Below are 57,671 nucleotides of genomic sequence, written 5' to 3' on the forward strand. Positions count from 1 at the left end.
AGACGTGGTTGGCTGAATGCTTACGCTAATGCCACAAATAGTTATTTTGCAATTTATCAGGGAGATGGAAAAAATGACTTTGATTTCAGAAACCTAATGGATGTGGCTAAGTCTAAAGGAGTAGAGAATATTTCTAGTGAGAAGGATCTTTTTTCTCCTTCAATTGTAATTAAAAAGGGTAAGACTGAAAAAGAATTGTTTCTTAAGTGCATTTTAAAACCTGGATTAAGAATTCTATTCTTGAAAAATGATGAAGTTAAGAATGATTTAACTGAACTTGATTTGTTTAAACGATTGTATGTTTATAACAGCTTTGAAAAGGATGGAAGACTTAACTTCAAATTCCATATGGAGGCAAGGAATAAATTTGAAGAAAAGTTTAACGAGTCTGAAATTGACTGGGAGGCACCCGTTCCTAAATTACGTTTTTCGTATACTAAGTATAATTTTTTGATTGAAAAATTAGATTTTGATATAAATATGGATGGAACAGTTAATTGGCTAAGTTGAGGTTTATTTTCTTTGTAATTGCTATGTATTAATCTTGTGTGAGCAGATCTATTTTATGCTGAAATAAAAGACTTGTCTATGCAGGTGGTGCTGTTATACTTTAAGGCTTGATCTTGATAATATGTGGGAAGTAAAAGTATTTACTATATATTGATCTCTAAGTTCAAGTAATTAGTGCAATTTTCTGTTGTAGCACTTGGTTAGGTGTTTTATAATTAAATTTTCGAATTGGTCTGTTATTTAGCAATTTTTCAACTGTTATTATTTCTTCATTTGTCACTTTGCTAAGGTCTGTTTTTTTAGGGAAGAATCGCCTAATCTGACCTATCCTGTTTTCGACAGTTCCTTTATCCTGGCTTGTGTAGGGTCTGGTAAAATAAGTATCTGCCTGCCTTTGTTAATGGTAATAAATCAGGCATGTTGATTGAAGCTTGTGCAGGTTTGTAGGATAACGACAATCAGGATGATTACATCAGACGTGAAACGGAAGAAGAACCCGGCTACAAAATCTCAGCCGTTCAAAAGATTTTTGAAGCGTATAGTCGCCCGGTTCAGTAACTGAACTCCTGCATTTTTTCATAGCCGCCTATACCAAAGAGATGAAGCTTTCGGATGGAGGTGGGGCTCAGCACGAAGAGCAGAATATTGAAGTTTTGGAAGTACCTAAAAACAATTCTTCTATTGCAGTTTGTAAAATTAAAGTGTATATTATGAATATTAATTAGAAGTTTAAAAAAAGGCAGTTGGAAGTTGTTCGAAAATCTCTCTGATTACTTCGGTCTTCCTATCAATAAAGAATCGCTCATTGGAAAAATAAAAAAGAAAACCCGTCCATTGAACGGGTTTTTTGGTAAAAACTTACTTGTCAAATGAGTTAATACCATCTATCCGGATCTGCCGCCTGCGTATCCTGTGCATATCTTGATGGCAATTCGGATTTCAGCATATCTCCAGGTTGCAGCGATGGGAAAATGTCTTCTAAAGTCCTTACTTCATTCATGAATACCCGACGATAAATATGCGAACGGGTTAGTTTTTTGTAATCATCAATGCCTGCCGCACCCATGAGTTCTATAAAGGTTTTGATGGTGTCTTCATGATAATTGGCTACCCGTTGCTTTTTATCAGCAACAACAAGACCTACTGTGAGACTGGGATCCTGTGTTGCCACTCCTGTTGGGCATTTATTGGTATGACACTGTAATGCCTGGATGCAACCAAGCGCCATCATCATAGCTCGCGCACTGTTACACGCATCTGCGCCAAGCGCAATCGCACGCAGCATGTGAAAGCCACTGAGAATTTTACCTGATGCAATGATCCGGATATGTTGTCTGATATTGAATCCGACCAGCATATTATGAACAAATGCGAGTCCGTCCAGCAACGGTGCTCCAACATGATTGCTGAATTCCTGCGGAGCAGCACCGGTGCCACCTTCTCCGCCATCAACCGTTATAAAATCAGGGTAGGAGTCCAGTTCAATCATCGCTTTACAAATGGCAATGAATTCTGATTTGCGCCCGATACAGAGCTTGAATCCAACCGGTTTGCCTCCTGAAAGTTTCCGCATTTGGGCAATGAATTGCACCAACTCACGGGGACTATTAAACGCAGTATGATAGGGAGGAGAATATACCGTAGTATGAGGCTTCACATGGCGGATGGCCGCAATCTCGGGTGTATTCTTCTTAGCTGGCAGAATACCACCATGACCTGGTTTGGCGCCCTGCGACAACTTCAGTTCGATCATCTTTACCTGGGGAGTAGCTGCATTTCTAGCAAACACTTCCGGTGAAAAATTTCCATTCTCATCACGTGCGCCAAAATATCCGGTGCCGATCTGCCAGATAATGTCTCCGCCTTCTTCTAGGTGATGGCGGCTCATGCCTCCCTCTCCGGTGTTATGGGCAAATCCGCCGATTTTAGCACCGGCATTCAGGGCGCGGATTGCATTGCTGCTCAAGGATCCGAAACTCATGGCAGATACATTAAAAATACTGGCAGAGTACGGCTTATGACAATCCTTGTTGCCAATCAGTACGCGGGGAGAGTGATCCAGTTTGTTGAAGTCTTTTGGCGCAATGGAATGACTCATCCATTCATATCCTTCCTCGTATACATCGAGCTGAGTGCCAAAAGGCATGGTGTCTGTTTCCTTTTTGGCCCGCTGGTAAATGGTGGAGCGGTCAACCCTGTTGATGGGGCGGCCGTCAATATCGGATTCTACAAAATACTGATACATTTTGGGGCGGAGCGCCTCCATCCAGTAGCGCATACGTCCAAATACCGGATAGGTTCTCATAATGGAATGTTTGGTCTGGTTCATGTCAACCAGGCCAAGAACGAAGAGAAAGACAACCAGGGCAAAAAGCAGGTACCACCACGGACTTACATAAAAACTCAATAAAAAGCTAAGCAGCAGGCCGATAACAGCGCTGATTACAAAACCGTTTCTCATTTCTCTTCTTTAATAAATTAACTGCAAAGGTATCCAATATTCTGATTTACAAACAGATGTTAGTTTTTCTTTACCTAATATAAAACAAACATAAAACTGACTTCGGTCAGATTAAAGATCTTCAGGAACCCCTTTCTTTGTAAGAAACGAATACATCATGAATATCAATATTCAAACACTTGATTTTACCGCAAAGGAAGGATTGAATGAGTTTATAAAAGAGAAAGTGGCAAGGCTGGGTAGGTATCTTGACAATATCATCAGTTATGAAATCACGCTGCGAATTGAAAAATCTGAAACGAATGATAACAAAATAGCCGATATCCGACTGGTAGTTCCGGGAAATGATTTACTGGCAAGTTCGCGGGCTTCTTCCTTTGAAAAGGCGACCGCCGAAGCTATTGAAGCCCTGGAAAGACAAATTGAAAAACGCAAGACAAAGGAGGGGTATTGATACGTATAATTTAAAATTAGTACTAATGTGTAGAGGTTCAATCGAACTGTACTTTAATTGTACCTAACTGGGAGAGATGGGTATGGGAATAATCCTCTTTTTGTGGATTTACTGTTTTGTATTAATTGCTACAACGGAATTACAAGGCCAGGGAGTTTGCGTACCTGAAGAAATTTTTATGTCTAGCTTTGGAAAGGATGTAAATAAGTCAACACTTTCCAGAGCTAATGAAAATTGGGACTGGCGAATATTTTAAGACTTTTTTTGGTGGGCCAACTATCTGAAAGCCAATTGAGCAGTCAAGTTGCACACTTTGCCGGACCTCAAAACGCCCACTCCCCATTTCCTGTATATATCGAATGGCAGTATGAACGATTTCAAAATTTTGGATGTGATTCCAATTGAAAAGGGTGGTTATTGCGTGATGGACAAGGGATATATTGATTTTGAAGGTTTATACAGGATCAAAGATGAAAAGCTTATTTCGACCCGACTCGATACTCGTATTGCGTACAAAGATGCAGGTATCATCTGCGACCAGGACATCCAACTTATAAGCATTTATAGCAATCAACATTATCCAGTGCCGCTTTGATCTGCAAGATATTATGAAGCAATATTTGATAGGCCCCTGGTTGGTATTTCAAACAAACAACCGCAGGTGTTCAGACAACTGGATTTGAATTTACCATAGCTGTACCGCTGTTGTGATTTGCTTTCAATTTTTTCTGTAGCTTGGGTTTCAGACAACATAGGCAAGTTAAACGAGCGCATAACCATTGTTGTGAATTGCTTTCAATTTTTTATGTAGCTTGGGTTTCAGACAACGGGAGAGTTGAAAACGGGCACTCCCGCTGGTTGTGAATTGCTTTCAATTTTTTATGTAGCTTGGGTTTCAGACAACGCTATGGTTGGCAGGATTGGATTCAAACAGGTTGTGAATTGCTTTCAATTTTTTATGTAGCTTGGGTTTCAGACAACTGTCAATTTGAAGGGTTTCGGCTTCAGCTGGTTGTGAATTGCTTTCAATTTTTTATGTAGCTTGGGTTTCAGACAACCCAAACAATTTATTCCAGTCTCCCTGATCCGTTGTGAATTGCTTTCAATTTTTTATGTAGCTTGGGTTTCAGACAACCGTAAATTTTGCCAATTCTACTCAACTCCGTTGTGAATTGCTTTCAATTTTTTATGTAGCTTGGGTTTCAGACAACATTCGGAAATCGTAAATGCAGTGCCTTGTGGTTGTGAATTGCTTTCAATTTTTTATGTAGCTTGGGTTTCAGACAACAACTTTGTTACATTAAGCACCTTTTGAATAGTTGTGAATTGCTTTCAATTTTTTATGTAGCTTGGGTTTCAGACAACTAGGAACGCTCCGTTACTGCATACTAACGAGTTGTGAATTGCTTTCAATTTTTTATGTAGCTTGGGTTTCAGACAACTCTTCATCGACAACAGAGAGAGCACCACAGTTGTGAATTGCTTTCAATTTTTTATGTAGCTTGGGTTTCAGACAACATTCATAGACTGCGTAATAGCAATCCTGTCGTTGTGAATTGCTTTCAATTTTTTATGTAGCTTGGGTTTCAGACAACCTAACCCGAAGGATAGTTCGCCAACTGAATGTTGTGAATTGCTTTCAATTTTTTATGTAGCTTGGGTTTCAGACAACGCTGTACTGGGTAGGCCACCAGTGTTGCCTGTTGTGAATTGCTTTCAATTTTTTATGTAGCTTGGGTTTCAGACAACTATCCGTTGTTGCAATATTTTCACCCAATAGTTGTGAATTGCTTTCAATTTTTTATGTAGCTTGGGTTTCAGACAACAACTAACAACTGCTATATGAGAAAAAACTAGTTGTGAATTGCTTTCAATTTTTTATGTAGCTTGGGTTTCAGACAACTGAAAATAGAAAAACCCGCTACAGTATTGGGTTTTGGCCGAAAAATAGGATAAAAAAATGGGTTTAAGACTCATTTTTTTATTCCTGGCTAAACCGGTTTTGGGATTTGGAACCGGGTTTTGAATCATCCTTAGAACAGCTCCAACTGTTGAACCGTTTCTGGCGCTTCCACCAGCTCATGGCCGCGGAAAATCTCCATCATGCCAAATTGCTTATCCGTAATACACATGATTCCAATATGCCCTTTTGCCGGTAAAATCGATTTTACCCGGGTAATATGTACCGTGGCATTCTCCCGGCTGGCACAATGCCGCAGGTAAATGCTGAACTGGAACATCTGGAACCCATCCGCCAGTATATCCTTCCGGAACTTCGCATAAATCTTGCGATCCTTCTTGGTTTCGGTAGGTAAATCAAAAAATACCAGCACCCACATGATTCGATACGCATTTAACCGGTTATGCATGTTTACAAGTCAGGATAGAGGATTTTCCTGCTCTTCCCCTCATAACATTTCGCTAAACTCGCCGTAGTACGCGCAATGGCATTCATTAAGGGACTTTTTTGTCCCTCTATCTCTACATCCAGTGCCGGTATCAATAACAGCTCTTTTTTCATGGCCGGACTAATATCCAGGAACTTCCCATTCATCCGGATGATATTGCAGACCACCTTGTCCACAAAGGGCCGATAAGGCTCCATGATATCATCCGCCAAACAATAGGCATTGTACTGATTACGGTGATGGATACCCAGGGTCGGTAATAAACCACTCGACACCAGACTGCGGGCTACCATGGCGCGAAGAATCGCATATCCATAATTGAGCAAATTATTCGGCGGCGGTCCAAACCGCTCCCTACGGAATTCCAAAAAATCAGGGAATAAGCGTTTCCAATAATAAGCCGCTGCCCTGGCTTCCTGATTATCTGTATCACCGCTTTTTACCTCTTTCATGTAAACAAGCAATATCTTGTTTTCAACTTTCTGCATTGCCAACAGTGCCGCCTGATTCCTGATTTTGGCCATCACCGTCTGCTGCCAAAGCTGTTTCTTCAGGGGCTCCGTTGCGCTCAACTGTGCCTGAAATTTTTGGCTTTGTAATGAATTGCCCTCCAGGTTTAGCATTAGTCCGGTTGGATGATGCGTATGATCACAGGTTACCAAGGCTGAATTATTCGCCAGCAGCTTCGCAATTACCGACTGTGTTATGGTAATCTGCTGGTGATCCAGAATCACCAGTCCAATATCTTCAATCGGTGCTGTTTTTACTTCACCGGTCTCTTCCATCTCTATCACCAACTGCTCATTTTTGGTTTTCAGATAGGCAGGATTTCCAAAGTATAGTGTCCGCTTTATCATGATACTGTATAGTTGTAAAGGAATCGGGAATTCCCTACGAGTATAAAGAGGATCAATAAGAATTATTTACGGAAAACCGGAAATAGATAAATTAAGGCAGTAAAAAAGAATTGAAAAACAAATCTTTGGAGGAAATGCGAGAATATGCAAGAATCTCTCAATTTTAACTGTATTTCAAATTAGGATTTAATTTATTGTATTATATTCTCCTGAAAAACAATTAGATACGTTGTTAAATTGAGAGAAAATAGCTAAATCTCTCATTTTTTACTATTTTGTGGAAAATACATTTCCAGTGGAAAAGCCCCCTCACCACAAAAAATCAAACGATATCATACCGTTTATGGTAAAACTGCAACTGGAAGGTTCATTACGGGAATTCCAGGATGGATATCTATATTGGGATAAGATTAAATATAAATCCAGGAACTATAATCCTGAAGAAGTATGGCATGCAGTCAAATTTGACAGATACCTTAAAAGAAGTCCTGTCAAATTCGGTAATTACACGTTTTATTATATGATTACTGACTACATGCAAAGAGCATTACATCAGTTTGATATGCATATCGGCGGTAACCTTGGAAGTAATATTGGTATTGCTGAAACCGACAAAAACAAATTTATTATTAGTTCTATTATGGAAGAAGCCATTTCTAGTAGTCAGATGGAAGGAGCAAATACTACTAGAAAAAAGGCAAAGGAAATGATCCAAAATGAACAAAAGCCGAGAAATAAATCAGAACAAATGATAATGAACAACTTCATTACCATGAAGCATATTGTTCAGCACAAAGACGAAAAAATCACTCCCGACAGTATTTTGTATATTCATAAACTGATCACCAGCAAAACACTGGAAGTGGCTTTGGATGAAGGAAGGTATAGAGAAGGTAATGATATTTATGTTGTTGATCATAACAATAGTGAAGTTGTACATACGCCTCCTCCTCAAAAGGAGTTGTCGGGCCTGATGGTAGAATTATGCGAGTTCTGTAATAACGATTCAAAGCAATTTGTACATCCTATCATAAAGGGATGCATTGTGCATTTTATGATTGGTTGGATTCACCCTTTTACCGATGGTAATGGACGAACAGCAAGAGCCTTATTTTATTGGTATATGCTTAAGAAAGGATATTGGCTTATAGAGTATTTGTCTATTTCGAGAATTATAAAAGATTCCAAGAGCCAGTATGAGAAAGCATTCCTATACTCGGAAATAGACGACAATGACCTGAGCTATTTCATTACATACCACATCAGAACGATGGAAAAAGCTTTTGATGCGCTAAAAGCCTATATAACAAGAAAACAAAAAGAAGTATTTCAGGCGGCAAAGTTCTTGATGATTTCAAACGTCAATGACCGGATGGCACAGATCCTGAAAATTGTACATGACGATCCTGAAAGAATACTCAATATAAAAGAAATACAATCGAGATTTGATGTTTCCAGTTTTACTGCACGTTCAGATCTCAGACAATTGGTAGAACTTGGCTTTCTAGAAATAGTTCAGGTAAACAAAAAGAAACAAATTTTTATCAGGTCTAAACAATTCGAAAAGCTTTTAAGTAAATTTTTATAATATTTAAACCTTTCCCATGCGCAGCTTTTTCCTGGTTCTGTTTGTTATATTTTGCAGTCTGCAGCTTAGTTCTCAGAGCAAAGACCCCAGGGTCGAATCCCTCATTAAACAGGTCGAAAATTCCTTATCGCCCACCATCATTTATGGCGATACCATCCCCAAAAACAACCTGGAAACCCGCATGAAAGAATTGGGCATCAAAGGCCTGAGCATCGCGTATATCCAGGACCATAAAATTCAATGGGCAAAAGCCTACGGCTGGGCAGATGAAGCATCCGGAAGAAAAGCCACCACAGAAACCCGCTTCCAGGCAGCTTCCATCAGCAAGAGCCTGAATAGCCTGGGTCTGCTGAAACTGGTGGAAGAAAAAAAACTCGATCCCGAGGCCGATATCAACCAATACCTGAAGAGATGGAAGTTCCCCTATGACAGTGTTTCCAAAGGAAAAAAAATCAATACGTTTCATTTGCTCAGCCATACAGCCGGACTAACGGTGCACGGCTTTCCGGGTTATAAAACCACTGATACCCTGCCATCTCTTCCTGAAATTTTGGATGGTAAAAAACCAGCCAATACCGGCGCCGTTCGCTCCGCTTTTGAACCGGGTTTGAAATTCCAATACTCCGGCGGCGGTACCACCCTTTCACAATTGCTGGTGGAAGATATCACCGGACAGCCCTATGCGGTTTACATGCAGGAAAACGTACTGAAACCACTCGGTATGAAAAGCAGTTCCTACCAGCAACCTCCCGTTAATAAAGCTGATTTGGCAACCGGTTATTATGCGCAAAACGGATCGCCCGTTAAAGGAAATTTTCATGTATATCCTGAGCAGGCCGCAGCCGGACTCTGGACCACCCCCTCCGATCTTGCCCGCTATATCATCGAATGCCAGCTGGCTTACCAGGGTAAATCGAAAAAGGTATTGTCGCAGGCCATGATGAAAAAAAGAATGACGCCCTATATCGATACCGTAGCGGCCCTGGGTGTGTTCATCCAGAAAAAAGAAAACCTAACCTATTTTAATCACAACGGCGGGAATGAAGCGTTTCTCTGCACTTCCTATGGCTCGCTCGAAAATGGAAAAGGATTGGTGATTATGATCAATGGCGATAATTTTTCTATTATTTCGGAATTGACCAACAGCATCGCACAGGTGTATAACTGGGTGGGATTTTTTAATCCCGAGTATAGAAAAAAAATTACCCTGCCTGCTGATAGTGCGGCTCTATACGCAGGTAACTATCAATTGAATAAGGATACCATCACGCTAAAATTGATCGGCACCAAATTGGTTATTCAGCAAAATGGTCAGCCGGCTGAAGGATATGAAGTTATTTTCAGCGACATGAATTCTTTTTCGCTGATGGAGGTTCCCGGTGCCAATTTCAAAGTAATGCGCAATGCGAACGGCGAAGTAATATCTCTGGAATTGAAACAGGGTGGTGGAACCTTTGTCCTTCCCCGCATGAAATGAGTCGCGCTAAAATGGTTATTTTTCAATTATGGAACTTAGTTATTTAATGATCGTTTGTACCCTGGTGTTAGGCGTATTGCTCCTGATTTTAATTTTTAGAAAAAATGGAGGCGAAGAGCTGCCTCAACTCCGTAATCAGCTGGCTATTTTACAGGGTGAACTGGCGAAAATAGAAGCCGGACTCAAACAGGATTTTCGCATCAACCGGGAGGAGAATGCCGGCATAGCCAAAGACAATCGCACTGAATTGCGGGCAACCCTGAAAGATTTTATGCTGGAACAGCGCAGTAAGTTTGATGAATTAAAACTGGAGCAGAAAGAACTGTTTAAGGGATTTGAAAATCGCTTTGAAAAACAGCAGCAGGAACTGGTAAAGAGTACCGAAACCAAACTGGAAACGATTCGGGTAACGGTGGAAGAAAAACTGGAAAAAACCCTGAGTGAGCGACTCGGACAAAGTTTTGAAACAGTAGGTAAACAATTGATTGAAGTGCAGAAAGGATTGGGTGAAATGCAAACCATTGCCACCGATGTAGGCGGATTAAAAAAAGTATTAAGCAATGTGAAACTGAGAGGCGGAGTAGGAGAAGTTCAACTGGCCATGTTGCTGGAGCAAATCCTGGCACCCAATCAATACGAAGCCAATGTTCGAACCAAAAAGGGCAGTGCTGAGCCGGTTGAATTTGCCATTAAACTACCCGGTAAAAACGAAGAGGAAGGCGCGGTGGTTTACCTGCCGGTGGATGCCAAATTTCCGAAAGACATCTATGAGCATTTAATTACGGCATATGAGAATGCCATCCCTGATGATATAGAACAGGCTTCCAAAAACCTGGAAACTACTATTCGGAAAATGGCGCGTGATATCCGCGATAAATACATCGATCCGCCTAATACTACTGATTTTGCCATCCTCTTTCTGCCCTTCGAAAGCATTTATGCAGAAGTCATACGAAGAAGCGCATTGGTTGATCAGTTAAGGGATGAGTATAAAATAACCGTTGCCGGTCCCACTACCTTAATGGCCATTTTAAACAGCCTGCAAATGGGCTTCAGAACCCTGGCCCTGCAAAAGCGGAGCAGTGAGGTGTGGAAGGTGTTAAGCGGCGTAAAAAAGGAATTTGAAACATTCGGCGGACTCCTGGAAAAGGCGCAGAAAAATATTCATACCGGTCTGGGTCAGTTGGATGACCTGATGGGCACCCGCACCCGGGCTATTCAACGACAATTGCGAACGGTGGAATCGCTGCCGGCGGTGGAAGCACCCCCTGTTTTACCTGATTTATTGGAGGATGAAGCGGGGCTGTGAGCCGAATAACTGAGCTAATCGGCTCAAAAAAGGCCATATTTTGAGCCGAATAAAGCTTATATTCGGCTCATGAAGCGGTATAACTGGCAGCAGAAGGACTGGCGTGACTTTAAATTCTCGCTGGTTGGGTTAGAAGATACCCTGTTGCTTTTTGCTGAAAAACTGGGTCGGGTATCGGGACTTTTGAGTGGGTTGAAAGAAGACACCAGGTACGATATTATGGTGGATATAATTCTTGCTGAAGCGCTAAAAACTTCTGGAATTGAAGGTGAATATCCGAACCGGCAGGATGTACTTTCTTCCATCCGAAAGAACCTGGGCTTGCCAACAGCAGTTGAGCACATTAAAGACAAATCGGCAGAAGGGCTGGGAGAAATGTTGATTGATGTTCGTAAATCATTTAGCGATGCTCTTACTGAAAAGAAACTGTTTGCCTGGCACAGGATGTTGATGCGGGAACGTAAGCAGATAACAGTTGGTGGCTGGCGCAGTGATGAAGCTCCTATGCAGGTTATATCTGGCGCAATAGGCCGTGAAAAAGTGCATTTCGAAGCGCCCCCCTCAAGTGAGGTGCCAGCCGAAATGGAGCTTTTCATTGAATGGTTCAACGATACTGCACCGGGAGGAAATAAGGAGCTAAAGAATGCTCCGGTACGGGCAGCCATTGCTCATTTATATTTTGAATCCATACATCCTTTTGAAGATGGAAACGGCAGAATAGGAAGAGCAATTGCTGAGCTGGCTTTATCGCAAACGGTGGGAAGGCCGGTATTGTTAAGTTTATCCAACACCATTGAAGCAGATAAAAAATCCTATTACACTTCACTGGAAACAGCGCAGCAATCCAATGAAATAACAGCCTGGATCAGCTATTTCGTACATATAGTTTTGGCAGCACAAGCGGAAGCAGAGCAGCTTATTGAATTCACTTTACGTAAAACAGTATTCTTCGATCAGTTCAGGGAGCAATTAAACGAACGCCAAATTAAAGTGATACAGCGCATGTTTGATGAAGGGTTGGATGGATTTAAAGGCGGCATGAATGCGAGGAAATACATGGACATTACAAAAACCTCCAAGGCTACAGCCACCAGAGATTTACAGGACCTGCTGGAAATGGGTGCATTTGAACGGATAGGAGATGCAGGAGGAAGAAGTACGGGTTATATATGTTCCATTTTACCCGACCGGTAATCGCGGTAAAGTTGCGTGATCTCTTCTGCCGTATCGGCAATAAAGGGCCCATGACTCATGATCGGCTCACCCAATGGTTTGGCCGCATAGAGCAGGAAGCGGGTAGCTGCTTCAGTGGTTTGTAATTTTAGTTCACTAAACGCATCATTGCCCACCAGATTCAGCCAGCCAACTTCCTTTGCTTTTAATAGCTTTTCGTCCTCGCCAATATTTACACTTCCTTCCAGTACATAGAGGAAAGTGTTATAGTTGGCGGGGATTTGTTGTACAGTATTGGTGAAAGGTTTCATGCTGATATCAGCCAGTAACAGGGGTGTCTGATTTTTGATAGGTGATTGCAGTCCGGCTATTGAACCACTGTAAACCCGGATGCTTAAACCATCCTCTTCAAGAGCAGGTGCTTCTTCAAATGGCAGTTCCTGCAAACCCGGATTAATCCAGCGTTGGGCCTTTGGTAAATTCAACCAGAGTTGCATGATGCGGAGTTTGCTTGGCTTCTCAATGGTTTCGGTATGAATGATGCCGCTTCCTGCTGTCATGAGCTGGAAGTCGCCGGTTTTCATAGCATGCCGCCCTTCGCCGATTTCACCTTCCAAAACAAGTGTAACCGTTTCAAATCCGGCATGGGGGTGCGGTCCGCCTGCTGGCGAATTATCTTTTTTATCCAGCATATCATCCATTAATAAGATAAAGGGATCAGATTCTGAAAAATCGCGTTGAATGATTGCTCTTGCCAAATGCCCCGCACCCAGGAAACCTGGTTTTGCGGGGGGCGTATCGATCTGTTGTAATTTTCTTTTGATAGCCATTTTTGTTTTTTGAATGTTATTAAGCAGCAGCAACAGCAGCTGTTTGTTTTACCAATTGAATTTCGCCCTGTAATTTTACTTCTTCGCCCAATGCGAGTCCGCCTGTATCAAGAATGGAATTGAAATTCAGACCAAAATCAGTCCGGTTGATTTTACCACTTACTGTAAATCCAGCACGCTGCAATCCCCAGGGATCTTTGGCGATGACACCACTGAATTCTACATTCAGTTCTACCGGTTTGGTAATACCTCTCAGGGTAAGATTACCGCGGAGCAGAAAATTCTCTTCGTCTTTGAGTTTAACTTCTGTTGATTCAAACAGGATCTCCGGATATTTTTCCACTTCAAAAAAGTCTTCATTGCGGAGGTGAGCATCGCGTTGTGCGTTGTTAGTATTGATGGAGGCGGGGTCCAGTTTAGCACTTATTTTTGCCGAGCTGAAATCTTCGTTATCAGTTTCTGCGATTATGTCGAATTTACCAAATACTCCGGAAACATTAGTGATCATCAGGTGTCTGATTTTAAAACCGAATTCGCTGTGTGTGGGATCTATTACCCAGGTTGTCTTTGCCATGTTATAATTTTTTATTGTTGTTTTTTGATGACACAAAACTACCTACCTTTGCTTACAAAAGGTTAGTACTATACAAAAGGTTAGTAGTAACCTGCAGGTAATCGTTAAAGGTTTTAACATGATAACAGAGAAGATACGAAAGCAGCCGGCGAATGAAACAGAATGCAAAGCGAGTTTGAATTCTATTGCTGATGCGTTGTATGTAATTGGTGGCAAATGGAAATTGCGAATCATCGTTGCGCTCAAAGAGGGCAATAAACGATTTAATGAATTGCAGCGTACAATTGAAGGTATTTCTGCAAGGGTGCTTTCAGCAGAATTGAAAGAACTGGAATTGAATGGCTTTATCCGTCGTAAGATTGATACTGGTACGCCGGTGGTGGTGGAATATGAAGCAACGAAATATTGCAATACACTGGAAGATGTGCTTTCTTCTCTTAGTGAATGGGGGGCGATGCATAAAGAAACGGTTCGAAAAAGTATGCGGAAGGGCTAGTTAATTTGCTGGTTGAAGTTGTCTGCCTAAAATGATAATTATGGTTTTTGTATGTTCTTCGGTAAGCCCAATTAATGGACTTGTTTTCACCAGTTTTGATTTTAAGAATGGGGAAAGTTCGTTCAATGAGTTGTCGTCATCAATAATAACAAAATTCTGATTGATCTCATTGATGTTGAACCAATTTACGAGTTCATCTTTCCTGCTTATGTTATTGTTATTTTCAGGTAGAACCCTGATTGTTTTGATTTCAATTCCCCGATTTTTGAAAATGCGCAGCCATTCATCCAGGGTATGGTTTGATTTATGCGAACTGGTAAGTATCAAGGTGTCATCACATGTAATCAATTGCTGAAGAGCAGCAGTAGCCCTGGCACTAAAAACTGGAAAACCGTCCTCCATAAACTCAGGCACAGACCAGTTTCTTGCAGGAACCATTACACCATCTATATCAAGAAAAAATAACATTACATACGAATTCACGCCTTATTATTTGTCGCAAAACACCTTTTTTCTGTCGAGGCTGACCTTCATCAAATTGATTTCTTCGCGGCATCTTTGTGTTATCAATAACTACTTAAAGAATCAACGATGTCAAAGAAAATTTTCATTAACCTGCCTGTGTCAGATTTGCCAAAAGCTATGCAATTTTATACTGCCGCAGGCTTTGTAAATAATCCGGTATTTACGGATGAAACTGCTGCTTGTATGGTGCTTTCCGAAGAAATTTATGTGATGTTGCTAACAAAGGAAAAATTCGCTTTTTTCACCAATAAAAAAATCGCTGATACAAGAGAAGTTGCTGCGGTGATTAATTCTATTGCCATGGATTCTCTGGCGGAAATGAACCAGTTTGCGGAGAATGCTTTGGCAGCTGGTGCAACTGAAACAAGAGAACCAATGGATATGGGTTTTATGCAACAACGCAGTCTGCAGGACCTGGATGGTCATCTGTGGGAAGTGGTATACATGGATATGAGTCAGATGCCGCAATCATAAGCAGGCCTCTTCCATGCGTGCAAGTAGTTCCACGATGTATTTTGCACAATTGGGGTATAATATCGCAGTATAAACTGACCGGCACAGCTATTGGCCGGTCAGTTTTGTTATTGTGGCATGGTATGCTAATTGAATGAAAGAGGGAAATACCTAACGATATGTCAAAAATAAAATCAGCCATAGGCCATACCCAGTTGGGTGCCTTTTTTTTAGATGCAGTAAAAGACCTGTATTGGGCCGAAAAACACCTGGTTAAAGCACTGCCTAAAATGCAGGCGGCTGCTACCACCATACAGCTAAAATCCACCATTGAAGATCATCTGGTGCAAACCGAAGAGCATGTAACCCGCCTTGAAAAAGTTTTTGACCTGCTTGGAGAAAAAGCACAGGCCAAAAAATGTGATGCTATGGAAGGCCTGGTGAAAGAAGGCGAAGCCGTTATTGAAGAAACAAAAGATGGGTCCATTACACGGGATGTGGGTATTATAGCATCTGCCCAGAAAGTAGAGCATTACGAAATAGCTGCCTACGGAACCCTGGCTCAGCTGGCAACAACACTTGGTTATGAGGAAGCAGCAGAAATCCTGACCATGACACTGGAAGAAGAAAAACTTGCGGATATGAACCTGACGGAAATCGCAGAAAATAATATTAACTACGAAGCTGAAAAAGAACTAATCTGAATACAGGGCATTCGCGAAGTATACCTAAGCGTTGCACCGTAGAAAAAAAGCCACTTTTTGAGTGGCTTTTTTGTGTTTGAGAATACCGCCTGTCATGCGTGTATACCTTCTTTGATTTCTTCTACCAATTTCTTATTGAATGCCGGAAGATCTTCGGGAGTACGACTGGTAACCAGCCCATTGTCTACTACCACTTCTTCATCCAGCCATTTTGCACCGGCGTTTTTCAGATCTATTTTGATGGCAGCTACTGAAGTAAGGGTACGTCCATTAACCACCTGCGCATTGATCAAAACCTGAGGCCCGTGACAAATGGCTGCAACCGGTTTATTTTGATCGAAAAAGCCTCTCACAAAATTCAACGCGTCTTTATTGGTGCGTAATTGATCCGGATTGATAACACCGCCTGGCAGTACCAGTGCGTCATAATCGGAAGCAGACACCTGATTTAACTGCGTATCTACTTTATACTCACCGCCCCATCCGGTTTTTGCCCATGCTTTGATGGGATCCATTTCCGGACTTACTATGTGTACCGTCCACCCCTGCTTTTCCATATGCTCCTTTGGCGACTTTAATTCACTTTCTTCAAATCCGTGGGTAGCCAGGATCGCAATTTTCTTGTCCATGAGAATAAGTTTTAAAATGTTTATTGATTCTTTTATCTGGTAAAAGAATTGTGCCGCCCGGAGTTTCGAAGATCTTGAACGTAGTGGTTCCTCCATTCGGGGTGTTTTTACACGCCTGTCCCGATTATATCTCTGGTGGCTGAATTATTGCATACCTACATAAAACGATTATTTATGAAAAAGCAATTATTTACCCTATTCCTGGTGACTGGAATGGCACTGGGACTTAGTGCGCAGGAAACTGTTCAGGAGAAGGATCTTCCAGCCGGAATTCAAACCAGTTTTAAATCTCAGTTTGCGGGTGCCAGCGGGGCCGAATGGATGATGAAAGATGGCACCTATAAAGTTCATTTTAAAAGCAATGAATTGAAGCACATGGCTTCCTTCGATAAAGATGGCAACCTGACTTCAAAGGGAGTTGAAATTAAAGAAACTGAATTACCGGGTGCAATCAGCTCGGCAGTAAGCAGTTCTCACAATGGCCGGAAAATTGAAGAAATATATAAAATCGAAAAGGGTGGAGTAACCAGTTATATGGTTAAGCTTACTGGCGAACCCAAAACAAAACTGATGTATTCTGCAGACGGACAACTTGTTAAAGACAAATCAGGCAATTGATTTAGTGATGGATTTTAAAAAGGGGCGTTAAGCCCCTTTTTTCATACAATACAATTCATATCCAAAGTTTAAAGAGGCATATATAGTAAATCCATGGCTTTCATACCAGGGGATATTTTTCTTCGTGGAAGTTTCCAGATAAACGGGTCTTCCCTTCTGCAGTGCTTCTTCCAATATTTTCTTCAACAAACGCGTACCAATACCTTTACCCTGTTCAGCAGGGTCCACTCCAATAAACCAGAGATAAATAAAAGGTGTGGAGGGGTGTATTTTTTTTATACGCGCTTCCCTATCCAGGGTCTTTTTCAGATGGGTGATGCCGATAACTGAAATGGCAAGGCGCAGGTCAAGCAGTATAGAATGAATCGTGGTTTTTTTCTTTTCGGGGAATAGAAGTAAGGCGCAGGCCTTCCTGTCTTCACTTAAATAGACTTCACCAAAGAGGGTGCAATAATCAACCGAATATGCCATCAGTTTCCTGATCAGTTCGGGCCTAGTTGCGTTTTTTCCAAGTAAGAAATGAATGCTCTTGTTTTCCCGGAAGCTTTTGAAAAGAATATCAATAATCAACTCTTTGTCCGCTGAACTGGCTTTGTTCATAAAACAAAGATAGGCCGGGTACGTATAGAGTAGTTGGTTGTTTAAACCATTTGGGATTTAATTTTATTTTTATAAACATAAGATACAGCCAGTATTAATAATACTACTATAGGCATAATTATATATTCAATATTGCCATCAACTACCGCATGGCTGATTGTTGCGAAGATCAGATTAAAGGTTAATCCTGCATAGGCCCATTCTTTGATTTTATCTGGCGTACTTTGTACGGTAATGGCAATAACCCCCAGTATTTTGCAGATAATTAATACATAAGCAAAATAATCAGGATAGCCCAATGGCTTGGTACCGGCAGTGGCAAATTCGGGAGCAAATAATAAAGTGCCCAGAGGCATCAGGCCTTCCCATAACAGAATAATACTTGTTGCTATCCAGAAAATAAGTTTGTTCTTTTTCATTTGACTGTTTTTTGAGTTATGTTGATAGGTCAAAGATGCAATGAAAAAGAAAGGCAGGTGTTGTATGAAAACGACAAGTTGGGGGGTGAATTCTGCCAGATTAATTTTGCGTAGTCTTTATTCTGTCTGGTATAAACCGTGATCTAGTTGTTGAAGATGTCTACATATTTTTTGTAGAAAAATGTTTTCCCATATTTTTCAGTTTCACTCCTGGGTTGTAAGATATCCAGTTCAATAAATCGATCTATTACTTTTTGAGCACCGGTTCTGGTATATTTCATAATCCTGGCGGCTGAAGCAGAGGTAACCAATGGCGTTTTAAAGAGGCTTTGCAGCAATACAACCCCACTGGTTGCTTCTCGCTTTCCAAGCGCCTGGATTTTTCTCATATCAGTTTCAATTAACGAAGTGATTTTTTTTGAAGTTTCGATACTTTCATTAGCTGTTTCGATGACAGCATCTAAAAAGAAATTAAGCCATTCGTTCACCTGATTGTTATGGTAACCATCTAATTTTTGATAATACAACTGTTGGTGTTTTTTGAAATAACTCGAAAGAAATAATACAGGTTTTTCCAGGATTTGTCTCTGATATAGAAAAAGTGAAATTATTAATCTTCCTGTTCTTCCATTTCCATCAAGAAACGGGTGAATTGTTTCAAATTGCGCATGAGTAAGTGCCGCATGAACGATAGGAATGATATCTGTCCTATGGATAAATACCCCCAAATCAGTCAGAGCTTTCTGCATATCTTCAGTTGTCGGAGGAACATAAGCTGCATTTTGCAAATTTGTTCCGCCAATCCAATTTTGTGAACGCCTAAATTCGCCTGGATCAGAAAAATGGGACGAACGTGCGTTTGTCATGAGCTCTTTGTGTAGTTCTCTTATAAAACGCAGTGAAATAGGAAAATCGGTTAATCGGGCAATTCCATAATTAAGGGCCTTTATGTAAAATAATATATCGTCAGCGTCTGTTTCATGGCTCTGAAATCCGGCCTCCAGCTCCAGCGCATCCATCATGGTGGCCTTGGTACCTTCTATCTGAGCCGAATAAGTGGCGTCTTTTAGAATATACATTGAAATAAAAAAATTTGCATAAGGTAACGTGTGTGTGATGCCGTCCAACTTTCCAATTAACCTTTCAGCTGTCGCTGCTTTGGCTATTATTTCCGGGGATAAGTGCAATATTTCTTCCGTTGGGAATGATGCAGGAACAAAGCTTTTATACCCTCCTGTATTTTGTAAAATTTGTCCAATTGACATAAATGAGGCAGAATTAAAAATTAGTTTGCTTTTCGTGTTTAAAAGATACTAAAATCAAAGATAGTTGCTTTTGGTCTATGAAAGCAAACTAAAATAGATGTTAGTTGTCATTATTATTTGTACCGACGATTAAAAAAGAGCTGACTCCCCCTGCTGGACTCGAACCAGCGACCCTCTGATTAACAGCTGCGAAAATGTCTTAATCAGGTCAAATCAGGGTTAACTTGGATTAACTTAACTGTTTAAATATCAATCGTTTATTGTTTTTTGGCTAATTTGGTTGAAGCCCTCTAAAGGCACTTTAACGGGACTTTGCTGGCAAATTGTTGGCAAATTTTGGAGGTCGGAGAGCCATTGTGAACCTGAAAATTTAGTCAAGATGTTATTGAGTATTTCAATCAGCCTGGACACTCGCCGGGCTAAAAAAACGGGAAAGTTACCGGTGAAGCTGCTGGCAATTTTTAATCGCAAACCTCGCCGCTATCAGACGGTTTACGACTTGATCGAGGAAGAATTCAAGGCTTTGTCCTCTAGGCAAAAATCAGAGTGCCTGAAAAAGATGCAAGAAACCCTCAAGCAATTGTAGTGTAATGCCGAGGAAGCTGCGGCAGGATTGCAGCCATTCACGTTTGAAGGTTTCGAGAAAGCGTTCATCCTAAACAATCCCTCTTTTCACCAGCGGAAGGCGATCAAAGGGGTAGCTGAACTTGATAACCACCCTTTCAACAAGGTGATGTATGATAAACGCTTCCCTATTTTCCGGTTGCCTAAGCCCGAGCCAGACACGATCTTGGCGGTATTCCTATTTTATATCAGCAAACTTTTGAACGAGCACCGCATCCGGACGGCTGTCCTTTACCAGACAACGTACAATATTCTCCCCCGCTTCAGCGGTAATGTACGGTTCGTTGATATTTATGTTATCTATCTGAAGCGTTTCGAGGCCTGGATGCTGGAGCATGAATATTCTACGACTACAGTCGGTATTTACACCCGTTGCCTGCGTGCCGCCTTTAATGAGGCCATTTTCCAGGGAATCATTAAGCGGGAGAACTGTTATCCATTTGGCCGGAGGCTTTATCAACCGCTATCTTCCTGGAATATCAAAAAAGCGCTGACGCTGGAGGATGTGATTAAGATATATTATTATCAGCCCGAAAATGAGCGGGAACGGAAGGCGAAGGACTTTTGGTTGTTTTCTTACCTGGCGAATGGAATCAATCCTACTGATATCATGCATCTTAAATACAGGAATATCGACGGTGATTATCTCGTTTTCGAGCGGGCCAACACAGTGAACTCTACAAGACTTGATCCCCGCCCCATCACGGTATTTATTTCGGAGGATATGCAGCGGATTATTAACTACTGGGAGAATAAAGATAAGCGCCCGGAGAATTACATTTTCCCATGGATTGAGCATAATGCTACTCCTTTGCGGCAGGTAGAGTTGTGTGAATTGTTTGTCCAGGCTATCAATGACTGGATGCGAAAGATTGGGAAAAAGCTGGGTATTGAGAAAAGTGTTTCTACTTATGTTGCCAGGCACACTTTCTCTACGATCATGAAGCGGTCGGGCGTCAGCACGGAGTATATCCAGGAATCGCTTGGTCATACCAGTATTAAAACGACGGAGAGCTACCTTGATAGTTTTGGGAAAACAATAAAGAAAGAGTACGCCAGCCGTCTCACTGCTTTTAAGATTTAATGGAGTATATTTTTTATTATTGTAAATGTTCCTGCAATAGTTGGAAAAGTAGTAAATAGGTTGTTATGAATGATTTAACTAATAGCAGCGTTCACCGGAAAAACATTCTGAATAACAGATTAGCATTAACTGAACTCTACAAAGAGGTTGCCGTACCGGGAATCATGTTTGATGGAAAATACAGGTTTACCAAGAAGCAGCTTGTAGATTTTTTTCAGGTAGATGAACGCACAATCGAAAGACTTATTGAGAATAATTTAAGTGAAATAGTGGAGAATGGGTATGAAGTGCTTCAATATAACTCATTGAGAACGTTCAAATTACAGAAGGTCGGCGACATTAATGTCGCCGACCTTCCAGAGCTTGGGATTGATAAGTTCGCAGCAAGTTTAGCAGTGTTTACATTTAAAGCCTTCCTTAATATTGGAATGCTGCTTACCGAAAGCGAAAACGCAAGACTCCTTCGGGCATTGATACTAGATATTGTTATTGACGTCCTAAATAAAAAAACCGGCGGTAATACTAAATATATTAATCAAAGGGAGGAGGAATTTGTATCGAGTGCAATCAGAGAGTATAATTACAGGCAAAGCTTTACAAATGCATTAGACGTATGTATTGAACCTAGCAAATTTAAATATGCGCAACTTACTGATAAAATATATAAAGCAATTTTTAAAGAAAATGCCAAAGAATACAGACAGATTTTGAATTTGAAGGCTAAGGAAAGTGTTCGTGCAACTATGTATAGTGAAGTTCTTGACTTAATAGCTGGCTACGAAAATGGATTCGCGGATTTGCTATCAAAAGAGAAGGAGAAATTGGGAAGAAGACTTCGTTTATCAGAGGCAAATATTTTATTCACTTCATTCGCTGAGTCCAACAATCCTTTATTAACACCTCTGATCGAAAAGGCACGCAGCCTCATGGCTAGTAGGGACATGGCATTTAGAGATGCATTACATGAGAAGCTGAAGAACTACATCACACATTTAAACGCCGAAGAATTTGACAAGTTTCTAGGTGAAAGAAGTATGGCATTAGAAGAACGACTCAAAGAGAATATAGATGTATTCAAACGTTTAAAAGATCGTTAGTATGGCTTTACAGTACTTTGACTTAGCCCATGCGCGTAGAACTCATGCGTTTATTATTGAAGAATCTGGTGGCCATCATGGCGAAAGGGATATTGATTTAATATCCAGTATTCTTGAACATATCCAGAATGACGATTACTATCCAGATTTCGAATGCAAGATTACGCACCTGGTTTTTTCGGTCAACAAAAGCCACGCATTCACAGATGGCAATAAAAGAACAAGTATTGCCTTGGGCGCCTACTTTTTAGAAATAAACGGGCTTGACTTCTTGGTTTCGAGATTTATCATTGAAATGGAGAATATTGCTGTACATGTTGCAGATAATAGAGTTGACAAAGAGTTGTTACAGGAAATAATAACATCGATTGTAAATGAGCCTGAATTTTGTGAGGAGTTAAAAATAAAAATTCTGGATGCAATAGGTACGGCCGACCATACTGGGGCATTGGGGGATGGCCCGTATTAAGCGGTTTATAACAATAGCAACATTATTGAGCAATAGTAACTTCCAGTTATGCAGTCAAGTGTTACAAGAAACGCTTATACACAGGAAATACATCCATGGAATTTCTTTATTCCTGATGGCGCAAATAAGTTGTTGCTAGGTACATTTCCTAACGAAGACATTATGCCTGTTACTACGCTGGTATTACAAACGTCTACGTTTGTAGAGTGGCTGCAACGAGGGCTTCCGTTTGCAATGGTTACATGGCAACAAGCTCCTGTTCTTTATGATGCTGGCAGCATTGGTCGGGAAGTAATATGGGAGCCAAATGAAAAAAACAATAGCAATGAATCGACCAAACAGTGGGAAGAAGGACTAACTAAGGCCAAAGAATTTCTGGCAGGTTCAGAATTATACCGCATACGCAAACAGCACAAAATGGCGGCGTTTATGCTACACCAGTCGGCTGAACAGGCTTTGAGAACATTGCTCAAAGTGGGGACCGGATATCATGCCAATACTCACAGTATTGACCGGCTGCTCCGGTATGGTAGCCTGGTATCTTATCAACTATCATAACTATTTCCCCGACAAACAGAACAGGAAAAACGTTTGTTCGCGCTGCTGCAAAAAGCATATATAGATACGCGTTATAAAGAAGATTACAAGATTACCAATGATGAAATAATAACACTTACCGGGAAAGTTAAGCGCATCCACGAAATATTATCAGAAGCGGGAGCGGGAATAAGATAATATTTAATTGTTCTTTGCTTTGTTGAACGTCTTGCGTACACGACTATCGTAAAAAATAAGTTAACTTAGATAACGACAAGCTCTTCGACCACCCTTGCTGGCAAATTGTTGGCAAAAAATAAAATAGGTCACCGAAGTGACCTATTAAATGTTTGATAACCAAGCTCCCCCTGCTGGACTCGAACCAGCGACCCTCTGATTAACAGTCAGATGCTCTAACCAACTGAGCTAAGGAGGAAGTTGCCCTTTTAAACCGGACCGGTTTCCCGTTTGGGGAGTGCAAAAATAGGGATTTTTGCATTGGTACAAAATTTTTAAAGGGAATTTTCACCCTCAATTTGTCAGTTCCTGTCATTTTTTACCCACCAATCGGCAATTTCCAAAAAGTCTGACCCCATATTCTAAGTAGTTTGCATATCAATTAGATAGGATGAATACAACACTTGTTTGCACCCAACCCGGACAGTTTGATTATCGGCAGGAGAACCTGGAAATCAGCCCGTCTTCAGCTGATTTGTTTAGTGGTCCTGCAGCCCTACTTCGCGTAAAACAGGTCGGCATTTGCGGAACCGACCTCCACGCCTTTGAAGGAACCCAGCCCTTTTTTCAATACCCCCGCATACTTGGCCATGAAATTTGCGCGGAAATTGTTGAACTGGAGAAGCAACAGGAGGGTGTAAACACCGATTTTAAACCCGGTGAACTGGTTACCCTTATTCCCTATTTCAATTGTGGTACCTGTATTGCCTGCCGCAACGGAAAACCCAATTGCTGCACCGCAATTAAAGTTTTCGGTGTACACATCGACGGCGGGCTTCGGAATTATATCCACGTGCCCATCCGTTCTCTTGTCAGCGGAAAAGGATTGGGGCCCGATCAACTCGCCCTAGTTGAGCCCCTTGCTATTGGTGCACATGCCGTACGGCGCGCTGGTCTGAAAGAAGGTGAATTTGTTCTGGTAATGGGTGCCGGACCAATTGGACTGGGACTTATGGAAATGGCGCGATTATCCGGCGCACAGATTATAGCACAGGATATCAACCCGGCGCGACTTGAATTTTGCCGGCGGCAATTGGGAATTGAATATACCATCAACCCGGCAAAGGAAGATCCCGTTGAAAAATTGAAAGCCATCACCAATGGCGATATGCCCACTGCTGTGTTTGATGCTACCGGTTACCTTGGTGCCATCGAAAAAGGCATCGATTACCTGGCACATGGCGGCAGGTATGTTTTGGTTGGTTTGCAAAAGCAGGCCTTCTCCTTTTCCCATCCAGAATTTCATAAACGCGAATCAACGCTGATGAGTAGCCGAAATGCCACGCGCGAAGATTTTGAATGGGTAATTGAATCGCTGCAGGTTAACAAAATCAATCCGGCTACCTATATCACACACCGGATTCCATTCAGTAAACTGGCTGATGAATTTCCTTCCTTGCTGAATCCAACAACCGGAGTAATTAAAGCAATGGTGGAGATGGAAGGCTGATTTCATTTACCTCCCGCTTCCAACAGGTAGCGATATTGGAGGTACCTGGGGCGCTTATCGGGCAGTAAAAATCCGATCTTTAATTTGGAGATATGATAATGCGGAAAGCTGTCGATTACCTGAATGCGGGCACCTTCCTGTTGAAGTGTATCGAGTTGCTGACGGGATGTGTAGACTAAAATCGAACTATCTTTTGTAAAAGCGGACAATTCTTTCCGTTCAGCATAACGAACAGGCCCATGCGAATAAAAATCCAGCGAATAGGAAGGAGGGTTGATCGTATAGACAGTTTCACCCGGACGATTTAGATTCAGCCAGCCCGCTGCCTTTTCACCCGACTGATACTGCAGCAAAGCCGGATAAAAATATAAATTTAAAAAACCGTAGAGAGCAATCGCCGCCAGGCTGGTTGTAAGGATAAGTTGCTGCAGTTTCCCGAAGCCAAATTTGGGAGCGCGTTTCCAAAGTATCCACCAGCCAATTGCCATAGCCAGAACATACACAAGGGGACGAAAATTGGATGGATACATCAATGCCCATAAACCCATGCACCCGATTAACAAGAGCAGGGAAATTCCAAATTGAATGGAGCTGAATATGCGAATTATCCGACTGTTTTCATCCTGTTTCAGTAACCAGTTGGCTGTTAAAATGGCGAAAAAAGGAAACACGATATTCATGTAATGCGGCAACTGAAAACGCGAAGCGGAAAATAATAAAAAGCAAAGCAGGGAAATTCCTGGCAGCACCCATTCTCCTTTTTCCCGACGATACAAAGCGCGTAACCGGTTGCCTAAACTTGTATATAATAAGATCGACCAGGGTAAAAAAGCCCACAATAAAGTATGCAGAAAGAAAAAGGGATCGCCTTTGCCTTTGATGGGGCCGGTATTGAGAAACCGCCCGAATTGGCTGTCCCAGAAGAAAAACCGGATACCCGATACGCCGGTGCGTCCAAAAATCAATTTCTCCGGGTGCTGATCGAACTGAAGGTAGAGGCAGATCAGTTCCGGCAGGATAAACAGGCCGGTTAATCCCAGTGCAATCCACCAGCGCGCTCTTAAGAGTTCCGTTTTCAGTTGTCCGTTGAGCCACCAGTGCAACACAAATCCGCCTGCCACCGGAATCAGCAGAAAAATCCCCTTGGTCATAATCGCCGCCGCCAGGAACAATGCTCCAGCCCACCCGACCGGTGCCACCCGGCGGGTGCCACCGGTCGGGTGCCAATAGTACACGCAGCCGGCGAGCAGGCCGGTGAGATAGGGTTCAGCGCGGACATCATTGTTTGAGATGACGAGGTGAAGGGCGGTCAGGTAAATCAGGAGGGCTACCTGCGCAACCTGTTCGGTATACAGGCGGCGGGCAATCAGAAAGGTATACCATCCCCCCAGCGCCCAGAAAACAAGTGCCGGAATTTTATAGGCGATTTCATTGATTCCAAAGAGTGAATAACTGATCGCCGTCATCCAGAAAGGGAAATGAGGCTTGTCGAGCCAGTTGCGGTTGTGGGCGATCAGGTTGATCCAGTCGCCTGTTTGTACCATGGTTTTGGCGATGCTGGCATAAAGCGCGCCATCCGGCTCCAATATGCTGTTATGTAATCCTAAAAGATTAACGAGGATACCGCCGGCAGTGAGGGCAATAAACCAATTGCGCCAGAGGGCCGGCTGTTTTGCTTGGGTCATGGACGGAAATTCAGGATGAAAAATCAGGGTAGGGAAACCGTATCGGGATGGGCCATTCTTTTCCGGCGGTTATCCCAGAATTCAAACAATTTGGCCATCGCAGTTCCAATAAATATACCCAATAATCCCCCACCCAGAATATCGATGGGGTAATGTTTGCCCACATAGACCTGGGCATATCCAATCAAAAAGGCCCATACAAAAAGCCCATACCAGCGCTGGCCTTTAATCAGGTAGATGGCCCAATACCAAAAGGAAGCTAACGCAAAATGGTTGCTGGCATGGGAGGAGGGGAATCCATATTTGCCGCCGCAACCTACCAGGGAGCGAACCATGCCTTCCAGTTCATCCTCATAACAGGGCCGCTCACGAGCGAAAAACGGTTTGAAAATGGAAGCACTTGAAAAATCCGCCAAACCAAAACTGGCGATTGTTAAGGCTATAAATACCAACATTTTGGAGGGTGCATTTTTCCAGATCCAATACAACATAAATGCATAAAACGGGATCCAGAGTTTGGCTTCCCGCATACCCAGCATAAAATGATCCATGAAATTCGATACCCCTGCATCCTGAATCAACCTGAATAAAGTGTAATCAAATTGAATGAGTTCTTCGGTCCAGCTCATGTGTGTAGTTTGCGTAACGAAATTGATCATCCCATATTATTAAACTACAATGCCAGCATTACCAAAGTTTTAAATCTGAATTAGAATTGAGTTAGAATTCCCCTTTTCACCCGCCGGGTGCCACCCGACCGGTGGCACCCGGCGGGTGAAAAAAGTTCAGCAGCCGATGTAGAGGCCATCGGGGCGGTCTTCCACGGGCCAGCGGCGGAGGCGGTAACCTTCGCCGGAAACATTATATCCGGTGGAGATGTTGAATCGATATCGGTGCAGTGGGCAGACTACATTCCCCAGGGCATCAATAAAGCCATCGGAAAGCAAGCCGCTGGCATGGGGACATTTATACGCAAAGGCAAATAAGCGATCCTTAAAACGGCCAATACAAATTGGTCGGCCATCCAGCTCAGCTAAAGCAATCTGATTGGTGCCAAAAACCAGCTCGGAGGAAGAGCCGGCTATTCGCACCCAATTATAAGATCTCAGGTTATTCATTCTTGCTGGCGCCTATTGGTCGAAGCCTTCTTCGTTCTGCTCAAAACTGCCGAAGAATTCGGTTTTGTAGGGGTACCGTTCGCGGTACATCTGCCGCACTTTATTCAAAATAGTAGCCCGCAATCCTTCCAGATTGCGGCGTTCAATTGCGGAAATAAACACACAGTTGCCGAGCGTTAAATTTTCCCATCGCTCTCTTACTTCTTCCAGAATCTGGGTTTTAACCTCCGGCTCCAGCCAGTCGTCAAAGGTGTTTTTCTCGTATTGATCCAGCTTGTTGAAGATCGTGATCATCGGTTTTTCGGTCACTTTCAATTCCTGCAGGGTCTTGTTTACTACATTGAACTGGTCCTCGTATTGCGCATGTGAAAGATCCACTACATGCAGGAGAATATCAGCTTCCCGTACTTCATCCAGGGTGCTTTTAAAACTTTCCACCAGATGGTGCGGCAGCTTACGGATGAACCCAACCGTATCGCTCAGTAAAAACGGCGTGGTATCAAACACCACTTTACGCGTGGTGGTATCCAGTGTGGCGAATAATTTATTCTCGGCGAACACCTCACTCTTGCTGAGCAGGTTCATGATGGTGCTTTTCCCCACATTCGTATAACCAACCAATGCCACCCTTATAAATTCTCCCCGGTCTTTTCGTTGTGTAAACGACTGTTTGTCAATTTCGCTTAAACGTCTCCGTAAGAGGGCGATTTTTTCCTTTACAATCCGGCGATCCGTTTCAATTTCGGTTTCACCCGGTCCACGGGTACCGATACCACCTCCCTGCCGTTCCAGGTGTTTCCACATCCCTTTGAGGCGGGGTAGTAAATACTGGTATTGTGCCAGTTCCACCTGGGTTTTAGCCTGTGCGGTTTTGGCGCGTCGGGCAAAAATATCCAGGATCAGATCGGAGCGATCAATCGTTTTCACACCAAGGGCCTTTTCAATATTGGTAATCTGCGAGCCGGTAAGTTCATCATCAAAAATGACCAGATTGATATCCCGCCCGCTTATATAGTCCTTTATTTCTTCCAGCTTTCCCTTGCCTACAAAGGTTTTGGAATCGGGATGTGCCAGTTTTTGGGTAAATCTGCGAACTGCTTCGGCACCGGCCGTTTCTGCCAGGAAAGCGAGTTCATCGAGGTATTCACGCACCTGCTGATCGGTCTGGTCTTTTTGGATCACACCTACCAATACGGTCCGTTCGTTTTCTGCTATCTGTTTTTTCTCTATCAAATTATCTTCAATTGTATGTTTCTCAGGTCGGCAAAATTAGCATAAAAAAAGCGGGCCACCTGACCCGCTTTACTAAACCCAAAATCTCTTTATAATCCACTGATCGTTAAGCCAATTGAAACCGGATGTACCGGCGGGCCCTGGTTATCCTTGATCAGGGTATTGATCTGATAGGCGCCATAAAGTCCGAATGGGCCATAACTGATTCGTGCAGTGGCTGCCAGTCTCAGACTGTTGAAATATCGTCTGGAGTTAATTTTCTCCGTATAATTATTGATGGCGCTGCCGGATTTGGTCTGAAAATTTTTGCCTTTGGTATGGGCATTCACCATAGTACCAACTTTCGCACCCAATGCAAATTTCCAGCTCTTATTGGTGTTTTCCGGATTAGCGGCAAAACGCAATTCCACCGGAATCTCCGCCCAAACATTCACCAGTTTGTATTTTTTGAAATGATTGGTATCCGCAAGGTTACGGAAAGCAAGGGTCGGACTGGAACCTGCGATATCTACTTTGTGTTTGTCAAAAAATACATTGCTGGAACCGATCCCCACACCAATTCCCACGCTGAAACGGGGATCTACTTTAAAGGGGAAATCCATCATCAGGTAAATATTCAGGTGACGTCCAAGTCCGGTTAGTCGAATAGAATCCGGCACCTGACTCCAGGTATCATAACCAACCTGAAACATGAAATGATCATTTGCCCGATTGGCCAGTTTCACTTTGCTCCAGTCTTTTTTGGGTTTGGCGGCCTTTTCACTTGCTTTTGCAGCAGGTTGGGTAGCGGGTGTAGCACTGCTATCTGTCTGGGCCTGAACAGCCAGGGTCAAAAGGATGGCAGACAGGACGGCGGTAAGTTTTCTCATATTCGGTTGATAAAGCGCAAATCTATCGGTTGGGCTGCATGAGCCCTCCCTTCACGTTGTTAATGTTATTAAAAACCGCAAAAATAGGGCTTTTCCGCTTGTGCAGGTAAATGATCAGACAGACACCACTCTTTTTTCTTTGTGACTGAGCTGAGCGGCATCCAGGATGGTCATGGTTTTAATTGCATCCGTTACCGGTACCGGATTCGGCGCTCCCTTCACAATGGTATTATATACGTCATCATAAAAACCCATATAATTGCCCGGGGTGGATCGGGTTTCCTTACGAACCAGTTTCCCATCGATGAGAGTATGCAGCAATCCATCCGGTTTGGCTGGGGCCGGGCACCAGGCGCCCACGCTCGGAATCGTTCCTTTTAGTAATTCGGTTTCCTGCAAATCAGAACGTTCCTGGATAAAAGTTCCGTTCATTCCCTGTAAAACGAAAGCCGGAACGGTTTCGCGGGCTACGACGGTTGCTTTCAAACGCACCCGCATGCGCGGATAAAATAGCAGCATTTCGAAATAATCATTACTCTCTACCTGATCTCTTAACGTCATAATATCTGCATACACCGCCTGAGGCCATCCGAATAATTGCAATGTCTGATCTGTAAGATGTGATCCTAAATCATGCAATACACCTGCACCAGGTAAATTCTTTTCTTTATGCGCTTTTCCACTTGGCTCGGTGCGATACCGATCATACCGGAATTCAACTTCCCTGATCTCACCCAGCCATCCCTTATCCACCACTTCCTTAATGGCGCGATAATCACCATCATAACGTCGGTTCTGATAAACAATCAAATGAAGGTTCCGCTCTTTGGCCAACAGATCCAGCTGAACCGCTTCTTCCGCATTGGTGGTAACCGGTTTTTCAACCACCACATGTTTGCCTGCTTCCAGTGCCAGACGGGTAAAATCATAATGCGTTTGAGTGGGTGTATTCACTACGATCAATTCAATACTGTCATCCGAAAGAAGTCCTTCAAATGATCGAACCAGTTTACTATGATCATACAATCCTCTTGAATCCTGGTTATGGCGTTCAACGATGGCCGTTAGTTCATATCCCGGATGATTATCTATAAATGGTGCATGAAATAATTTTCCGCTCATACCAAAGGAGCAGATGCCTGTATTGATTACTCTCATACCTGCTAAAATACGTCCTTCATTCGAAAGAGATAGCATTTTTGGAATTAATACCTATCTTTTTGGCGCCAAACCAAGCTATATGAAACAGTTGCTTTTAGTCATTTTCTCCGGTCTTATTTTAACGCAATCAACTGCTCAGGAAAAATTGAATGTGGTTTTTATTTTAACTGATGATCACCGGCATGATGCCATGGGTTTTACCGGAAGGATTCCCTGGCTGGAAACACCCAATATGGATCTGATGGCAAAACAGGGTGTATGGGTGAAAAACGCAACGGTTACTACTGCCTTGTGCTCTCCGTCAAGGGCTTCGATTTTAACCGGGCAGTATGCGCATACACATACCGTTGTTGATAATTTTTCTCCACTTCCAAAGAACCTGCGATTTTTTCCGGAATACCTTCAAAAGGCTGGGTATCAAACAAGCTTTTTTGGTAAATGGCATATGGGGCACCAGGGCGATCAGCCACAGAAAGGGTTTCATCACTGGGAAAGTTTTACCGGACAGGGCGTATATTTTAATCCGCGACTGAATATCAATGGTGCCAGAACACAGTATAAAGACAGTGCGTATATAACGGATCTGTTAACGGATCATGCCATTGAATGGATTAAAAAACAAAAGAAAGGGCAACCCTTTTTTACCTACATCTCACATAAAGGGGTACACGATGAATTTATGCCGGCACCACGCCACAGAGGCAGGTATGCGAATAAACCAATTCCCTATCCTTCCACCATCAATCTCACTGCAAAGCAGGGTAGCAAAATCTTTGGCGATACCACTCAACTGCCGCTGGCGCATCGCGCGGCATCCGATCCATCCTATAATGTAAAAGACATTCCTTCCTGGGTTTGGGCGCAACGGAACAGCTGGCATGGCGTTGATTTTATGTATAACGGGCGGGTTTGGTTTGATGAATTCTATCGCCGCTATTGTGAAACTTTACTGGCCGTTGATGAAAGTATTGGCCGTATTATACAAACCCTGAAAGAAACCGGACAGGATAAAAACACCATCCTGGTGTACATGGGCGATAATGGTTTCCTCATGGGAGAACATGGCCTGATAGACAAACGTAACATGTATGAAGAAAGCCAGAAAGTTCCGTTGCTGGTATATGCACCTGCACATATTAAAGGCGGACAAATTCTCGATGCCGTGATTCAGAACATTGATATTGCACCAACTGTTTTGGATATTGCAAGAGTGGAAAAGCCATCGCAAATGCAGGGAACTTCTTTTTTACCCTTGCTGAAAGGGGCGAAAATCGCCTGGAGAAGCAAGGCTTTCTATGAATATTATTGGGAGTATTCTTTCCCTCAAACACCCACTACATTTGGTTTGCGCGATGGCCGTTACAAATTCATTTATTATCCCGGTGTTTGGGATGTAAGTGAATTGTATGATCTGGAAACAGACCCTGAAGAGAAAAAGAATTTATGGCGTCATCCGGATTATCAGGAAACGGCTATGCGTTTGCGCAATGAATTGTGGGACTGGCTGGAACAAACCGGTGGCATGCAGATTCCATTAAAACGCATTACAGAGAAGCGGGGTGATTACGGGATGCATGGATTGTATTGATCATGTCATAATTGGAGCCTTCCCATTCAAAATATCCCTTAATGCGAAAACCGTTGGAGAGATAAAAATTTACAGCGCGGATATTGCTGCATTGTACGCCGCCCCATAAAATCAGGCGTTGGATCCCTTCTTCTGTCAGGTAAGGCAAGGCCTGATGCAGCAATGCTTTGCCCAGGCCCAGCCCCTGTCTGGAATCGGAGAGAACAGGTGCATAGGAAGCATCGGATGGTAATAAGGTGATTCCATAATGTTGGTAACGATCGCGTTCCCAGGGAAAAGTTCCTTTTAAGAATACCTGATAACCACTGATGTTTTCTGCTTCTTCAGAAATCAGCAGGAGGTAAGCCGGATCTTCCACCAGTTGAATAATAGCATCCCTGTGCATTGAATGGGGAGCATACAATAGTTTAGTTGATGCATTAAGCGATTCATAAAAACAGCTTATTGCGGCTGCGTCCTGAATGCCTGCTTTTCGGGTATGCATGGGTGCTATTGGTATTGAAAAATCATACTTAATATACGGGGCAGATCTTTATGGTCATCATCAAACCATTCCTGCAGATGAATCAATTGAAAGCCGTGGTTTTTTGCTGCCTGAAAAAATTCAGATACATGATGATTGTAACAGGTAACGATCTGGAGGCCCTCCTGCGTTTCATAGCGGGCTTTCGTACCAAGGTATTGTTTAAAGGGATGTAGTTCTCCCACATATACATACCCCTTAGGTGCCATCACCTGACTAAGTTTGGAGAAAACAGCATCCAGGTCTTCTATGTGTTCCAGCACTAAACTAAAGGTTGCCAAATCAACTGGATCACGTATGAATTCCCAGGGTTGGGTGATATCAGCCTGAATAAATTGTACCCGCTGGTTATTGATTTTCTCACGGGCTTTTGCCAGCATGCCTTCTGATAGATCCACTGCAGTAATGCATCTGGTTTTCGTCAGCAGCCATTCCGTATTTTTACCGGTTCCACAGCCAATCTCCAGACAATGTTGAAAATTTAATTCAGCTAGTGCAGAACGTAAGCTGATCGCTTCCAGATCACGCGTTCGGTTTTTATTGGTATCGTATTGTTCTGCCCATTGGTTATAGGCGGTTGACACATTGGACATAGTAGGATGGTTTTGCCAAAGTTCAGGATTTCCGGTTATTCCTATAGTCCTGCTTTTTGTTTCGGGCATAAAGAAGCACATGGATTTTAATGGTATCATACAGAAGTCCGGCGATTAAAACCAGCGCTCCCAGTAAAAGGATGCGTAATCCGAAATTTTTAAATGGCAGTCCGCCTGCAATTCCTCCCAGGAAGAAAAAACTGATAATGGTTAATCGCAGCCGGATGGATGCGGTCAGTTTTTTTCGCTGCTCTTCTTTGCGGTAGAAGAACAGTTGCGATAATTCAATGCCTAAATCGGTAAATAATCCGGTTAAGTGAGTGGTTCGAACAGTTGCGTTGGAAATAGACGTTACGAGTGAGTTTTGCATGCCCATTGCAAAAAGCAGGAGATAGGCAAGCAGGTTCGGATTGGATGAAATAAGGGTTGGACCTGTTAATGCAGCAAGTACCAGCAGAAAAGCCTCCATCAATACCGGTAGTACAAAAACATTTGCTTCCTGCTTTAAAGATTTCAGTTCAACCAACAGGTTGGAAAAAAAAGCCCCGGCCAGAAAGAAAAGGATGTAAAGGAAAAAGGCAAGTCCTTCCCATAATTTCCAGTGCAACACCTCCTCCATAAAATAGGCGAAATGACCTGTTACATTGGTAGTCAATTGCTGAATGGAAAGAAATCCTACCACATTCACCATTCCTGCTACAAAGGAAAGCAGGGAGGCGATGGCTAAATTATGGCGGAGGGTTCTTGCTTTTCCCCGGTGTCTAAACATGGTGAAAAATTAAATATTCAAATCTATTTTGGGTAAAATAAATAGAATTGCGGCTTTTTGCGGATTTAAATCCCGATAAATTGGTAAATATTTTTCCAATAAGCAGTATTTTCCTGCATAAACCAGATAAATGCTGCAATATGAAAAAAACACTACTTGTTAGTTTTCTCCTGCTCTGCGTATACATAAACAGCAGTGCACAAACACCCAAACGGGAATTTCGCGGGGCCTGGATCGCCAGTTATTTTGGCATCGATTGGCCCAATCGAAACCAATCACCCGAGCTGCAGAGAGCAGCCTTAGTCACCATTTTGGATCATCACAAAGCAACCGGAATTACAGCAGTTTACCTGCAGATCAGAAGTCAGGCAGATGCGCTGTATCCAAGTGAGATCGAACCCTGGTCGAGTGATCTGACCGGATTGCAGGGGAGGGCACCCAATCCATTATGGGACCCGCTGGCATTTGCCATTGAAGAATGTCATAAGCGGGGCATGGAATTACATGCCTGGATCAATCCTTATCGGGCAGTAGGAAACAGCGCCAACCTGCCCAATTTTGCTGAGAATCATATTGCCAAACAACATCCGGAATGGCTGATCAGTACCGGTGTTTTACGTACGCTCAATCCGGGAATTGCCGGAGTAAGAGATCATATCAATGCTGTCATTACGGATATTGTTACCCGGTATGATGTGGATGGGATTCATTTCGATGATTATTTTTATCCGAATGCGGCCTTTAATGATGATGCTACCTATGCTGCTGATCCACGTGGCATTGCCGACCGCGGCGATTGGAGGAGAGATAATGTGAATCTGCTCGTTAGTCGAATCAGCCAGACGATCAAGCAATTGAAACCCTGGGTTGAGTTCGGGATTTCACCATCAGGTATTTATAGAAATAGTACGGATCCTGCAATTGGAACGGCCACTTCCGGATTACAGCATTATTCCCAGCTCTATGCCGACAGCCGTAAATGGTTACAGGAAGGCTGGATTGATTATCTGGCACCTCAGGTGTATTGGTACATTGGACAACCAGGTGCAAATTATGGAGTGGTTACTCCCTGGTGGAACAACAATTCCTATGGCAGACTGATTTATATCGGGCTGGCCGGGTATAAAGTGAATGATCCAGCACAAGGTGTAAACTGGGCCAATCCTTCACAGATTCCAAACCAGGTGCGAATGAATAGGTCATTGGAAAATATAGCCGGACAGGCCATCTACAATACCGCAAGTTTAAGAAGTACCACCAAATTAGGTTTTCGTGATTCGCTGCGGCTGGATTTTTACAGTCGTCCGGCTTTACAGCCATCCATGCCCTGGATTGATGCGGTTGCGCCGGCTGCTGCTACAGCGCTGAAAGTGATCAAATTTGGAGAGAGTCATAATTTATTGAAATGGAAAAAGCCGGCACCGGTTTCGGATGAATTGAATAAAGTGCGGCAATTCGCGATCTACCGTTCAGGCTCACCTGAAATTGATACAGATGACGCGGCTAATTTGCTGGCCATTACCAACCAGGATGAAGCGTCTTATGAAGATCATTCGATTCAGCCGGGCGAAACCTGGTATTATCTTGTTAGAGCATTGGATCGATTGCACAATGAAAGTGCGGCCAGTAATACAGCGGGCGTGCAACTTCCTGAGATTAATTGTCCGGGTGACCAGCAACTTATTCTTGATGCCAACTGTTCTGTTGCTGTGCCTGATTTCACAGCCAGCTTACCGGTGCAGGAAGACATCAGTTATAGCCAGGAGCCATTGGCCGGCACTGTATTAAGCGGAACCGGAACAACAACTGTTAAACTCATTGCAACGGATATTGGTGGCAACAGTGACACCTGCAGTTTCGAGTTAACAAGAGCGGATCAGACGCTTCCGGAAATTACGGGTTTGCAAACCGATAAAACCGTGCTGCCGGTTCCCAATCATAAAATGCAGGATATAACATTAAGTTATACAGCTTCCGATAATTGCGGACCGGTTGAAGTCTCCGTTACGGTTTCCAGCAATGAACCGGTAAATGGAACAGGAGATGGAAATACGTCGCCTGATTGGGAAATCATCAACAATAACCTGGTTAAACTGCGAGCAGAACGTTCGGGTAATGGTAATGGAAGGATTTATACAATTACTGTTATTGCTACGGATGCATCCGGTAACCAGGCCAATGCATCAACAGAAGTGAAGGTGCCGAAAGCAGCGGAACAAGCTGCTGCATCTTCAGCAGTCGCTGCAATGGAAGAACGTACAGCAACAATAGGTAATTGGGTGAAGGTGTTACCGAATCCATCCAGAACTGTCTTTACACTTCGATTGTTGGGTGCCGGTAATCAGCAGGTTAAATTAAGAATGCTCGATATCAATGGCAGGGTTATTGAATCCCGTTCGGGTATTGCCGATAATTCCACCATTCAGTTCGGCGGTAATTATCGTCCGGGTGCTTATTTTGTAGAAATTCAACGAGGAAAAGAACGATTGGTGATTAAGCTGATCAAGCAATAAGCCGAATAAAAAATGGATAAAAGGAAAAGGTTGCTTCATTTGAAGCAACCTTTTTTTGTGGGCCCTGCCGGGCTCGAACCAGCGACCCTCTGATTATGAGTCAGATGCTCTAACCGACTGAGCTAAGGGCCCTTCCTCTTTCGAGGTGTCATCCCAAAAATGGTTTGGCAGGCCGCAAAAATAGTTAAACCCCGGCGAATTGCCAGCTTCAGAAAAAAAAATTCCGCGACTGATTCAATATTGTACATTTATAACTCGATTTTGCTTTTAACAGCTGCTGCACACCATGATTGCTCCCGCCAGAATACAATATCTGAAGGAACGTATAGCACGTTCGAACGACCAGCAGGCCTATAGGGAGCTCTATCTGGCATTTTACCCACCCTTGTTGCATTTTGCCCATGGCTTTATAAAATCAAAGCAATCGGCTGAAGAAATTGTTTCCGATGTGTTTATCACCATCTGGGAAAAACGCAACCGGCTGGAACATGTCAGTAATTTGAAATTATATCTGTACACAGCTACCCGGAATACGGCTATCAATTATATTACCCGGCACAATAAGGTGATGATCACCGACCTCAGCGAACTACCCGTTGAGATCCATTCCCTTCAATACGATCCGGAACGAATGATGATTACGGCCGAAATGAAAAAGATGATTCAGCTGGCCGTTAATAGTTTACCTGCCCGCTGTAAGCTGATTTTCAAACTGGTAAAAGAGGATGAACTCAAGTATCGGGAAGTAGCCGAACTGCTGAAAGTTTCCATCAAAACCGTTGAAACTCAGATGAGTATCGCCCTCAAGCGAATCGGGGAAGCCATCCGCTTCGATCCCCAAAAAACCCTCCCTACGGGAAAACGATAAAAGTCACCCGACGGGTGATTAGAATTTTTTTTCCTTTTCCTTTCAGGGTACCGACTCCTTTTTACTGTCTTATATACTTACACATACTTCATGCAAGACAGGATTTGGGAAATAGTGGCCAAGAAACTCGCCGGTGAAGCCAGCGTTCACGAGCTGGAAGAGCTGGAAGAAATCCTGCGTAGCAACCCGGAACTGCATTATTCGTTGCAAACGATTTCTGATATATGGTTTCATACGTCGCCACTTAAAGAAGATGCCAATCAGGCATTTGAACGCCATTTACAGCGCATGAAGGACCACGGAGTAGAGATGGAACCGGATGAAAATGAAGCTGTTATAGATTTCGAAGAAAAGCACCCCCGCTCCGGTTGGATAAAGTGGATGGCCGCAACCACCCTTATTCTACTGGCCGGCTGGTTTTTTTTAGTAAAAGAATCCTCGTCCTCCCGCAGCAATACGGTGCCAACAGTTGCCCTTAATAGTGAGGTCTCCACCAAAAACGGATCACGTTCCAAAATCATGTTGCCGGATGGAACCCAGGTTTGGCTGAATGCGGGTTCCAAACTGACCTACGGCAAGGATTTCGGAACCAGCTTCAGGGAAGTATCGCTGACAGGTGAGGCCTATTTCGATGTGGTGAAAGATTCATCCCGACCATTTTTAATACATGCCCGTAATGTGGATATCCGCGTATTGGGTACAGCTTTTAATGTAAAATCCTACCCGGGTGATAAAACAACGGAGACCAGTTTGATCAGGGGTAGTGTGGAAGTGCAGATTAAAAATCGCCCCAGCGAAAAAATAATTTTGAAGCCCAACGAAAAGCTGGTAGTAGCCATGGAATCAGACAGTCTGATTGCTAAACCCAGTCAGCCGCAGGTCACTAAAAACATTCGTACAGCCCCACAGGTTGTTCTTGATCAGGTAAATTATCACGAAAAAGAGCAGGTGATTGTGGAAACCTCCTGGGTGGAAAACATCCTGATTTTTGACTCTGAAACCTTTGCTGAACTGGCACCAAAACTGGAACGCTGGTATGGGATTAAGATCGTTTTCACTTCACAGGAAATTCAAAATATACGCCTTACCGGCTCTTTTAAAGGAGAATCCCTGCAAACAGCGCTGAAAGGGTTGAAAATAACCGCCAATTTCAATTACGCCATTAAGAACGATACCGTCATTATCTCACCTTAAACATATAAAAAACGATTGTATATGACGCCAGACTCCACCTGAATATAAAACGGGAAATGCGCCAACATTTCCCGCAGGATACAAATGATGCTATCAACGCTCGACTGTTGATAAACCTGTTTATGTAACCCTAATTGCTCAAAGTATGAAAAAAACTTCATATGGTGGCACGCCTATGCGCCATCCATTACTGCTAAAGTTTTTCCGAATTATGAAATTGACTGCTCTGTTTATGCTGGTTTGTGCCCTGCAGGTTTCAGCCGGGGTTTTTTCCCAAACTAGGGTAAGTCTAAAACTGGACGGCGTACATATCAAAAAAGCGCTTTCCACGATCGAACGCAAATCCAGCTATCGTTTTTTGTATAATCTTGCGCTGTTCAATGAAAACAGCAAGGTTGATCTCAATACCAATAATGAAGAGGTATTGAAAGTGGTGGACCGGCTGCTGGAGAACACCGATCTTACTTATGAGGTATTGGATAATTACCTGATAGTAATCAAATTCAAGGGGGTGGAATTCCAGCAACAGCGGGTAACCGGTCGGGTTACCAATGCGGCCGGGGAGCCAATTCCCGGTGCCTCCGTAAAAGTGAAAGGTGCATCCGGTGGAACTTCTGCCGATGCCGATGGAAATTTCGCCATTTCTGTTCCGGCGAATGCGACGCTGATTATTTCCAGTATTGGGTATGATGACCAGGAAATTGCCGTGGGCGACAGAACCACCCTTTCCATCATAATGCAACCATCAACCAAATTACAGGATGAAGTGGTGGTAATCGGTTATGGTACCGCGTCCAAAAGAGACCTGACAGGTTCCGTAGCTAAAGTTAAAGGCGAAGTGGTAGCGAATCAGCCCAATACCAATCCGCTTTCTTCTCTGCAGGCAAAAGTAGCCGGACTTTCCGTTGTGAACAATGCGATTCCCGGCTCAACACCGGATGTTCGGATTCGTGGAACCATTAGTATTGGAACGGTGAATCCTGTTTATATAATCGATGGAATTTTCAGTAATAACATGGATTTTGTAAACCCCAATGAAATCGAAAGCATTGAAGTTTTAAAAGATCCCTCCTCACTGGCTGTATTTGGGATCAGAGGAGCGGCTGGTGCAGTATTAGTTACTACTAAAAAAGCAAAAGCAGGTCAGACCAATATCAGTTTCAATACTGTTTATGGTTTCAAAAAACTGGTTGATAAAATTCAATTGGCAGACGGCAATCAATTTCGTCAACTGGCAACCTTTGAGGCCAATAACCGTGTTCAGGACGATCCAACCAATAATTCATACCTGAATTTTGTGAATGATGTCGGCGGTCCGGGTATGTCTGCCTATACAGGTAACACAGACTGGATTGATGCAGTTACAAGAACAGCCGGATATACAACAAATAACCTGAGCATTAATGGTAGTTCTGAAAGGAACCGGTTTCATTTGGGATTGGGATATACTTTTGATGAAGGGCTGGTTAAGCATGTGAAATATGAAAGAATGACGATTAACCTGACGGATGAATACAAAATCAGCAAAACATTTAAAGTAGGGGTTAACTTTATAGGATCAAGAGAGAATCTGCCCTATAATAGCGGTGCTCTTGAAAATGCCAGAAGAGCATTACCGATTATTCGATCAGATACCAGAGAGTTCTTTACCAAAGACCCGTATTCTGCAGAAGATTCAGGAACTTTTAGACTTTATTCCAATACACCTATTATTCAGAATTCGGAATCCAATCCGTTGGCAACCCTCGAAAATGAATGGAATAAAAGAAGAGATATCCGTTACCGTTATGTTGGTAGTGCATTTGTTGATATCAATATTACCAAAGACCTTAATTTTCGCAGCACCTGGTATGCCAATATCAGTAACCGCGATGAACGTTTCTACACACCATTATACAATGTGTACGATCCAACACGCCCTGATGGAGAACAGGTGATCGGCAAAAACAATCTTACAGCTGTTGGTAACAATAAAGAAGAAACCCGCTCTTTTCAACAGGATTATATCGCTTCTTACAAAAAAGACCTGGGCGATCATTCCATTTCTGCAACTGCGGGTTTTACCACCTTTTACAATTATTATTCCTTTCTTCAGACAAATATCAACCAGAGTGAACTGGGCACAAACATCATTCCGAACGACGATCGTTTCTGGTATATCAACTCAGGTTTTGGTGATTTGTCTACCCGTACCTCTTTTTCTAATCAAAATGAATACGCTACTGTATCAGGATTGGCCCGGGTGTTATATAACTACCAGAACAAATATTACCTGAATGCCAGTTTCCGTCGCGATGGATCCAGTCAGATTAATCGTGTATATAAAAACAAATGGCAGAACTTCTGGGCGGTTGGTGCTGCATGGGAAATCAGCAATGAAAAGTTCATGGAAAACCAAACCGTTGTTGATTACCTGAAATTAAAAGGTTCAACCGGTGTGTTGGGTAATTTTAACTCACAACGTGCTTATCCGGCTTATCCTACCATTAACAGTAATTCATCCGCAGTTTTTGGAACTACACTGGAACCTGTATTTACGGAAGAGTTTCTGGTTGATCCGGGATTGAGATGGGAAACGGTAAGTTCTTCAGAAATTGGTGTGGAGGCAGACATGTTCAATCGTCGTTTGCATTTTGAAGCCAACTACTATTATAAGAAAACAGAAGGATTGTTGGTTGAAGTAAGATATCCCGGATTATTGCCAACGCTGAGAAACGGTGGTAGTATTCAGAATAACGGATTTGAATTTGTTGCGGGCTGGGAGCAGCGCTTCAATAATGATTTTACCGTTTCATTAACCGGTAACCTAACCACCTATCGCAACAAAGTATTAGATCTGGAAACGAATTTTCGGACATTGTCCAGCAGTGAACAAACTGCCAGCCAGGTTGAAGAAGGATTTCCGATGGGTTATTTTTACGGCTTGGTGGTGGAAGGTGTTTATCAATCAAACAGAGATATCCTGCTTTCACCTGATAATACCATCAATGGCGGTAATGCGCGGCCGGGTGATCTGAAGTACAAGGACCTCAACAATGATGGTGTAATTACAGATGCCGACCGTACCAATATTGGAAACCCAACGCCTGATTTTACCTATGGCATTACTACCAGTCTTCGTTATAAAGGCCTGGATGCATCCATTGATCTGGCAGGTGTGTATGGAAATGAAATTTATCGGGTATGGGGTACTTCCGAACAGAAAAATTCTGTATATAATTATCCGGCCAATTACATGCAGGGCTGGACAGAGGCAGGAAGCTCCAACGTCATTCCAATAGTGAACGCTGCTCATCTGATTAATCGGGCTCCTTCAACTTATGGAGTGGAGGATGGAAGTTATTTCCGTATCAGAAACATTTCTGTTGGCTATAGTTTTAACGGACTTTCCAAAAAAATTAAAGCAATTAAAAGTTTGCGGGTGTACACCTCCATTCAGAACCTGAAAACATGGAAGAACAACCTTGGTTATTCTCCTGAATTTTCTGGTGATGCAACTTTCTGGGGTGTGGATTATGGTGGTGCTTCCAGTGCGCTGCCAAGAATTATCAGTGCCGGACTGACAGCAAATTTCTAATTCCTAATTATTTCATTTTTAAAGGATTTATCATGAATATGCGTAAACAATTAGTGCCGTTGGTAGTGATTTGTACGCTGCCTTTTGTTATGAGTTGTGAGAAATTCCTGGATCGTAAACCTTTACAGGCTACCATTGAGGATATTCCTGGTGCATTGGATGGGCAGGCGAAAGGTTTGTATGGTGCAATTCGCAATTCGGCAAGTGAGCCTTTTATTGGCGACGGCCTTCAGAATATTCCCTGGATTGCAATGAACGGATTCCGTTCAGATGATGCAGAAATCATTGCGGATCCAGGTGCCTCCGCCTGGCGCCAGACCTATGATAATTTTCAGTACACCAAAGATGATTGGGGTGCTGGTTTGTATTGGGATAAACACTATGTAATGATCGGACAATGTAACAGCGTATTAAATACAGCTGATGCAAATAATTTCACCGATGAACGTTCCATGGTGAACAGGGCTGAAGCCCGATTCTTCAGGGCCTACACCTATTTTGATATGGTGCGGACTTTTGGCGATGTGCCGATCATTGATTTCATCATTACCAAACCTACTGACAACGAGGTGGAGAAATCACCTGCAGCCATGGTTTGGAGTTTTATTGATGAAGACCTTGCATTCGCAGAACAATACCTGCCTGTTACCTGGGAACCTAAATATGCTGGTCGTTTAACGCGGGGTGCCGCCAAAGCACTTCGAGCCAAAGCACTTTTATATAACCAGCAATGGGCGCAGGCGCTTGGATTGCTGAAAGAAGTGATCAACAGTGAGTCGGCAGCGGGTTATGGTCTGCTAAATGATTATTGGAGAGTATTCAAAGAAGAAGGTGAGCTTAGTTCAGAATCGGTGTTTGAAATACAGGCATCCAAAACATCCGGTGATGGTAATATTTACTGGAGCCGTTTGGGACAGTCGCAGGGTGTGCGTGGTTCAGGTAACTGGGATTTGGGCTGGGGATGGAATACTCCTACTCAGGAATTGGTTGATTCCTATGAAGCCGGAGATAAAAGAAAGGACGCTACCATTCTTTACTCCAATCAATCAGATGGTGGCGTTAATACAGGCGGGTATGGACTTACAGTTCCAAATCTGAGTAATGCCAAATATTGGAATAAGAAAGTGTATAACAGATTTGAAAGATACCTGGAAGCAGGTTTGGGTACACCCAACAACGAAGCCCAGAATACCTGGATCAACCATCGTGTAATTCGTTATGCCGATGTGTTGCTGATGGCCGCTGAAGCAGCAAATGAAGTGGGTGGTGGTTCAAATGGCACAGATGCTGCCGGCTGGGTAAACAGAGTTCGTGAAAGAGCCGGATTGGATCCGGTAACATTTACTGATCAGGCTACGATGCGGGATATTATCAAGCAGGAAAGAAGGGCTGAGTTTGCAATGGAATATGAACGCTTTTATGATCTGGTTCGATGGGGTGATGCTATTGAAGTATTGGGCCCTCTCGGCTACCAGAATAAGCACCGGTATTTCCCCATCCCGACTCCTGCTTTGAATGGTAACCCAAAACTTACGCAAAACCCGGAATGGTAATCTGTTTTTCACTATAAATAAATGAAAAATGAAAACAATCTCTAAAATACTGGTACTTGGCATGCTGCTGGGATTTATCCTGCCCGCCTGCCAGAAAATAGACAGACCGAAACTGGGCGAATTTGAAACAGATGATTCCCGCCCACCACTTCCAGATGGCCCACTGCGTTTCTTCGTTCCGTTCGGTGATGATCCGCAAAAACGATACGAAGCAAAAGACAGCATTTCCGGTGATCCCGCGCAGGTTTATCCATTTAATCTTACCGAAGGAGTAAATGGTAAAGCGGTTCAATTCACAGATGCCGGCAGAGCAATCAAGTATATGACCGTGAATGATTTTACGGATGCTACCAGTTTTTCCATCGCTTTTTGGATGAAGAATACAGAAAAAGGACGGACAGAATTTCTATTTTCCCTGACAGATGCAAAATACAGCGGATGGCACCACAGTGCTGTATTTCTTCTGCTGGAAAAAGGCACGCCTGAAGCAGTCACACTAAAATTGGGCTTAATGGATCAATGGCTTGAATTCCCTGATAATAATCAATTCAAAAAACCATTGATGGATGGCAACTGGCATCATCTCGCTTTTGTTTACGATGCAGCCACCTCAAAAATGACCTACTATTTCGATGGGGCTTCTGTTGAAGGAGTACCTGAAGGAGCAATCAATGTGAAAAATGGAGGCAATCCAAGAGGGCCCGTTGATTTTTCAACTGTTAAAAACCTGGTATTGGGAGGTTGGAACAGACATGCTTCCTTAGCCGGACCAACTGATGATTGGATCAAGAGCTACACAGGTGCAATGGACCAGTTCCGTTTGTACAATGTAGCCTTAACACCCGCTGAAGTTCAAGCACTCTTTACAGGAAAGCTTTAATTAAGGCCCTGGTTTATTATAGCGAAAGGGCTGAAATCTATTGTTTCAGCCCTTTATTCTTAGCTTATTTTAATTGCCTGCCATGCATTCATCTAGATGGTTAACTTCTGTAGTTGGTTTGATATTTTGCTTAGTTGTAACTTCTTGCAAAGAGGAAAAAAAATACCTGTTTGAAAACCTGCCTTCCTCGCATACAGGAATTGATTTTGAAAATAAACTGGAAGATAAAGAGCTCTTTAATATCCTCTATTACCTGTACTATTACAATGGAGGTGGGGTTGCAACAGGTGATATCAATAATGATGGACTTCCCGATCTTTATTTTACCGCAAATAGCAAGGGAAACAATAAACTCTATCTGAATAAAGGTGATTTTAAATTTGAAGATATTAGCAAATCAGCAGGGGTTACCGGCATGGCAGACTGGGCTACCGGTGTTACCATGACCGATGTTAATGGCGATGGCTTCCTCGATATTTATGTTACAGTCAGCAGTCAGCACCATAACCTCACCGGCCATAATGAACTGTACATAAATAACCAGAACAATACTTTTACAGAGTCGGCAGAAAAATATGGGTTGAATTTTTCCGCTATGGGAACCCAGGCAGCCTTTTTTGATTATGACCATGATGGTGATCTCGATGTGTATATCCTCAACCACTCGCAAAAACCAAATGCCAATATAACGGATACTTCAGCCAGACGAAAACCAAGCGATGTTTCCGGTGATCGTCTGCTTCGAAATGATATTACCACCACAGGGAAATTTACCGATGTTTCGGTTGAGGCAGGGATCTATCAAAGCTCACTTGGATATGGTCTTGGTATTGCTATTGCAGATCTGAATCAGGACGGATGGGATGATATCTATGTAGGAAACGATTTTCACGAAAACGATTATTATTATATAAATACGGGAAACGGAAAATTTATTGAAAGCGGTCAACAACATTTTCGCCATTACAGCCGCTTTAGTATGGGAAATGATATCAATGATTTCAATAACGATGGCCACCCGGATATCATCACAGTTGATATGTTGCCGCCAGATGAAAAAGTGCTGAAAACCTATGGCAGTGATGAAAATGCCGATACATACAAATTCAAATTAACGCGTCATGGTTACCAGCATCAGTACTCTAAAAACTGTTTACAGGTAAACAATGGAAAAGCTGAAAGTTTTAGCGAAACTGCTTTACTCAGTGGTGTTGCTGCGACAGACTGGAGCTGGGCACCGCTTTTTGCAGATTTTGACAACGATGGAAATAAAGACCTGTTCATTTCCAGCGGAATCGTAAAACGACCAGTTGATATGGATTATGTAAGATTTGTATCTGATCTGGTTGCAAAAACAGATGAAAAAAATCTTTCAGAATTGGACACAAAGGCCATAAATGAAATGCCTGATGGCGCCTCCCATCCCTATTTCTATAAAGGGAATGGTAATCTTCGCTTTGATGATGTAAGCGAACAATGGGGAACAGCTCATCTGAAAGGATATTTCAATGGTGCCGCTTATGCGGATCTCAATAACGATGGCAGGTTGGATGTCGTAATAAATAGCCTAAACAGTAATGCGGTTATTCTTAAGAATAATCACCCGGAAAAATACACACTTGAGCTTAACCTGAAAGGGAAGGATGGCAACCGCTTTGGAATAGGCGCTAAAGTCTGGCTCTTTTACAATGGTAAAATGCAATACCAGCAACTTGCCCTCACCAGAGGATTTCAATCCTCCGTTGAGCCGGTGCTTCATTTTGGAATTGATAGTCTGCGTTATATTGACAGCCTGCTGATCGTATGGCCCAGTCAAAAATTTCAATTGGTCCGGAATGTGCCCGCAAAGGGTGATCTGGAATTTCAGGAAATGCATGCAGGCGGACAATTTAACTATGATCAGTTTTTTCCACGCGAACAATCGCCATTACAAGATATTACAAGCCAGCAGGGTATTAACTGGAAGCACACAGAGAACAATTTTTTTGATCAGAACAAACAATACCTGATTCCGCACCAGCTTTCAACTTCAGGTCCGGCAATGGCAGTGGGTGATGTAAACCTGGATGGACTGGATGATTTTTATATGGGTGGGGCATCCGGACAGACAGGGCAATTATTTGTTCAATTAGCCAAAGGTAAATTTCGTGCTGCAACCGGTTCTGATTTTAGCGAAGCTATAGCATGCGATGAAACTGCGGCGGTATTTTTTGATGCCAATAAGGATCGATATCCTGATTTGTATGTGGTGAGCGGGGGTAATGAAATGGATAATAATCATCCTGCTTTAGCTGATCATTTGTACATAAATGATGGTAAAGGAAACTTTCGTATAGTAAAAGATGCTATCCCGCCTATTCTTCGAAATAAATCCTGTGTACAGGCCGCTGATATTGATAATGATGGGGATATGGATCTTTTTGTAGGTGGCTTATCAGATGCGAGAATTTATGGAATTCCGCAATCCTCTTATCTGTTATTGAATGATGGATCTGGTAAATTCAGTACAGCAGCTGCATCAATAATAAATCTTGATACCATTGGTATGGTAACTGCCGCAGCTTTTTCTGATCTTAATAAAGACAGCTGGCCAGATCTGATTGTTACGGGTGAATGGATGCCACTTAAAATTTTTATTAATAAAAACGGTAAGTTATCTCCGATTGATATTCCAACAAGTACCGGACTATGGCAATCCATAACCATTGCGGATGTCAATAGAGATGGCAATCCGGATATCCTCGCAGGAAACTGGGGACTCAATAATAAGTTTTATGCCGGCAAAGATGGTCCGGTTAAATTGTATATTAAAGATTTTGATAAGAACGGTTCAACGGAACAAATTCTAACCTATTCAATAAAAGGAGAAGAATATACTTTTCTTGCTAAAGATGAATTGGAAAGAGCGCTGCCGGTTCTTAAAAAAGCCTACTTAAAATATAGTGAAGTGGCCGGGAAATCAGTGCAGTTTATGTTTTATGATTTGTTCAATGGGTACACAGAAAAAAAAGCAGAGGTCTTGGCTTCATCTTTGTTTTTGAATGATGGCAAAGGCGGATTTAAAAGGCAGGATTTGCCTGATCAGTTTCAATTGTCGCCGGTATTTTCTTTTATAAGCCTCGATTCATCCAATTGGCTGGCAGGTGGGAATTTTTATGGTACCATTCCTTATGAAGGAAGATATGATGCGTTTCAACCTTCGGTTCTAACATTTAAAGGAAATGACATGTTGATGTTTTCGGATTTGATGTCAGGTGTTAGTGGTGAAATCAGGAGTATGAAATGGTTGAAATCAGGAAAGGCAGATTCAATTCTTCTCGTCGGACGGAATAATGAAACACCTTTATTTTTTAAACCGGCTGAACAGCCTTAATAAAGCAGCAATGAAACCTGTTAGAATAGTTTATCAGTTATTGGCTTCCACCCTTTTATTGGTTAGTGGCGCCTGTTCTCAGGAAAGTCCGGGTCCTTCTGTTGTTCCACCTCCACCACCTCCTCCACCTAGGACTAATGAAGTAGAGATGTGGTTGACTAAAGCAGATCAATCAGGCCTTTTACAAAAACAAAATACGGTCATCTATTTTGCAGATACTACAAATAGTTATCCTGTGATTGATGTTGATTCCGCAACCAGTTATCAAAAAGTGGATGGCTTCGGATATACCCTGACTGGCGCAAGTGCATACCTGCTGAATTCTATGGGAAGTGGGAAAACTGCCCTTTTGCAGGAATTATTTGGAACTGGTGCAACGGGAATTGGAGTGAGTTATCTGCGTATAAGTATTGGAGCTTCTGATTTAAGTGCAGAAGTATTCAGTTATAATGATTTACCTGAGGGACAAACCGATCTGCAACTGGAGAAATTTTCTTTAAGCAAGGATACCGTTGATTTAATTCCGGTATTGAAAGAAATTTTAGCCATTAATCCGGCTATAAAAATCATGGGTTCCCCCTGGAGTCCGCCGGTTTGGATGAAGGATAATAAAAGCTCTATCGGTGGAAGTTTGCTGCCTCAATATTACCCTGTGTATGCTAATTATTTTGTGAAATATATTCAGGAAATGAAAGCTCAGGGTATTACTGTAGATGCAATTACCATTCAAAATGAACCTCAGCATGGAGGCAATAATCCAAGTTTGGTGATGTCGGCTGAACAACAGGCTGATTTTGTCAAAAATCATTTGGGACCTGCTTTCCAATCTGCCGGCATTAAAACAAAAATTGTTATATGGGATCATAATTGTGATAATCCTACTTACCCCATATCTATTTTGAATGATCCGGATGCGAAGAAATTTATTGATGGATCTGCTTTTCATCTGTATGCCGGCGATATCAGTGCATTGTCTACCGTTCATACTGCACACCCTGATAAAGCGCTCTATTTTACGGAACAATGGACATCTTCAAAAGGGGATTTTGCCGGCGATTTGAAATGGCATGTAAAAAATGTGATGATTGGATCTATGCGAAACTGGAGTAAGGTTGCATTGGAATGGAATCTTGCCAATAATACCAGTTTCGGTCCGCATACACCCGGTGGTTGTACGGAGTGTAAAGGTGCTTTGACGATTAATGGAGCGTCCTTTACAAGGAATGTGAGCTTTTATATAATTGCCCACGCATCCAAATTTATTCCGGCAGGATCCGAGCGAATTGCAAGCAATATGGTTAGTAATCTTCCGAATGTGGTTTTTAAAAGACCTGATGGAAAAAAGGTGATGCTTATTGTGAACGAAGCAAGCACCCTGACAGGCTTCAATATTAAATACAAAGGAAAGCTGGCCTTTACTTCTCTGCCTGCTGGCGGTGTTGGTACCTTTATCTGGTAAGTCATGAAAAATTGCATTGCTATATTATTCTCTGTTGCACTATTCTCTGCCTGTGGAAAATCCTCGGAAGAAGCTCCCAGCCCAACTCCTGTTCAAAGGCAGGTAGCTGTACGTTCCATTACTATTGATGGCAGACAGCTGGACGATAAAACGTTGGATGTCCGTTTGAAACCAACAATACGGATTCAGTTTACTGAACCCCTGGATAGACAGAGTATAAGCAATGCTATCGTCTGGACTGCGCCTGCTGGTTTATCGGCACCTGTTTATACGACTGGGTTTGAAAATAAAGACTCTGTATTGGTAATTACAGCCAATAATAACCTTGGTTACCTTACACCATATCAGTTTGCTTTAAATAATTCCATTAAATCAGCTTCAGGTGGCCGGTTTATTTCTGTTGTAAAGAAGTCCATTCTTACATCAATAGACTCCACTCCAAAATTTCCAACACTCTCCGATGATGCACTGGTTACCAAAGTTCAGGAGCAAACCTTCAAATATTTCTGGGATTTCGGGCATCCGGTTAGTGGAATGGCGCGGGAACGAAACAGCTCAGGCGATCTGGTTACAACAGGCGGAACAGGGTTCGGTATCATGGCACTGCTGACAGGTATTGAGAGAGGTTTTATCAGTCGCCAGCAGGGATTGGATCGTATCAAAACCATCGTTGATTTTCTTCAAACAAAAGCAACCCGCTACCATGGCGCTTTTGCTCACTGGATAAATGGAGCAACCGGTATCACCCAGCCCTTCAGCCAGAAAGACAATGGTGCCGATCTGGTGGAAACCTCTTTTTTGATGATGGGGTTGCTTTCTGCAAGAGAATATTTTGATGCTGGAACTGCAGCGGAAAATGACGTACGTTCAGCCATAACCGAAATTTACAGTGAGGTGGAGTGGGATTGGTTCCGACGCGATAACAGTGACCAGTTATATTGGCACTGGAGCCCTGATTATGGATGGGATCTCAACCTGCCCATCCGTGGCTGGAACGAATGCCTCGTAACCTATGTACTGGCGGCCGGTTCACCTACCCATGCCATTCCTAAAGTAGTATACGATAAAGGCTGGGCAAGAGAAGGTGCTTTGAAAAACGGAGCGGCTTATTATGGCATCAGTTTGCCATTGGGACAGCCATTTGGCGGACCGCTGTTTTTATCACACTATTCTTTTCTGGGATTGGATCCTCGCGGATTGAAAGATGCCTATGCTGATTATGAACAGCAAAATAAACACCATGCTCAAATCAATTATCAGCATAGTATACAGAATCCGAATAAGTACTTTGGCTATAGTCCGCAGGTATGGGGACTAACAGCCAGCGATATCCCAAATGGCTACGCGGCCAGTTCTCCAACCAATGACCTGGGAATTATAGCGCCTACTGCGGCTTTATCTTCCTTTCCTTACACGCCAGTAGAATCTATGCAGGCATTGAAGTTTTATTATTATATAATGGGCGATAAACTTTTTAAAGAATATGGGTTTATAGATGCGTTTTCGCTTCATCAGCCCTGGTTTGCCGATAGCTTCCTGGCAATAGATCAGGCACCTATAATTGTAATGATAGAAAATCATCGTACGGGCTTACTCTGGAAGCTGTTTTCATCCGCTCCTGAAGTAAAAGCAGCTTTATCCAAACTGGGCTTTACTGCTCCTTATTTGTAATCAAAAGTTTGCCATGACAACCAAATCAGTTACCTCTCTTCTTGCTCTGCTGTTCCTGGTAAGCAGTGTTGTTTATGCACAGAAAAAGAAACCAGGCAAAACGCCTGCATTTTCAGCAGCTGATCGCCCCCGGAATCTTTCCGATTCAGCACTGTTGGATTTAGTACAACAACAGACCTTCCGCTATTTCTGGGATTTCGCACACCCGGTTTCCGGTTTATCGCGGGAACGTAGTAATGAATCCTTTAATTATGGAGGTGAAGTGGTTACAACCGGCGGTACTGGTTTCGGAATCATGTCGATTATTGTTGCCAGTGAACGTAAATGGATCGCCAGGGATTCTGCTGCGAGATTCCTGTTAAAGATGGTGCGGTTTTTATCCAAAGCAGATGCCTATCACGGCGTATTTCCTCATTGGTTAAATGGCGAAACCGGCAAAACAATTCCCTTTAGCAGAAAGGACGATGGTGCAGATCTGGTGGAGTCTTCTTTTCTTTTCCAGGGTTTGCTCGCCGCCCGCCAATATTTCAATAGTAATGATCCTGTTGAACGGGAATTACGTAATCGCATCAACTGGCTGTGGAATGATATTGAATGGAATTGGTTTACCAATAACCAGGAGGTGTTATACTGGCATTGGAGTCCCAATAACGGATGGGCAATGAATTTTGCCGTACGTGGATTTAATGAATGCCTGATTATGTATGTGCTTGCTGCCTCCGCAGATCGTTATCCCGTTAGTCCGGCTGTTTATCACAACGGATGGGCACAAAGCAATTTTTTCAAAAACGGAAAAGAGTTTTATGGGATTCCGCTTCCCCTTGGTTTTGATTATGGTGGCCCGCTGTTTTTTTCCCATTATTCTTTTTTGGGATTGGATCCCCGCGGACTAAAAGACAGCTATGCGGATTACTGGATGCAAAACCGCCATCATACCCTGATCAATCGGGAACATTGTGTGCGAAACCCGAATCAGTTTAAAGGCTATGGTCCACAGTGTTGGGGATTGACCGCAAGTGATACGTACAACGGATACGATGCGCACTCCCCAACTAATGATAAAGGCACGATTACGCCAACGGCTGCTTTGTCTGCCTTCCCCTATACACCGGAATTTTCCATGCAGGCCCTGCGTCATTTTTATGAAAACCTGGGTGATAAAATCTGGTCAGAATATGGATTTGTGGATGCATTTAATGAAAGCCGGAACTGGTATGCTTCCAGTCATCTGGCAATTGATCAGGGTCCAATTATTGTAATGATTGAAAACTATCGTTCCGGATTGATATGGAATCTTTTTATGTCCTGCCCGGAGGTTCAAAATGGATTGAAAAAACTCGGATTTGAAAGTCCGCATTTCAAATAATTAAACTTGCCAAATGAAAAATCTATCCCGTAAACAATTTCTCCAGCAGTCCGCATTGGCTGGTGCAGCTATTCTACTTTCCTCATTGGAAGCTGTTGCAGCCATAGAGAATAAAAAAATCCGTGTAGGTATTATCGGATGCGGAAGTGTATCGGGCCAATACCTGCCACACCTGGCTAAATCGCCGCATGTTGAATTGGTTAGTCTTTGTGATATTGTAGTGGATCGGGCTAAAAATCGTTCAGCAGAGTTTAATGTGCCGAACGTATATGATCATATTGATAAGCAATTAGCGGGTGCTCCATTTGATTTGCTGGTTAATCTAACCGATATGCAGGAGCATGGCAGACTTAATAAAATTGCGCTGACAAAAGGCAAACATGTATGGAGTGAAAAACCAATGGCGAATACGTACAAGGAAGGCAAGGCTCTGTTGGAGCAGGCTCGTTCCAAAGGGCTCAGAATCTGGGGTGCACCGGCGGTGGTGAATAGTCCGCAGTTCGCCTTTATGAGCAAAGCGATTCAGGAGGGTAAACTTGGGCGGCTTGCAGCAGCGCATGCACATTATGGCCATGAAGGTCCGGGTTGGTCTGCTTTCTTTTATGAAAAAGGAGGGGGTAGTTTGCCTGATTTGGGGGTATATAACCTGGCAACTCTTACCGGTTTACTGGGACCCGCCATTTCTGTTGTGGCAATGACCACCATTGTTACGCCTGAACGTACGGTTGACAATAAAGGAAAAATCAAAGTGGTGGCCGAAGATAATGCGATGATCCTAATGGAACATACAGGTGGTGTTTTATCACATGTGCAAAGCGGGTTTAATTATTTTGATCCCTATGGGCATGGTGGTAAAGGACAGGATCGTCACACGATTTCCATTTGGGGGACAAAAGGTAATATGGGATTGGTTGGTTACGATTGGGCACCGTTTGGGGTGGACCTTTCCACAATGGATTCCCCTACACCTGTTCGGCATGTGCCTGATCCGGGTTCCTATGTGTGGCAGGAGGGCGCTTCGGTAATTTCGGCTTCTCTTCTCGAGAAAAACGAACCGCTGATTTCTCCGGAACATGCGCTACACGTGCTGGATATTATTGAATCAGCCCGTGCTTCTTCCCAAACCGGTCAGAAAATCAGTCTTCAATCCAGCTTCCGCTGGCCAATCTGCTAACTTTACCCGCCGGGTGCCACCGGTCGGGTGCCACCCGACCGGTAAAAAAATTAAATGAGCGATCAGAGAACATACGATGCAATTGTAGTTGGCAGTGGTATCAGCGGTGGCTGGGCTGCTAAAGAGCTTTGTGAAAAGGGGCTCAAAACCCTTGTGCTGGAGCGGGGCAGGATGGTGGAACACCTGAAAGATTATCCGGGTATGAACAACCATCCCTGGGAGTTTAAACACCGGGGTGCGATTACACAACAACAACGCCAGAACAATTCGCTGATTACCAAGGCAGCGGGTTATGCAGAGGATACCCAACATTTTTTCATAAAGGACGCAGATCATCCTTATGTTCAGGAAAAACCATTCGACTGGATTCGCGGTTACCAGGTGGGCGGCAAATCACTGACCTGGGGCAGAAGCTGCCAGCGCTGGAGCGATTATGAATTCAATGCCCCCAAACAATTTGGGTTCGCTGTAGACTGGCCGATCCGATACAAAGACATCGCGCCCTGGTACAGTCATGTTGAACAGTTTGTTGGCATTTGCGGCGATAAAGACGGCATCCCTTCCATGCCTGATGGTGAATTTCTTCCCGCCTATGAACTCAATTGTGTTGAGAAACACATGAAAGAAAAACTCTGGAACAATTATAAGCGTCACCTGATTTCCGGGCGATGGGCACAACTCACCGAACCGGCACCCATTCATCTGGAACAGGGCAGGGCTGCCTGTCAGAACCGAAACCTATGCATGCGGGGCTGCCCTTTCGGAGGGTATTTCAGCTCCAATAACAGCACCCTACCCTGGGCGGAAAAAACCGGCAACCTCACTATCCGTCCTCACTCTGTGGTGCACTCAATAATTTATGACGAAGAAAAAAAGAAGGCCGTTGGTGTTCGGGTAATCGATGCCGTTAGTAAGGAATCAATTGATTATTTCGCCCATATTATTTTCCTTAATGCATCCGCGCTCAATACCAACCTGATCCTGCTCAACAGCAAGTCAAACCGATTCCCGAACGGGCTTGCCAACGACCATGATCTATTGGGACGATATATCTGTTTCCATAATTATCGCGGTTATATGAACGGCGAAAAGCCAGGGTACGAAGACGGATATTATAAAGGCCGCCGCCCCGCAGAATGTGTCATCCCTAATTTCCGTAACCTCGGCAAAAAAGAAATGGATTTCCTGGGCGGTTATGTGATTTTTACGGGAGCCTATCGCGAATGGATAAATGCAGATAAACATCCAGATAAAATGGGTGCGGAATTAAAGCAGGCCTTAACTGAACCCGGCACCTGGCGCATCTATATGTACATGCAGGGAGAAACCATTCCGAAAGCAGCAAATCGCGTGTACCTGCATGCGAATAAAAAAGATAATTGGGACATTCCCTTACTGGTAACAGATGTTGGCTATGATGAAAACGATGAGAAAATGCTGCAGGATTTTCTTGAACAGGGAAAACAAATGATGGAAGCGATCGGCGTAAAAAACCTGATCGTAAACGATACCAAACAGCCCCCCGGACTAGATATTCATGAAATGGGCGGGGTACGTATGGGTAATGATCCCAAAACCTCCCTGCTCAACGAATGGAACCAGCTGCATCTTTGTAAAAATGTATTTGTAACGGACGGCGCCTGTATGACAAGTACCGGCAATCAGAGTCCGTCGATTTTGTATATGGCCCTGACTGCACGTGCGGCCAACTACGCCCTACAGGAAATGAAAAAAGGAAATTTATAAATCCTCCAACATGAGCCAATTCTTTTCTACTCAAAAAACAATCTGGCTGGAGCCGGGCTGGACACTGGTTCGGATCCTCACCGGCATCCTCATGACCTATCACGGATGGGAGGTTTTTGATGCCGCAAAAATGAAGGAATATGCCGGCTGGCTGACCTATTTTTCGGAAGGCACAGCCAGTGCGCTGGTTTACATCGGGAAAGCTGCCGAATTGATTTCAGGGGTTCTGCTAACAGTGGGATTATTTACCCGCCTGGCAGTTTGGCCCATGATTGCCACCATGCTTTATATTGCCTTCATTATAGGAAATGGACAAATCTGGTATGGCGATCAGCATCCTTTTTTATTTGTATTACTCGGACTTCTGTTCTTCTTCCGTGGTTCGGGGAAATTTAGCCTGGATCAGCGATTTTTTACTCCTAAACTTCCATTGATTTTATTGCTGCTGACACCCTTTCTTTCCAGTGCACAAAAATCAAAAACAGGACCAGTTTCGCTTTCCCAAACGACCTATTGCAATCCGATCAATCTTGATTATGGCTATACACCCATTCCAAATTTCAGCGAATGGGGGCGTCATCGCGCAACTGCAGATCCGGTAATCGTAACCTATAAAGGTGATTATTATTTATTCTCCACCAACCAGTGGGGCTACTGGTGGAGTTCTGATATGCTGAACTGGAATTTTGTTTCCCGCAAATTCCTGAAGCCTTATCACAAAGTGTATGATGAATTATGTGCGCCGGCTGCAGTTGTAATCGGTGATACCATGCTGGTTTTTGGCTCCACTTATACCAGTAATTTCCCGCTCTGGATGAGCACCAATCCCAAAGGTAATGAATGGAAAGAAGCGCTGGACTCACTTGAAATTGGTGGTTGGGATCCGGCATTTTTTCTGGATGATGATGGCCGTTTTTATATGTACAACGGCAGCAGCAATCGCTATCCGCTCTATGGCATTGAACTGGATCGCAAAACATTTCAACCGATCGGTACTAGAAAAGAACAGTATTTTCTGGAAGACTGGCGATATGGCTGGCATCGGTTTGGTGAATATATGGATAATACCTTTCTTGATGGATTTATTGAAGGTGCCTGGATGACCAAACATAAGGGTAAATATTATTTGCAATGGGGCGGTCCGGGTACCGAAATGAGCGGATATGCAGATGGTGTGGTGGTGGGAGATTCACCACTCGGACCCTTTACTCCTCAATCCGATCCGGTCAGTTTTAAACCAGGCGGATTTGCACGTGGAGCCGGGCATGGTGCCACTTATCAGGATCCCTGGAACAATTACTGGCATGTATCCACCATGGGCATCAATGTAAAAAACACCTTCGAACGACGTAATGGAATCTGGCCAGCCGGATTTGATGAGGAAGGTATTATGTACTGCAATACGGCTTTTGGTGATTATCCGCATTATCTTCCCAATGGCGTAACAGATCACAGGAAAAGCCGCTTTACCGGATGGATGCTGCTGAACTATAAAAAACCGGTGCAGGTTTCGTCTGCGCTTGGCGGTTATACAGCCAATAACGCAGTGGATGAATCCATAAAAACCTATTGGAGTGCTAAAACAGGAGATAAGGGGGAGTGGATCCAGACAGATCTCGGCGCTCCATCAACCGTGCATGCCATTCAACTTAATTATGCCGATCAGGATGCTGAATTTTTGGGCAAGCAAACAGAAATCTTTCATCAATACAAATTGTACAGCTCAACAGACGGTAAAAAATGGAATCTGCTGATCGATAAAAGTCAGAATAAAAAAGATGTTCCGCACGATTATATTGAGTTGGCAACACCTATTACAACCCGCTACCTGAAACTTGAAAATATCCATATGCCTACCGGTAAATTTGCCCTCTCCGGGTTTCGTGTTTTTGGAAAGGGAGCGGGTCAGC

50 protein-coding genes, 2 tRNA genes, 1 pseudogene and 1 CRISPR repeat array (1 of these 54 running past the window's edge) are annotated in these 57,671 nt (G+C 43.1%); of the genes and pseudogenes, 31 read left to right on the top strand and 22 right to left on the bottom strand.

The window, feature by feature from the left end; translation table 11 throughout:
- On the top strand, positions 1-510 hold a 510-nt coding region (locus tag B2746_RS12050), incomplete at its 5' end, for a hypothetical protein (protein WP_290794085.1).
- 163 nt (positions 511-673) lie between these two features.
- Here the strand turns inward: B2746_RS12050 and B2746_RS22875 are convergent.
- Both B2746_RS22875 and B2746_RS12055 read right to left on the bottom strand, forming a co-directional pair.
- Positions 674-901: pseudogene (locus tag B2746_RS22875) on the bottom strand (transposase); the annotation flags it as partial.
- Positions 902-1,384: 483 nt separating this feature from the next.
- Complete coding sequence (locus tag B2746_RS12055; protein ID WP_290794088.1) at positions 1,385-2,971, bottom strand: FMN-binding glutamate synthase family protein; 1,587 nt, start codon at positions 2,969-2,971, stop codon at positions 1,385-1,387.
- Between the two features lie 157 nt (positions 2,972-3,128).
- On the opposite strand from B2746_RS12055, the gene hpf reads away from it, so the two are divergent.
- Both hpf and B2746_RS12065 read left to right on the top strand, forming a co-directional pair.
- Entirely contained in the window at positions 3,129-3,425 is a 297-nt protein-coding gene (gene hpf, locus B2746_RS12060) for a ribosome hibernation-promoting factor, HPF/YfiA family (RefSeq protein WP_290794091.1), read from the top strand.
- Between the two features lie 367 nt (positions 3,426-3,792).
- Positions 3,793-4,020 (top strand): hypothetical protein, encoded by a 228-nt coding sequence (locus B2746_RS12065; RefSeq protein ID WP_290794094.1) that lies wholly within the window; start codon positions 3,793-3,795, stop codon positions 4,018-4,020.
- Between the two features lie 109 nt (positions 4,021-4,129).
- Positions 4,130-5,328: a CRISPR direct-repeat array (repeat unit 47 nt; unit sequence GTTGTGAATTGCTTTCAATTTTTTATGTAGCTTGGGTTTCAGACAAC).
- 130 nt (positions 5,329-5,458) lie between these two features.
- On the opposite strand, the gene cas2 is transcribed toward B2746_RS12065, so the two are convergent.
- Together cas2 and cas1 are read right to left on the bottom strand one after the other, a co-directional pair.
- Positions 5,459-5,794: a CRISPR-associated endonuclease Cas2 gene (gene cas2 / locus B2746_RS12070; RefSeq protein ID WP_290794097.1), complete on the bottom strand. Its 336-nt coding sequence runs from the start codon at positions 5,792-5,794 to the stop codon at positions 5,459-5,461.
- Between the two features lie 2 nt (positions 5,795-5,796).
- Entirely contained in the window at positions 5,797-6,690 is an 894-nt protein-coding gene (cas1, locus tag B2746_RS12075) for a type II CRISPR-associated endonuclease Cas1 (RefSeq protein WP_290794099.1), read from the bottom strand.
- 343 nt (positions 6,691-7,033) lie between these two features.
- Here cas1 and B2746_RS12080 point away from each other — a divergent pair, with 343 nt between their 5' ends.
- The 4 genes from B2746_RS12080 to B2746_RS12095 all read left to right on the top strand — a co-directional run bounded on the left by B2746_RS12080 (position 7,034) and on the right by B2746_RS12095 (position 12,258).
- Positions 7,034-8,278: a Fic family protein gene (locus tag B2746_RS12080; RefSeq protein ID WP_290794101.1), complete on the top strand. Its 1,245-nt coding sequence runs from the start codon at positions 7,034-7,036 to the stop codon at positions 8,276-8,278.
- Positions 8,279-8,294: 16 nt separating this feature from the next.
- Entirely contained in the window at positions 8,295-9,755 is a 1,461-nt protein-coding gene (locus B2746_RS12085) for a serine hydrolase domain-containing protein (protein WP_290794104.1), read from the top strand.
- A gap of 28 nt (positions 9,756-9,783) precedes the next feature.
- Complete coding sequence (locus B2746_RS12090) at positions 9,784-11,064, top strand: DNA recombination protein RmuC (RefSeq protein WP_290794107.1); 1,281 nt, start codon at positions 9,784-9,786, stop codon at positions 11,062-11,064.
- Between the two features lie 69 nt (positions 11,065-11,133).
- Complete coding sequence (locus tag B2746_RS12095; protein ID WP_290794110.1) at positions 11,134-12,258, top strand: Fic family protein; 1,125 nt, start codon at positions 11,134-11,136, stop codon at positions 12,256-12,258.
- Here the strand turns inward: B2746_RS12095 and B2746_RS12100 are convergent.
- Entirely contained in the window at positions 12,228-13,067 is an 840-nt protein-coding gene (locus tag B2746_RS12100; protein WP_290794113.1) for a pirin family protein, read from the bottom strand. The two genes, B2746_RS12095 and B2746_RS12100, sit on opposite strands and share 31 nt — an antisense overlap.
- Before the next feature lie 19 nt (positions 13,068-13,086).
- The gene (locus B2746_RS12105; protein WP_290794115.1) at positions 13,087-13,641 is read right to left on the bottom strand and encodes a YceI family protein; all 555 of its coding nucleotides are present in this window, start codon (positions 13,639-13,641) and stop codon (positions 13,087-13,089) included.
- A gap of 118 nt (positions 13,642-13,759) precedes the next feature.
- On the opposite strand from B2746_RS12105, the gene B2746_RS12110 reads away from it, so the two are divergent.
- Positions 13,760-14,137 (top strand): winged helix-turn-helix transcriptional regulator, encoded by a 378-nt coding sequence (locus B2746_RS12110; RefSeq protein WP_290794118.1) that lies wholly within the window; start codon positions 13,760-13,762, stop codon positions 14,135-14,137.
- Here B2746_RS12110 and B2746_RS12115 read toward each other — a convergent pair whose 3' ends face one another.
- Positions 14,138-14,605: an HAD domain-containing protein gene (locus B2746_RS12115; RefSeq protein ID WP_290794121.1), complete on the bottom strand. Its 468-nt coding sequence runs from the start codon at positions 14,603-14,605 to the stop codon at positions 14,138-14,140. It lies immediately after the preceding gene.
- Positions 14,606-14,728: 123 nt separating this feature from the next.
- On the opposite strand from B2746_RS12115, the gene B2746_RS12120 reads away from it, so the two are divergent.
- Positions 14,729-15,136: a VOC family protein gene (locus B2746_RS12120; protein WP_290794124.1), complete on the top strand. Its 408-nt coding sequence runs from the start codon at positions 14,729-14,731 to the stop codon at positions 15,134-15,136.
- Between the two features lie 158 nt (positions 15,137-15,294).
- Positions 15,295-15,819 carry a ferritin-like domain-containing protein gene (locus B2746_RS12125; protein ID WP_290794127.1) on the top strand — a complete coding sequence of 175 codons (525 nt, stop codon included), beginning with the start codon at positions 15,295-15,297 and terminating at the stop codon, positions 15,817-15,819.
- Positions 15,820-15,911: 92 nt separating this feature from the next.
- Here B2746_RS12125 and B2746_RS12130 read toward each other — a convergent pair whose 3' ends face one another.
- Positions 15,912-16,448: a type 1 glutamine amidotransferase domain-containing protein gene (locus B2746_RS12130; RefSeq protein WP_290794130.1), complete on the bottom strand. Its 537-nt coding sequence runs from the start codon at positions 16,446-16,448 to the stop codon at positions 15,912-15,914.
- A gap of 174 nt (positions 16,449-16,622) precedes the next feature.
- Here B2746_RS12130 and B2746_RS12135 point away from each other — a divergent pair, with 174 nt between their 5' ends.
- On the top strand, positions 16,623-17,066 hold the full coding sequence (locus B2746_RS12135) for a PepSY-like domain-containing protein (protein WP_290794133.1): 444 nt from the start codon (positions 16,623-16,625) through the stop codon (positions 17,064-17,066).
- 27 nt (positions 17,067-17,093) lie between these two features.
- Here B2746_RS12135 and B2746_RS12140 read toward each other — a convergent pair whose 3' ends face one another.
- The 3 genes from B2746_RS12140 to B2746_RS12150 form a co-directional block, all read right to left on the bottom strand.
- Positions 17,094-17,666: a GNAT family N-acetyltransferase gene (locus tag B2746_RS12140; RefSeq protein ID WP_290794136.1), complete on the bottom strand. Its 573-nt coding sequence runs from the start codon at positions 17,664-17,666 to the stop codon at positions 17,094-17,096.
- 41 nt (positions 17,667-17,707) lie between these two features.
- Positions 17,708-18,085 carry a DoxX family protein gene (locus B2746_RS12145; protein ID WP_290794139.1) on the bottom strand — a complete coding sequence of 126 codons (378 nt, stop codon included), beginning with the start codon at positions 18,083-18,085 and terminating at the stop codon, positions 17,708-17,710.
- Positions 18,086-18,228: 143 nt separating this feature from the next.
- The gene (locus B2746_RS12150) at positions 18,229-19,350 is read right to left on the bottom strand and encodes a Fic family protein (RefSeq protein WP_290794142.1); all 1,122 of its coding nucleotides are present in this window, start codon (positions 19,348-19,350) and stop codon (positions 18,229-18,231) included.
- A gap of 379 nt (positions 19,351-19,729) precedes the next feature.
- On the opposite strand from B2746_RS12150, the gene B2746_RS12155 reads away from it, so the two are divergent.
- The 5 genes from B2746_RS12155 (at position 19,730) to B2746_RS12175 (ending at position 23,182) form a co-directional block, all read left to right on the top strand.
- Positions 19,730-19,936, top strand: a complete 207-nt coding sequence (locus B2746_RS12155) for a hypothetical protein (protein ID WP_290794145.1) — start codon at positions 19,730-19,732, stop codon at positions 19,934-19,936.
- Between the two features lie 27 nt (positions 19,937-19,963).
- Complete coding sequence (locus B2746_RS12160; RefSeq protein WP_290794148.1) at positions 19,964-21,058, top strand: tyrosine-type recombinase/integrase; 1,095 nt, start codon at positions 19,964-19,966, stop codon at positions 21,056-21,058.
- A 65-nt stretch (positions 21,059-21,123) separates the two neighbouring features.
- The gene (locus tag B2746_RS12165) at positions 21,124-22,155 is read left to right on the top strand and encodes a DNA-binding protein (RefSeq protein WP_290794150.1); all 1,032 of its coding nucleotides are present in this window, start codon (positions 21,124-21,126) and stop codon (positions 22,153-22,155) included.
- A 1-nt stretch (position 22,156) separates the two neighbouring features.
- Positions 22,157-22,624 carry a type II toxin-antitoxin system death-on-curing family toxin gene (locus B2746_RS12170; protein ID WP_290794152.1) on the top strand — a complete coding sequence of 156 codons (468 nt, stop codon included), beginning with the start codon at positions 22,157-22,159 and terminating at the stop codon, positions 22,622-22,624.
- A 48-nt stretch (positions 22,625-22,672) separates the two neighbouring features.
- A complete protein-coding gene (locus B2746_RS12175) occupies positions 22,673-23,182 on the top strand; it encodes a HEPN domain-containing protein (protein WP_290794155.1) in 510 nt (169 codons plus the stop codon).
- A 341-nt stretch (positions 23,183-23,523) separates the two neighbouring features.
- Here B2746_RS12175 and B2746_RS12180 read toward each other — a convergent pair.
- Positions 23,524-23,597 (bottom strand) — tRNA-Asn (locus tag B2746_RS12180).
- Between the two features lie 192 nt (positions 23,598-23,789).
- Here B2746_RS12180 and B2746_RS12185 point away from each other — a divergent pair.
- Complete coding sequence (locus B2746_RS12185) at positions 23,790-24,848, top strand: zinc-binding alcohol dehydrogenase family protein (protein WP_290794158.1); 1,059 nt, start codon at positions 23,790-23,792, stop codon at positions 24,846-24,848.
- Between the two features lie 2 nt (positions 24,849-24,850).
- On the opposite strand, the gene B2746_RS12190 is transcribed toward B2746_RS12185, so the two are convergent.
- The 6 genes from B2746_RS12190 to B2746_RS12215 all read right to left on the bottom strand — a co-directional run bounded on the left by B2746_RS12190 (position 24,851) and on the right by B2746_RS12215 (position 30,950).
- On the bottom strand, positions 24,851-26,533 hold the full coding sequence (locus B2746_RS12190) for an ArnT family glycosyltransferase (protein WP_290794161.1): 1,683 nt from the start codon (positions 26,531-26,533) through the stop codon (positions 24,851-24,853).
- Positions 26,534-26,556: 23 nt separating this feature from the next.
- Positions 26,557-27,192, bottom strand: a complete 636-nt coding sequence (locus B2746_RS12195) for a phosphatase PAP2 family protein (RefSeq protein ID WP_290794164.1) — start codon at positions 27,190-27,192, stop codon at positions 26,557-26,559.
- A gap of 126 nt (positions 27,193-27,318) precedes the next feature.
- Positions 27,319-27,651, bottom strand: a complete 333-nt coding sequence (locus B2746_RS12200) for a Rieske (2Fe-2S) protein (protein WP_290794166.1) — start codon at positions 27,649-27,651, stop codon at positions 27,319-27,321.
- A 12-nt stretch (positions 27,652-27,663) separates the two neighbouring features.
- The gene (gene hflX, locus B2746_RS12205) at positions 27,664-28,884 is read right to left on the bottom strand and encodes a GTPase HflX (protein WP_290794168.1); all 1,221 of its coding nucleotides are present in this window, start codon (positions 28,882-28,884) and stop codon (positions 27,664-27,666) included.
- Between the two features lie 89 nt (positions 28,885-28,973).
- The gene (locus B2746_RS12210) at positions 28,974-29,753 is read right to left on the bottom strand and encodes an outer membrane beta-barrel protein (protein ID WP_290794172.1); all 780 of its coding nucleotides are present in this window, start codon (positions 29,751-29,753) and stop codon (positions 28,974-28,976) included.
- Between the two features lie 114 nt (positions 29,754-29,867).
- Positions 29,868-30,950 carry a Gfo/Idh/MocA family oxidoreductase gene (locus B2746_RS12215; protein WP_290794175.1) on the bottom strand — a complete coding sequence of 361 codons (1,083 nt, stop codon included), beginning with the start codon at positions 30,948-30,950 and terminating at the stop codon, positions 29,868-29,870.
- A gap of 43 nt (positions 30,951-30,993) precedes the next feature.
- On the opposite strand from B2746_RS12215, the gene B2746_RS12220 reads away from it, so the two are divergent.
- On the top strand, positions 30,994-32,502 hold the full coding sequence (locus B2746_RS12220) for a sulfatase family protein (protein WP_290794178.1): 1,509 nt from the start codon (positions 30,994-30,996) through the stop codon (positions 32,500-32,502).
- Here B2746_RS12220 and B2746_RS12225 read toward each other — a convergent pair.
- The 3 genes from B2746_RS12225 to B2746_RS12235 are packed head-to-tail and all read right to left on the bottom strand — an operon-like array spanning position 32,459 to position 34,387.
- Positions 32,459-32,986, bottom strand: coding sequence for a GNAT family N-acetyltransferase (locus B2746_RS12225; protein ID WP_290794180.1), 528 nt, complete (start codon positions 32,984-32,986; stop codon positions 32,459-32,461). The genes B2746_RS12220 and B2746_RS12225 overlap by 44 nt on opposite strands.
- 5 nt (positions 32,987-32,991) lie before the next feature.
- Complete coding sequence (locus B2746_RS12230) at positions 32,992-33,618, bottom strand: class I SAM-dependent DNA methyltransferase (protein ID WP_290794182.1); 627 nt, start codon at positions 33,616-33,618, stop codon at positions 32,992-32,994.
- Positions 33,619-33,640: 22 nt separating this feature from the next.
- Positions 33,641-34,387, bottom strand: coding sequence for a YoaK family protein (locus tag B2746_RS12235; RefSeq protein ID WP_290794185.1), 747 nt, complete (start codon positions 34,385-34,387; stop codon positions 33,641-33,643).
- A 140-nt stretch (positions 34,388-34,527) separates the two neighbouring features.
- Between B2746_RS12235 and B2746_RS12240 the strand changes: the two genes are divergently transcribed.
- A complete protein-coding gene (locus B2746_RS12240) occupies positions 34,528-36,900 on the top strand; it encodes a family 10 glycosylhydrolase (protein ID WP_290794188.1) in 2,373 nt (790 codons plus the stop codon).
- Between the two features lie 58 nt (positions 36,901-36,958).
- Here B2746_RS12240 and B2746_RS12245 read toward each other — a convergent pair.
- Positions 36,959-37,032 (bottom strand) — tRNA-Ile (locus B2746_RS12245).
- Between the two features lie 154 nt (positions 37,033-37,186).
- Here B2746_RS12245 and B2746_RS12250 point away from each other — a divergent pair.
- The 12 genes from B2746_RS12250 to B2746_RS12305 all read left to right on the top strand — a co-directional run.
- Positions 37,187-37,768: an RNA polymerase sigma-70 factor gene (locus tag B2746_RS12250; RefSeq protein WP_290794190.1), complete on the top strand. Its 582-nt coding sequence runs from the start codon at positions 37,187-37,189 to the stop codon at positions 37,766-37,768.
- A gap of 90 nt (positions 37,769-37,858) precedes the next feature.
- Positions 37,859-38,962, top strand: coding sequence for a FecR family protein (locus B2746_RS12255; protein WP_290794193.1), 1,104 nt, complete (start codon positions 37,859-37,861; stop codon positions 38,960-38,962).
- A gap of 145 nt (positions 38,963-39,107) precedes the next feature.
- Positions 39,108-42,539 (top strand): TonB-dependent receptor, encoded by a 3,432-nt coding sequence (locus B2746_RS12260; protein ID WP_290794196.1) that lies wholly within the window; start codon positions 39,108-39,110, stop codon positions 42,537-42,539.
- A 32-nt stretch (positions 42,540-42,571) separates the two neighbouring features.
- The gene (locus B2746_RS12265; RefSeq protein WP_290794199.1) at positions 42,572-44,092 is read left to right on the top strand and encodes a RagB/SusD family nutrient uptake outer membrane protein; all 1,521 of its coding nucleotides are present in this window, start codon (positions 42,572-42,574) and stop codon (positions 44,090-44,092) included.
- A gap of 28 nt (positions 44,093-44,120) precedes the next feature.
- The gene (locus B2746_RS12270; RefSeq protein WP_290794202.1) at positions 44,121-44,972 is read left to right on the top strand and encodes a LamG domain-containing protein; all 852 of its coding nucleotides are present in this window, start codon (positions 44,121-44,123) and stop codon (positions 44,970-44,972) included.
- Between the two features lie 82 nt (positions 44,973-45,054).
- A complete protein-coding gene (locus tag B2746_RS12275; protein WP_290794204.1) occupies positions 45,055-48,345 on the top strand; it encodes a VCBS repeat-containing protein in 3,291 nt (1,096 codons plus the stop codon).
- Positions 48,346-48,355: 10 nt separating this feature from the next.
- Positions 48,356-49,804 carry a glycoside hydrolase family 30 protein gene (locus tag B2746_RS12280; RefSeq protein WP_290794206.1) on the top strand — a complete coding sequence of 483 codons (1,449 nt, stop codon included), beginning with the start codon at positions 48,356-48,358 and terminating at the stop codon, positions 49,802-49,804.
- 3 nt (positions 49,805-49,807) lie between these two features.
- Positions 49,808-51,475 carry a glucoamylase family protein gene (locus B2746_RS12285; protein ID WP_290794209.1) on the top strand — a complete coding sequence of 556 codons (1,668 nt, stop codon included), beginning with the start codon at positions 49,808-49,810 and terminating at the stop codon, positions 51,473-51,475.
- Positions 51,476-51,488: 13 nt separating this feature from the next.
- Complete coding sequence (locus B2746_RS12290; RefSeq protein WP_290794212.1) at positions 51,489-52,841, top strand: glucoamylase family protein; 1,353 nt, start codon at positions 51,489-51,491, stop codon at positions 52,839-52,841.
- A gap of 13 nt (positions 52,842-52,854) precedes the next feature.
- Positions 52,855-54,015, top strand: a complete 1,161-nt coding sequence (locus B2746_RS12295; protein ID WP_290794215.1) for a Gfo/Idh/MocA family protein — start codon at positions 52,855-52,857, stop codon at positions 54,013-54,015.
- A 54-nt stretch (positions 54,016-54,069) separates the two neighbouring features.
- Complete coding sequence (locus tag B2746_RS12300) at positions 54,070-55,761, top strand: GMC oxidoreductase (protein ID WP_290794218.1); 1,692 nt, start codon at positions 54,070-54,072, stop codon at positions 55,759-55,761.
- A 10-nt stretch (positions 55,762-55,771) separates the two neighbouring features.
- A protein-coding gene (locus B2746_RS12305) for a discoidin domain-containing protein (protein ID WP_290794221.1) crosses the window boundary here: on the top strand, positions 55,772-57,671 show its 5' portion. The gene runs 269 nt beyond the window's last position; 1,900 of the gene's 2,169 nt are visible here — the first part of the coding sequence; it begins with the start codon at positions 55,772-55,774; the stop codon falls past the right edge of the window.

The organism is Flavihumibacter sp. UBA7668, from assembly GCF_002483205.1.
Classification (GTDB): domain Bacteria; phylum Bacteroidota; class Bacteroidia; order Chitinophagales; family Chitinophagaceae; genus Flavihumibacter.

Excerpts from the sequence above, each read along its gene's own strand:
- B2746_RS12055 (WP_290794088.1), bottom strand. The coding sequence starts at position 2,971 with ATGAGAAACGGTTTTGTAATCAGCGCTGTTATCGGCCTGCTGCTTAGC.
- hpf (WP_290794091.1), top strand. The coding sequence starts at position 3,129 with ATGAATATCAATATTCAAACACTTGATTTTACCGCAAAGGAAGGATTG.
- B2746_RS12065 (WP_290794094.1), top strand. The coding sequence starts at position 3,793 with ATGAACGATTTCAAAATTTTGGATGTGATTCCAATTGAAAAGGGTGGT.
- cas2 (WP_290794097.1), bottom strand. The coding sequence starts at position 5,794 with ATGCATAACCGGTTAAATGCGTATCGAATCATGTGGGTGCTGGTATTT.
- cas1 (WP_290794099.1), bottom strand. The coding sequence starts at position 6,690 with ATGATAAAGCGGACACTATACTTTGGAAATCCTGCCTATCTGAAAACC.
- B2746_RS12080 (WP_290794101.1), top strand. The coding sequence starts at position 7,034 with ATGGTAAAACTGCAACTGGAAGGTTCATTACGGGAATTCCAGGATGGA.
- B2746_RS12085 (WP_290794104.1), top strand. The coding sequence starts at position 8,295 with ATGCGCAGCTTTTTCCTGGTTCTGTTTGTTATATTTTGCAGTCTGCAG.
- B2746_RS12090 (WP_290794107.1), top strand. The coding sequence starts at position 9,784 with ATGGAACTTAGTTATTTAATGATCGTTTGTACCCTGGTGTTAGGCGTA.
- B2746_RS12095 (WP_290794110.1), top strand. The coding sequence starts at position 11,134 with ATGAAGCGGTATAACTGGCAGCAGAAGGACTGGCGTGACTTTAAATTC.
- B2746_RS12100 (WP_290794113.1), bottom strand. The coding sequence starts at position 13,067 with ATGGCTATCAAAAGAAAATTACAACAGATCGATACGCCCCCCGCAAAA.
- B2746_RS12105 (WP_290794115.1), bottom strand. The coding sequence starts at position 13,641 with ATGGCAAAGACAACCTGGGTAATAGATCCCACACACAGCGAATTCGGT.
- B2746_RS12110 (WP_290794118.1), top strand. The coding sequence starts at position 13,760 with ATGATAACAGAGAAGATACGAAAGCAGCCGGCGAATGAAACAGAATGC.
- B2746_RS12115 (WP_290794121.1), bottom strand. The coding sequence starts at position 14,605 with ATGTTATTTTTTCTTGATATAGATGGTGTAATGGTTCCTGCAAGAAAC.
- B2746_RS12120 (WP_290794124.1), top strand. The coding sequence starts at position 14,729 with ATGTCAAAGAAAATTTTCATTAACCTGCCTGTGTCAGATTTGCCAAAA.
- B2746_RS12125 (WP_290794127.1), top strand. The coding sequence starts at position 15,295 with ATGTCAAAAATAAAATCAGCCATAGGCCATACCCAGTTGGGTGCCTTT.
- B2746_RS12130 (WP_290794130.1), bottom strand. The coding sequence starts at position 16,448 with ATGGACAAGAAAATTGCGATCCTGGCTACCCACGGATTTGAAGAAAGT.
- B2746_RS12135 (WP_290794133.1), top strand. The coding sequence starts at position 16,623 with ATGAAAAAGCAATTATTTACCCTATTCCTGGTGACTGGAATGGCACTG.
- B2746_RS12140 (WP_290794136.1), bottom strand. The coding sequence starts at position 17,666 with ATGAACAAAGCCAGTTCAGCGGACAAAGAGTTGATTATTGATATTCTT.
- B2746_RS12145 (WP_290794139.1), bottom strand. The coding sequence starts at position 18,085 with ATGAAAAAGAACAAACTTATTTTCTGGATAGCAACAAGTATTATTCTG.
- B2746_RS12150 (WP_290794142.1), bottom strand. The coding sequence starts at position 19,350 with ATGTCAATTGGACAAATTTTACAAAATACAGGAGGGTATAAAAGCTTT.
- B2746_RS12155 (WP_290794145.1), top strand. The coding sequence starts at position 19,730 with ATGTTATTGAGTATTTCAATCAGCCTGGACACTCGCCGGGCTAAAAAA.
- B2746_RS12165 (WP_290794150.1), top strand. The coding sequence starts at position 21,124 with ATGAATGATTTAACTAATAGCAGCGTTCACCGGAAAAACATTCTGAAT.
- B2746_RS12170 (WP_290794152.1), top strand. The coding sequence starts at position 22,157 with ATGGCTTTACAGTACTTTGACTTAGCCCATGCGCGTAGAACTCATGCG.
- B2746_RS12175 (WP_290794155.1), top strand. The coding sequence starts at position 22,673 with ATGCAGTCAAGTGTTACAAGAAACGCTTATACACAGGAAATACATCCA.
- B2746_RS12185 (WP_290794158.1), top strand. The coding sequence starts at position 23,790 with ATGAATACAACACTTGTTTGCACCCAACCCGGACAGTTTGATTATCGG.
- B2746_RS12190 (WP_290794161.1), bottom strand. The coding sequence starts at position 26,533 with ATGACCCAAGCAAAACAGCCGGCCCTCTGGCGCAATTGGTTTATTGCC.
- B2746_RS12195 (WP_290794164.1), bottom strand. The coding sequence starts at position 27,192 with ATGATCAATTTCGTTACGCAAACTACACACATGAGCTGGACCGAAGAA.
- B2746_RS12200 (WP_290794166.1), bottom strand. The coding sequence starts at position 27,651 with ATGAATAACCTGAGATCTTATAATTGGGTGCGAATAGCCGGCTCTTCC.
- B2746_RS12210 (WP_290794172.1), bottom strand. The coding sequence starts at position 29,753 with ATGAGAAAACTTACCGCCGTCCTGTCTGCCATCCTTTTGACCCTGGCT.
- B2746_RS12215 (WP_290794175.1), bottom strand. The coding sequence starts at position 30,950 with ATGCTATCTCTTTCGAATGAAGGACGTATTTTAGCAGGTATGAGAGTA.
- B2746_RS12220 (WP_290794178.1), top strand. The coding sequence starts at position 30,994 with ATGAAACAGTTGCTTTTAGTCATTTTCTCCGGTCTTATTTTAACGCAA.
- B2746_RS12225 (WP_290794180.1), bottom strand. The coding sequence starts at position 32,986 with ATGCATACCCGAAAAGCAGGCATTCAGGACGCAGCCGCAATAAGCTGT.
- B2746_RS12230 (WP_290794182.1), bottom strand. The coding sequence starts at position 33,618 with ATGTCCAATGTGTCAACCGCCTATAACCAATGGGCAGAACAATACGAT.
- B2746_RS12235 (WP_290794185.1), bottom strand. The coding sequence starts at position 34,387 with ATGTTTAGACACCGGGGAAAAGCAAGAACCCTCCGCCATAATTTAGCC.
- B2746_RS12240 (WP_290794188.1), top strand. The coding sequence starts at position 34,528 with ATGAAAAAAACACTACTTGTTAGTTTTCTCCTGCTCTGCGTATACATA.
- B2746_RS12250 (WP_290794190.1), top strand. The coding sequence starts at position 37,187 with ATGATTGCTCCCGCCAGAATACAATATCTGAAGGAACGTATAGCACGT.
- B2746_RS12255 (WP_290794193.1), top strand. The coding sequence starts at position 37,859 with ATGCAAGACAGGATTTGGGAAATAGTGGCCAAGAAACTCGCCGGTGAA.
- B2746_RS12260 (WP_290794196.1), top strand. The coding sequence starts at position 39,108 with ATGAAAAAAACTTCATATGGTGGCACGCCTATGCGCCATCCATTACTG.
- B2746_RS12265 (WP_290794199.1), top strand. The coding sequence starts at position 42,572 with ATGAATATGCGTAAACAATTAGTGCCGTTGGTAGTGATTTGTACGCTG.
- B2746_RS12270 (WP_290794202.1), top strand. The coding sequence starts at position 44,121 with ATGAAAACAATCTCTAAAATACTGGTACTTGGCATGCTGCTGGGATTT.
- B2746_RS12275 (WP_290794204.1), top strand. The coding sequence starts at position 45,055 with ATGCATTCATCTAGATGGTTAACTTCTGTAGTTGGTTTGATATTTTGC.
- B2746_RS12280 (WP_290794206.1), top strand. The coding sequence starts at position 48,356 with ATGAAACCTGTTAGAATAGTTTATCAGTTATTGGCTTCCACCCTTTTA.
- B2746_RS12285 (WP_290794209.1), top strand. The coding sequence starts at position 49,808 with ATGAAAAATTGCATTGCTATATTATTCTCTGTTGCACTATTCTCTGCC.
- B2746_RS12290 (WP_290794212.1), top strand. The coding sequence starts at position 51,489 with ATGACAACCAAATCAGTTACCTCTCTTCTTGCTCTGCTGTTCCTGGTA.
- B2746_RS12295 (WP_290794215.1), top strand. The coding sequence starts at position 52,855 with ATGAAAAATCTATCCCGTAAACAATTTCTCCAGCAGTCCGCATTGGCT.
- B2746_RS12300 (WP_290794218.1), top strand. The coding sequence starts at position 54,070 with ATGAGCGATCAGAGAACATACGATGCAATTGTAGTTGGCAGTGGTATC.